The following is a 52,609-nucleotide window of genomic DNA, read 5'->3' as shown; positions in this document are numbered from 1 at the left end:
CGCTTCCCTTCGGTGTTTCCGACTCTATCAGATCTTTTCGATCCGATTTCCTCGGTGCTTTCCAGGTTCACGCTTCCGCGTTTCCCTTTCCGGCGATTCCCACTTTATCAGAAGTTTCGGGGCGGATTTACCGGCCTTCGTTTTCCGACTTATCGGGAGGTGCTTCCGCGGAATCAGCGTTCCGGCGAGAAGCGGCTAGATGCTCACTGTCGCCCTCCGAGGGTGATACCTCGTCTCCAGGCAACTGTTCAAATCTACCTCCCCACACGTTCCGTGTCAACGGCTCCTGCGGGGCGATGAGGAGACTAGCAGCTCAACGGGCCGCTCCGCACATCAGGCCGCCGTGGGCACGTCGGCGCCGCGCTCGGACTCCTCGAGATCACCCGTTTCGCCCGCGCGTGCCGCTCGTCCGCCCACGACATAGACGTAGGCCAGGAAGGCCAGCTCGGCGACGACTCCGATGGTGATGCGCGCCCACGTGGGCAGGCCCGACGGGGTGACGAAGCCTTCGATGGCGCCCGAGACGAAGAGGACGAGGGCGAGGCCGATCGCCATGGCCAGGGCTGCCCGGCCCTCCTCCGCGAGGGCTGTGCGCCGGGTGCGCGGGCCCGGGTCGATGACGGTCCAGCCGAGGCGGAGGCCGGTCCCCGCGGCGACGAAGACCGCGGTGAGCTCCAGGAGGCCGTGCGGCAGGACGAGTCCGAGGAAGGTGTCGAGGCGGCCGGCCGAGGACATCAGGCCGAAGCCGATGCCCAGGTTGAGCATGTTCTGGAAGAGGATCCACAGGACCGGCAGGCCCAGGAAGACACCCAGGATCAGGCAGAGGGCGGCGGCCCACGCGTTGTTCGTCCATACCTGGGCGGCGAAGGAGGCCGCGGGATTGCTCGAGTAGTACGTCTCGTACTGACCGCCGGGGCGGGTGAGCTCGCGCAGTTCGCTGGGGGCCGCGATGGACGCCTGCACCTCGGGGTGGGTGGCTATCCACCAGCCGAGCAGGGCCGCCACGGCCGTGGAGAGCAGCGCCGTGGGCACCCACCAGTGGCGGGACCTGTAGACGGCGGCCGGGAAGCTGTGGGAAAGGAAGTGCGTGACGTCCCGCCAGGATGCCCGGCGGGCGCCCGTCACGGCACTGCGCGCGCGGGCGACCAGTTGGCTGAGCCTTCCGGTCAGCTGTGGATCGGGAGCGGCCGACTGGATGAGGGAGAGATGGGTGGCGGCGCGCTGGTAGAGGACGACGAGTTCGTCGGCCTCGGCACCGGTGAGGCGGCGCCGGCGCCGGAGGAGGGCGTCGAGGCGGTCCCACTCCGCGCGGTGGGCGGAGACGAAGACGTCGAGGTCCATCGGTGTGCCTGCTCCTCGGGTGTTCGTCGGCAGTCGGGTCATCAGCTTGGCAGACTGGCGGTGTTCGGGGCAGGCCAGGGAAGGGCGGCGGGCGTGAGTGAGCTGGTGACGGGCGAGGCGGTGGCCCTGGAGTTGCGCCCCGCGAGGCTGCCCAGCAGGGCGCTGGCCGTGCTGCTCGATCTGGCGGCCGCGGTGGCCGCGTACATCGCGGTGACGATCGGGCTCGTGGCTGCCACGGCTTCCCTGGACGAGGCGGCGCGGACGGCGATATCGATCGCGGTGTTCGTCCTGGTGCTGGTGGGCGGGCCGATCGTGGTCGAGACGCTCAGCCATGGCCGGTCGCTCGGGAAACTTGCGTGCGGGCTGCGGGTGGTGCGGGACGACGGGGGGCCGATCCGGTTCCGGCATGCGCTCGTGCGCGGGCTGATCGGCGTGATCGAGATCCTGATGACGCTCGGGGTCGTGGCCTGCATCGCCTCGTTGGTCTCGGCGCGTGGCCGGCGGCTCGGGGATGTGTTCGCGGGGACGCTGGTCGTACGGGAGCGGGTGCCGGCCGGGCGGGCGGATTTCGTGCCGCCGCCTCCGCCGTGGCTCGCCGGACGCTTCTCCGGGCTCGATCTGTCGGCGGTGCCCGACGGTCTGTGGCTCGCCGTGCGCCAGTACCTGACGCGGATGCGGCAGCTCGATCCGGCGGTCGGCTGGTCGATGGCGGAGCGGCTGGCCGGGGACCTGGCGGAGCGCACGGGGGCGCCGGTGCCGCCGGGTGTGCCGCCCGCGGCGTATCTGGCAGCGGTGCTTCAGGAGCGGCAGGTTCGGGAGGCGCGTCGGGCATTCGGGAACGGTACGGGCGTGGCGGGCGGGCAGGTCGGTACCGCTGGTCCGGCGGGCGGCGCCGCCGCGTTTCCCGGCCCGCCGGTGCATCCACCCGTCCCTCCCACCGCGGCCGTGCCGCCGTCGGCTCCGGGAGTCGCGGCTCCGGAATCCGCAGCGCCGACGGACGCGCCTGCCGATCGGCCCTCGACGGGGTTCGTCCCACCGGCGTAGGCCTCTGGAGGACGGTCGGTCAGGGGAAGACCGACGGTGGTGATTCGAGGTCCTCCAACTCGATGCCGGGGGCCGCGAGGACCACGTCGCCGGCGAGGTGAACGGCGTGCTGTTCGCCCGTGTCCAGGGCTGTGACCTGGTATTCGTCCACGGTCAGGGGGCCGTTGTCAGTGGCGTGTGTTTCTCTTTTCACCAGCGCCCAGGACTGGTCCAGGGTGCGCGGGGCGAGGACCGGGTCCGTGAGGGCGACGAGGCGTACGCGGGTGGCCGCGGAGGTGGGGGTGAGGCGCAGGAGACGGGCGGTGGCGACGAGGAACGCCGGGGACGAGCCCGTGAAGGCGTGGGCGCGCGCATTGCCTTCCGTGGCGTGGGTGCCGGTGGGGTCGGTGCGGACCCAGGTGACGCCGTCGAGGGCGGCGCCGCGGACCTGCCAGCTCGCGGCGTGGAGTTCGAGGCGGATGGGGCGGCCGAGTTCGTCGAGGGCCAGGTCGACCGAGCCCAGGTGATCGCCGGAGGGGGCGGTGAGCTGGGAGACGTAGCGCCAGCCGGAGGGGCCGGGGGCGCAGTGGAAGTGCTCTTCCGCGAGGGGGGTGTGATCGTGCGGATCGTGGAGCGAATAACGGCCGCGGGGCATGGGGGTCCTGGGTCGTGACGGGCTGGGCCGCTCGCCGGTCCGTCCAAGGGGCAGGCCCCCGGCACGGGGGTGCGGGGGCCTGCCTCGGTGGACCTGCCGCCGGGGAGCGCGTCCGCGTGCGGACGTGTTCCCCGGGGTGGGAGCGCCGGATCAGTAGCGGTAGTGGTCCGACTTGAACGGGCCCTCGACCTTCACGCCGATGTACTCGGCCTGCTCGGGGCGGAGGGTGGTCAGCTTCACGCCGAGCGCGTCGAGGTGGAGGCGGGCGACCTTCTCGTCGAGGTGCTTGGGCAGCACGTAGACGCCGGTCGGGTACTCGTCGGGCTTGGTGAACAGCTCGATCTGGGCCAGGGTCTGGTCCGCGAAGGAGTTGGACATCACGAACGACGGGTGGCCGGTGGCGTTGCCCAGGTTCAGCAGGCGGCCCTCGGAGAGGACGATGATCACCTTGCCGTCGGGGAAGGTCCAGGTGTGCACCTGCGGCTTGATCTCGTCCTTGACGATGCCGGGGGTCCTGGCGAGGCCGGCCATGTCGATCTCGTTGTCGAAGTGGCCGATGTTGCCCACGATCGCCTGGTGCTTCATCTTGGCCATGTCCGAGGCCATGATGATGTCCTTGTTGCCGGTCGTGGTGACGAAGATGTCGGCCTTGTCGACGACCTCGTCCAGCGTCGTGACCTGGTAGCCGTCCATCGCGGCCTGCAGGGCGCAGATCGGGTCGATCTCGGTGATGATCACGCGGGCGCCCTGGCCGCGCAGGGACTCCGCGCACCCCTTGCCCACGTCGCCGTAGCCGCACACGACGGCGGTCTTGCCGCCGATCAGGGTGTCGGTGGCGCGGTTGATGCCGTCGACCAGGGAGTGGCGGCAGCCGTACTTGTTGTCGAACTTCGACTTGGTGACGGCGTCGTTGACGTTGATCGCCGGGAACAGGAGGGTGCCGTCGCGCTGCATCTCGTACAGGCGGTGGACGCCGGTCGTGGTCTCCTCGGTGACACCGCGGATCTCGGAGGAGAGCTGGGTCCACTTCTGCGGGTTCTCGCCCAGGGTGCGGTTGAGCAGTTCGAGGATGACGCGGTGCTCGTCGGACTCGGCGGTGTCGGGCGAGGGGGCCTTGCCGTCCTTCTCGTACTCGACGCCCTTGTGGACGAGGAGGGTGGCGTCACCGCCGTCGTCGAGGATCATGTTGGGGCCGCCGGTGGGGCTGTCCGGCCAGGTCAGCGCCTGCTCCGTGCACCACCAGTACTCCTCGAGGGTCTCGCCCTTCCAGGCGAAGACCGGGACGCCCTGCGGGTTGTCGGGCGTGCCGTTCGGGCCGACGGCGATGGCGGCCGCGGCGTGGTCCTGGGTGGAGAAGATGTTGCAGGACGCCCAGCGGACCTCGGCGCCGAGGGCGACCAGGGTCTCGATGAGGACGGCGGTCTGCACGGTCATGTGCAGGGAACCGGTGACGCGGGCGCCGGCCAGGGGCTGGGCCTCGGCGTACTCCTTGCGGATCGCCATCAGGCCGGGCATCTCGTGCTCGGCGAGGGTGATCTCCTTGCGGCCGAACTCGGCCAGGGAGAGGTCGGCGACCTTGAAGTCCTGTCGGTTGTCGACAGTCGTCATTGCGAGCTGCTCCTCGGTGTATGGGTCGAGGTGGGTACGGCTGGTCTGCGCGGCGGCGGACACAGGGGTGCCCGAAGAGGACACAGGCATGCCGGTGCGCGCAGCGCAGTCCGTCGGAGGCCCTCTCTCCCTCGGCCGGTCCCGGGTGGGACCGCCCGACCGCCATCAGCAGCGACGTCTGGCTCCGTCCCAAGCTACACCGCCGGACCGGGCGGCCCCCAGTCCGGCCGCGTACACATCAGGCCGATTTCAGGCAGGGGCCTAGTGGCCGGTGTCCGGCTGGGTGGGGCCGCCGGGGGTGGCTCGGGGGTCGGGGCCCTTGGCCGCTTCGGTCTCGCTGTAGATGTCGGGCTCGAGGTAGATCACGCGGGCGATCGGGACGGCCTCGCGGATGCGGGTCTCGGCGGCGTCGATGGCGGTGGCGATCTCGGTGGCCGTGTCGTCGTGCCGGACGGCGATCTTCGCCGCGACCAGCAGTTCCTCGGGGCCGAGGTGGAGGGTGCGCATGTGGATGACGCGTGTGACGGTGTCGCCGTCGACCGCGGCGGCCTCGATCTTCCGGGTCTCCTCGGGGCCCGCGGCCTCACCGAGCAGCAGGGACTTCGTCTCGACGGCGAGGACCAGCGCGATCAGGATGAGCAGGACGCCGATGCAGAGGGTGCCGATGCCGTCCCAGACGCTGTCTCCGGTGGCCAGCGCCATGCCGACACCGCCGAGGGCGAGGATCAGACCGACGAGCGCGCCGAGGTCCTCCAGGAGGACGACCGGCAGTTCGGGCGCCTTGGAGTGGCGGACGAACTCCTTCCAGGAGCGCTTGCCGCGCAGGACGTTGGATTCCTTGATGGCGGTGCGGAAGGAGAAGCACTCCGCGATGATCGCGAAGACGAGGACGCCGACCGGCCAATACCAGTGCTCCAGCTCGTGCGGGTGCTTGATCTTCTCGTAGCCCTCGTAGAGGGCGAACATGCCACCGACCGAGAAGAGCACGATGGAGACGAGGAAGGCGTAGATGTAGCGCTCGCGGCCGTAGCCGAAGGGGTGCTCGGGGGTCGCCCGGCGCTGGGCCCTCTTGCCGCCGACCAGCAGCAGGCCCTGGTTGCCGGAGTCGGCGAGCGAGTGCACGGACTCGGCGAGCATCGACGAGGAGCCGCTGAAGAGGAACGCCACGAACTTCGCTACCGCGATCGCAAGGTTGGCGGCGAGTGCCGCCACGATCGCCTTGGTGCCGCCTGACGCGCTCATGTGTCGCGTTGTCCCTTCGTACGCCGTGTGGGGCCGCGGGCAGGCGGGTTCGTACGCCGCCCGGGCCGGGCCCGTCGTTTGACGGTGGGACATTGTTGCAGCCCGGCCCGGCGTCGGCGCGGCGGTTCGTCGGCGGGGGAGGGTCAGGCGATGACCGTGGCCCTGAACAGCGTGCCCGGGCCGGCCACTTCGGCCTTCGCGCCCGCGGGGACGAACACGGAGGTGCCCGGGGACAGTTGGTGCTCGCCCGCCCGTACGGAGCCGGCGGTGCAGAGCAGGATCTGCGCGGTGGTGAGGGTGAGGTCGTGGACGGCGCCGCCCGCGGGAAGGACGTAGCGGGAGAGGCGGAACTCGTCGATGGGGGTCTCGTAGACCTCCTCGCCGTCGGGGCCGGCCTCGGGGCGCAGGACTCCGGGGTCGCGGGACTCGAAGCGGACGATGCGCAGGAGTTCGGGGACGTCGACGTGCTTGGGGGTCAGGCCGCAGCGCAGGACGTTGTCCGAGTTGGCCATGATCTCGACGGCGAGTCCGTCGAGGTAGGCGTGCGGGACTCCGGCGCCGAGGAAGAGTGCCTCGCCGGGCTGGAGCCGGACGTGGTTGAGGAGCATCGCGGCGATGACTCCCGGGTCGCCCGGGTAGTGGTGGGCGATGCCGGCGTAGGGGGCGTAGTCGCCGCCGAGGCGGTCGCAGGCGGCGGCGGTCTCGGCGACCGTGCGGGCCATCTCCTCGGGGTCGGCGGTGAGGATCGCGGTGAGGACCTCGCGCAGGGCCGCCTCCTCGGGCCGGGCGTGCAGCAGGTCGACGTACGGCTTGAGGGAGTCCACGCCGAGGCCGTCGAGGAGTGCGGCGGCGCGCAGCGGGTCGCGGAAGCCGCACAGGCCGTCGAATTCGGTGAGGGCGCAGACCAGTTCGGGCTTGTGGTTGGCGTCCCTGTAGTTGCGGTGCGGGGCGGTCGCGGGAACGCCCCGGCGCTCCTCGTCCGCGTAGCCCTCCCTCGCCTGGTCGAGGTCGGGGTGGACCTGGAGGGAGAGCGGGGCTCCGGCGGCGAGGAGCTTGAGGAGGAAGGGCAGCCGGGGGCCGAACCTGGCGACCGAGTCCGGGCCGAGTTCCTTCTCCGGGGCGGCGTCGATGACCTCGAGGAGCGTGCCCCGGTCGGTGCGGGAGGGGGCGCCGGCGTGGGCGCCCATCCACATCTCCGCCTGCGGCTCGCCGGTGGGCTCGGTGCCGAGCAGCCGCGGGATGGCGGTGGTGGATCCCCAGGCGTAGGGGCGGATGGTGTTGTCCAGGCGGTCCATGGGGATCTCTGTTCCTTCTGCCGGTTCTCGTGCGGGCGCGCGGAGGGAGGTCAGGGGGTCCCGGGCATGATCAGGCTCCCGAGGCGAGCGCCAGGTAAACGGCGGCGAAATCCGTGACGGCGATCAGTTCCGCGAGGGTCTCCAGTTCACCGCCCGCCTCCGGTTCCAGTTCGCTGATCGGCGTGTCGTGGGTGAGAGCCAGTTCGCGGGCGGCGGGGGCGGCGGTGAGGCCGCCGATGGGACGGTCGCGGAGCAGCACCACACGCGCGTGCAGGACGGGCGTCTCCTCCACGCGGTCGCGGAAGAAGTCGTCCGGGTCCGCTCCGGCGGCGAGCCGGCCGGCGAGCAGGGCGCTGTGCGCGGCGAGTGCCTCGGGCAGTTCGGCGACGACGGCGGGTGTGCCGGACAGTTCGGCGAGCGCGGCGGCGAACCGGCGGCCGGCCGGCCCGGCCGAGACGCCCTCGGTCCAGATGACGGGCAGGCTGTCGGCGAGTTCCGCGGCCAGCGTCTTGGCGGGATTGCTGTACGTCACGATCGCGGGCCCGCAGCGCTCGGCGATGCCGTCGAGACGGTTGGCGACGTTCTCCAGGGCGTCGGGCGGGGCGGTGAGCAGGCCGGTGCGGTCCAGGAGCGCGAGCAGCGGGGTCAGCAGCGCCCACAGCACGCCGGGGGCGGCGGCCGCGAGGGGTTCGTCCTGGTCGTAGGGCGCGGTGGCCATGGGGACGAACAGGCCGTGGGAGCCGGAGACCGCGTCGGCGAGCGGGGTACGGGCGGGGGCGACGGCGACGACGGTGCAGCCGCGGCGGTACGCCTGCTCGGAGAGCAGGGACAGGCCCGGTTCCGTGCCGTCCGGGGTGGCGATGAGGAGCAGGTCCACGGAGCCTGCCCAGCCGGGCAGTTCCCAGCGCAGGGCGCCGGCGGCGGGGGCGACGCCGGTGGGGGCGAGCCGGGTGACCGGGCTGCCCGCTCCGGCCAGGGTGCCGAGGAGGTCGGCGGCCTGGGTGGCGGCGGCGCCGGGGCCGGCGATGAGTACGGCGCGGGGGCGGCCGTCGGGCTTGAGGTCGTTGACGCCGGCCTCGGCGGCGTGCCGTGCGGCGGTGCGGACGCGGGCGCCGGCTTCGGCGGCGCCGCGGAGCAGGGCGCGGCGGTCGGCCTCGGCGAGGCCCTCCGGTGAGTCGAGCAGCGATTCGTCGAGCATGTGCGGCAGGCTCCGATCTCCGATCGGGGGCGTCGGCGGTACTGCGTGCGCGGGCGCGGGGTGCGCGGTGCGCGGTGCGCGGTGCGCGGTGCGCGGTGTGACGTTATGCGGGGCGGCGGGCCTCGTCGATGAGGAGGACGGGGATGCCGTCGCGGATGGGGTAGGCGAGGCCGCAGTCCTGTCCTGTGCAGGTCAGCTCGGTGTTCTGCTCCTCGAGGGGGGAGTGGCAGGCGGGGCAGGCGAGGATGTCCAGGAGGCCGGCTTCGAGTGGCATGAGGGGGTTCCTTCGCTGGGTGGATGTGCTGGTCAGGGTACCGCCGGTGGGGGACGGGCGGTGGGGTGGGCGGGGTTGTGCGGTTGCTCGGCGTCGGGGCCGGGCGGGGGGTGGTCGCGCAGCCCGGCGCTTGCGGGGTGCCGTCGCGCCCACCCGTGCCGCCCTGCGGCACGACTGCCCGCGGAGAGCGGAGGCTGGCGCCCGCCGACGGCGCGGGCGCCAGCCGCGACTGTCCGCGGAGAGCAGGGTCAGAACCCGCGGAGGGCGGTGCGGTGCCCGCGGAGAGCGGAGAGAGTGCCCGCGGGCTGCGCAGGTGCCAGCCGCGAGCTGCCCGCAGAGGGCAGGGCCGGGGCCCCGCGGAGAGCGGTGCGGTGCCCGCGGAGAGCGGAGAGAGTGCCCGCGGGCGGTGCGGGCGCCAGCCGCGGCTGCCTGCGGAGAGCCGGGTCGGGGCCCGCGGAGAGCGGTGCGGTGCTCGCGGCTGCGCGCGGAGAGCGGAGAGAGTGCCCGCGGGCTGCGCAGGTGCCAGCCGCGGGCTGCCCGCGGAGAGCCGGGTCGGGGCCCGCGGAGAGCGGTGCGGTGTCCGCGGAGAGTGGAGAGAGTGCCTGCGGGCGGTGCGGGCGCCAGCCGCGGCTGCCTGCGGAGAGCCGGGTCGGTGTCCGCGGAGGGTGGAGATAGTGCCCGGAGGGTGGAGGCGGGGTCCGTGGAGGGTAGGGCAGTGCCCGTCGGCTGGTTGCGGTGGGGGTGGGGGGTTAGGACCTGATGAGGGTGAGGGCTTCGTCTCGGATTTTGGTCATGGTGGCTCTGTCGCGGGCCTCCGCGTTCAGGCGGAGGAGGGGTTCCGTGTTGGAGGGGCGGACGTTGAACCACCAGTCGGCGGAGGTGACGGTGAGGCCGTCGAGTTCGTCGAGGGTGATGCCCTCGCGGCCCTCGTACGCGGCCTTGATCGCGGCGAGGCGGGCGCTCTGGTCGTCGACAGTGGAGTTGATCTCGCCGGAGCCGGTGTAGCGGTCGTACTGCGCGACCAGCGCGGACAGGGTGCCCCGCTGGCCGCCGAGGGCGGCGAGGACGTGCAGGGCGGCGAGCATGCCCGTGTCGGCGTTCCAGAAGTCGCGGAAGTAGTAGTGCGCGGAGTGCTCCCCGCCGAAGATCGCGCCGGTCCTGGCCATCTCGGCCTTGATGAAGGAGTGCCCCACGCGGGTGCGTTCGGGGGTGCCGCCGTTCTCCCGTACGACCTCGGGGACCGACCAGGAGGTGATCAGGTTGTGGATGATCGTCCCCTTGCCGCCGTTGCGTGCCAGCTCCCGGGAGGCGACCAGGGCGGTGATCGCGGACGGGGAGACCGGCTCGCCCCGCTCGTCGACGACGAAGCAGCGGTCGGCGTCGCCGTCGAAGGCGAGGCCGAGGTCGGCGTCCTCCTCGCGGACCCGCTTCTGCAGGTCGACGAGGTTGGCCGGGTCGAGGGGGTTGGCCTCGTGGTTGGGGAAGGTGCCGTCGAGTTCGAAGTACATCGGGACGACGGTGAGCGGCAGGCCGGCGAGGACCGTCGGCACGGTGTGTCCGCCCATGCCGTTGCCCGCGTCGACGACGACCTTCAGGGGGCGGATCGCGGTCAGGTCGACGAGCGCGCGCAGGTGTCCCGCGTAGTCGTCCAACGTGTCGCGCCGGGTGATCGTTCCCGGGGTGCCGGCGGCCGGCTCGGGGGCGCCGTCCGGTCCGCTCCACCGCTCCACGAGTTCCCGGATCTCCGCCAGGCCCGTGTCCTGGCCGACCGGGGCGGCGCCCGCGCGGCACAGCTTGATGCCGTTGTACCGCGCCGGGTTGTGCGAGGCGGTGAACATCGCGCCCGGCAGGTTCAGCGCGCCCGAGGCGTAGTAGAGCTGGTCGGTCGAGCACAGGCCGATCTCGGTCACGTCGACGCCGTGGGCCGCCGCGCCCCGCGCGAAGGCGCCCGACAGGCCGGGGGACGAGGGCCGCATGTCGTGGCCGGTGACGATGGCGGTCGCGCCGGTCACCCGGGCGAAGGCGGCACCGAAGAGCTCGGCGAGCGTCTCGTCCCACTGGTCGGGGACGACCCCGCGCACGTCGTACGCCTTCACGATCTGCGACAGATCAGCAGCCACGGCCAGCCTTTCCGGAGGTCCTGTCGGTCGTCACAAACTACCCGTAGAGGGTGACGCTCCGGACGGGGCCCACGTATGTCACGGGTTCAGGGCGGCACCTCGCGCAGCAAGGTTTCCTCGCCGACCGCTGGGTCCGGTCAGTTGTCCGGTGAACGCAGGACGCGCAGGTGGCCGCGGCGCGCGACCTCCATCGGGTCGGCCGTGCGGGAGCCGCCGGCTCCCGCCGCGCGCTCCTGGGGGCGGGCGGCCTCCCGCACCGCGTTCGCCAGCGCCTCCAGGTCGTCCCCGCTGGGCTGGGCCGGGGCCGAGCCGTCGAGCAGCCGGACGACCTCCCAGCCGCGCGGTGCGGTGAGGCGCTCGGAGTGCTCGGCGCACAGGTCGTAGCAGTGGGGTTCGGCGTAGGTGGCGAGCGGGCCGAGGACCGCGGTCGAGTCGGCATAGACGTACGTCAGCGTCGCGACGGCGGGACGGCCGCAGGCGGTGCGCGAACAGCGACGTACAGGGCTCACGAGGTTGGACGGTACCGCACTCTTGAGCGGGCCGCGACGACTCTCCACCAGGTCACTCCCCCGTGTCGTGGTGTGAAACGCCCCACATACCCCTTTGGCCACACCTTGCTGACCTGGGTGGACGCACGGCTTCCCGAGCGCGGACGCTTCTGATTCCGGTCACCACTTGGCACAAACACCGTCAAATGCCTTGATCCCATCGGTCTCGGAGAGATATGGAATCGAGCCCAACCTTGGCCGGAATGGTCATGTTGTGACATGGCGCGCGGGTCGGCGCCAAGCGGGGCGGGCTTCGGGCGGGGCGGCGGTGCGACGACTACCCTTCGCTGTGATGGACAGCCCTGTGACCCCTCGTCCCACCGGCCCCGGGCCCCGACGCCGTGATCGCCACGGCCGGGGGATGCGCGGGCCGATCGCGCCTCCCCAGGTGCCGCTCGCCGCCAGCCGCGCGGAGACGTTCGCGGATCTCGTGCGGGACTCGGTGGAGCGGCTGGAGCGGCGGTGGCCGCAGCTCGCCGACATCGATTTCCTGGTGCTGGACGTGCCCCGGCCGGCGGACGCGGGGGCGGGCCCGTGGAGCGACGAGGCGGTGCCGCTGGGCGGGACCGTGACCGCCCGCGACGGGCGTCCGGCACGGGTGGTGATCTACCGGCGGCCCGTCGAGATCCGCACCAAGGGACGCGACGAGCGGGCGGCCCTGGTCCACGAGGTCGTGGTCGAGCAGGTGGCCGACCTGCTCGGACTGACGCCGGAGACGGTCGATCCCCGCTACGGGGAGGACTGACCGGCCCTCCCGGACACGAACACGGGGCCGGGCGGAACCCGCCGGGCCCCCTACTTCTGCAGCACCGACAGGTCCTCGCTCGCCTCCGGAACCGCCACCGTCCCCCGGTCGTCCGGGAGCGGCTGGACGGTGAAGAACGCGACGCCGTCCTCCGTCGCCGCGAGCGTGCGGGACGCGTAGACGGGGGTGTCCGACTCGGGTTCGACGGTGAGGGCGTACGTGCCCTTCGCGCCGGACGGCGCGGGCGCCTCGATGTTCTGGGTCGTGCCGGACTTGATCGTGTACGTCTTGGACTGCGGCGCGCCGCCCTCCGTGCCCGCGGAGGCGGTCACCTTGACCTTGGCGGTGCCCTCGGGCGCGGTCACCGAGAGGGTCGTGCCCTCGGCGGTGTTGTCCACGGCCGTCGCGCGGGTGCCGACCGGTCGTGCGGCCGGGATGAACGCCGACTCCTGCTTGTCGCCCTCGCCGCGCAGCACCCGGACCGCCGCCACGACCGGCACGGAACCGTCCGGCGCCGTCAGCACCAGGGAGCCCGCCTCGCCGCGCGTGATGTCGCCGAGGTCGACGGCCGCCGTCATACCGCCCTTGACGTGCAGCGTCTCGTGACCGGCCGGGGTGATCAGACCGGACGGGGAGGCGAGGCGCACCTTCAGGTCGACGTCGGCGTCGCGCGGCGTGAAGGCCACCAGGCGGACGGCGGTGGCGTCCTTTGGGATGCCGGGCAGGACCAGGCTGCCCGAGGGGTCGGCCGCCGCGGGCAGCCAGTCGCCGCCCAGCTTTTCGTCCAGGGCCTGCACGGCGGCGCCGACCCGGCCGCTGCGCACGACCACGTGCACGGTCACGTCGGTCTGCTTCTCCTCCGTGAGCGTCGACAGCAGCACCGGCTCGGAGGAGTGCGGCTGGACCGTGATGCCCTCCCCCACCGTCGTCTCCAGGGCGCCGTCCTTGCCGTAGAGCTCGATGTCCACCACCGCCGCCGAGTCGTCGGGGTTGGTCAGATGGACGTAGTCGGTGCGGTCCTCGCCGGTGCTGGTGCCCGGGAACCAGAACTCGGTGTCGGCGGGCGTACAGGTGACGCCCTGGAGGCCCCGGCCGGTGCCCGCGGTCACCTCGGTCGTCTGCTGCACGGTCCAGCCCGGCGCGAAGCGCCCGTCGGCCGTGCCGACGAGGGCGGGGGCCTCGCTCCCGGAGACCTCCCCGGTGGCGGGCTTTCCGGGGTCCCCGGGCTTCAGTACGGCCTTCTCGTCGTCCTTCGGCTCCTTGGTGGCCGGACGGAGCTCGGCCCCGCCCTCCTTCTTCGTGCCCTCCGTGACCGGCGTGAACGACGTGTAGGTCGTCTCGGCCAGGTCGGAGGTGCTGGGCCGGGGGCACAGCAGGCCGGTGCGCTCCACGGGGAGGTGGGCCGCCGCCCCGGCCGGCTCGTCCGCGGCCCCGGCGTCGGGGGAGGACACCGCGGCGAAGCCGGTCACGGCGGCGAGCGCGGTCACGCCCGCGATCAGGGACAGGGTGGTGCGGTTCACTGCTGGCTCCCGTCGGGACGCTCGTTGCCCGTGCCGTGGGGGTCGTACGGAGTGTCGTAGCCCTGTGCGTAGTTCTGGTCGTAGCCGCCCTGGGGGTACGTCCGGTCGTACTGCTGTTGCTGGGCGCCGTACGCGTACGGGTCGTACTGGCCGCCGCCCTGCTGCGGGTAGGCGTCCGGCGGGTACGGGCTGCCGTAGGTGTCCGTGCCGTACTGCTGCTGGTACGACGGGTCGCCCGGGTAGGCGTTGTCGTCGTAGTCGGCGTTCGCGTACCGCGCCGCGTCCCAGTCGCCGTAGTCGGGCTGCTGGGGGACGGGCGCGGAGGCCGGGGGCTGCTCCGGCGGCGCGGGGAGGTCGCCCTCCGGGGCCCCTTCCTCGGGGGCGGCTTCCTCGGGGGCGGCTTCCGCCTCCGCCTGGGCGCGCAGGCGGCGGGCGCGGCGGCCCTCGCCGGCCATGGCCTCGGCGGGCACGGACGGCTCCTCGGGCAGGTCGTCGTCGATGTCGCGGCGCCGGCCCGGCAGGGCCATGACGACGAGGACCACGGCGAGCAGGCCCTGGGCCCACAGCCAGGCGGTGTGGGTGAGCGGGGCGTCGTAGGTGACGTCCAGGGTGCCGCCGGAGGCGGGGAGTTCGAAGCCCTGGGCCCAGCCGTCGACCGTGGTGCGGGAGAGCGGCCTGCCGTCCAGGGTGGCGGTCCAGCCGTCGGCGGCGGAGTCGGCCAGGCGCAGGACGCGGCCCTCCGCGCCGCCGGGGATCTTGGTGTGGATCTCGACCGGGCCGGCGGAGACGGGCACGGGCTCGCCCTCGCCGTCCTTGCCGGGGACGATGCTCGCGCGGGCGACCTGCCGGTCGACCCGCCACAGCGCGCCGCCCGCCTGCTGGCTGAGCCGGCTCAGACCGGGCGTGGCGTCCAGGACGCGGGTGACCTCGCGCGGCGCTCCCCGGTGGACCAGGACGTAGCGGACGGCGAAGCCGCCGAGTTCGTCGGCCTGGTCGGCGCCCGATCCGGCGACGAGGTTGGCGACGACCTCGTCGAGCCTGGTGTTCTCGCCGTCCACCGCGGCGGTCTCGGCGTCGCCCATGCGGGCGCCGGAGCCGCGCACCAGTACGTAGCCGACCCGGTCGGCGGAGTCGCTGTCGAGGACGAGGGTGCGGGCCTGGTCGCGGGTGCCGCTCTCCTCGGCGACGAAGGCGGGCACCTGCACCGGGTCGCGCCGCTGGACGGGCCCGTCGGCGCCGCGGATCATCCAGCCGGCGGCCAGGACCAGCGGGCCGACGGCGCACGCGAGGGCGATCAGGGCGGCCACGGGCTGGCGCCAGCCGAAGCTCTGCTCGGCGACCCGGGAACGCGCCCCGTCGGCGCCGAGCGCGGCGGCGGCCAGCACGGCGATGCCGTAGACCAGGGTGGCCGGGCCCGCCCAGGCGGAGCTGTTGGACAGGACCGCGAAGACGAGGCCCACCAGGGCGGCCGCCCACGCGGTGAGGATCGCCGTCCGGCGTTCGGAGCGGAGCAGGGCGGCGAGTGCGGCGAGCACCAGGCCGATGAGCAGCGGGCCGGCGGCGGTGCCGGGGCCGCCCGGGCTCGCGCCGAGCAGGTCGAGCGCGGAGGCCGCCGAGGGGCCGTACTCCAGACCGGCCTCCTGGAAGAAGCCGAAGGGGAGCAGGGAGAGCGACCAGGGGGCGAGGACCAGGAGGGGCGCGCCGAGCTGGGCCAGGAAGCGCGGTCCGTACGCCGCGAGGTCGGTCCTGCGCAGGGCCAGTACGCCGACGCCGAGGACCAGGGCGATCGGCCACACGATCGGGGTGAAGGCGGTGGTGACGGTGAGCAGCAGCGCGTACGCCCAGGTGGCGCGCCAGCTGCCGCGCACGTCCTGCGGGTTGGTCAGACCGCTCGCGGCGATGCCCGCGCGGGCGAGGAGCGGCAGCAGCACGGCGAGGACGGCGGTGCCGATGCGGCCGCCGGCCAGGGCGCCGGTCGCGGCGGGCAGGAAGGCGTAGGCGACGGCCGCCCACGCGCGCAGCAGCCGGGACGGGACGAGCGGACGGGAGGCGAAGTACGCGGTGAAGCCGGCCAGCGGTACCGAGCCGACCAGCAGGATGGTGACGGCGAGGCCGGTGGAGCCGAACAGGAGGGAGGCGAGGGCCGCCACGATGGCGAGGTAGGGCGGTGCGGAACCGGTGCCGCCGGCGCCCACGGTGTGCCAGGCGTCGGTGTAGCGCGCCCACAGGTCGCCGGCGTCGGCGGGTGCGGGCAGCAGGGCGCCGCCGGCGAGCGCGCCGCCGCCGAGGAGGTGGCGGCAGGCGGCGAGGGAGACCAGCAGCAGCACCAGGAAGAGCACCGGTCCGGGTCTGCGGGCGATGCGCTTGAGGCGGGCGAACTGCTCGACCTCGAGGAAGTCGGCGTCGTCGCCGCCGGGTCCGGACTCGATGGCGCTGCCGTGCCGTCCCGCGCCGGAGGCGGCTTCGGGGTCGGAGCGGCCGACGAGGCTGCCCGCGACCTGCTCGACGGTGACGCGGACGGTGGCGCCGGGCGGCGGGAACAGCGGCCGCATCTCGCCCTTGTCGGTCTGCGGGCTGCCGCGGTGGCGCCGTCCGGCGAGGATCCGTTCGGGGCGCAGCAGGGTGCCCATGAGGCCGCGGATCTCGTCGACGGCCTGTCCGGGGGCCTTGCCGACGAGGTAGGCGAGGGTGCGCAGCAGGGTGCCGAGGACGATCCGGAACAGCACCCAGGGCAGCGCGGCCGTACGGGCGTTGACGAGCAGGGTGTAGACGGCGCCCGCCTTGTCCACCTTGTGGGGGGAGGCGGCGGTGCGGCCCACGCAGTCGACGGTGCGGCGCTCGCGGGAGGCCGCCTCGGCGTGCCGCACGACCGCGTCGGGGGCGACCAGCACCCGGTGTCCGGCAGAGTGGGCGCGCCAGCACAGGTCGACGTCGTCGCGCATGAGCGGCAGGTGCCGGTCGAATCCGCCGAGCCGGTCGAAGACGTCGCGGCGGACCAGCATGCCGGCGGTGGACACCGACAGCACGGGCCGTACGTGGTCGTGCTGGCCCTGGTCCTGCTCGCGGCGGTCCAGTCCGGTCCAGCGGCGGCCGGAGTCGGCGATGGAGACGCCGACTTCGAGGAGCTGCCTGCGGTCGTACCAGCCGCGGAGTTTGGGGCCGACGACGGCCACGTCGTCGCGGCCGAGCTCGTACTCGTTCTCGACGACGCGCAGCAGCTGGGCCAGGGCGTCGGGTTCGGGGGCGCAGTCGTCGTGCAGCAGCCAGAGCCACTGGACCGGTTCGCCGTGCGGGAGTTCGGGCAGGTCGTAGGCGTCGTCGCGCCAGCTGCGGGTGACCGGGTCCCAGCCGCTCGGCCGTTTCAGGTAGGGCAGGTCGTCCGGTGTGAGGTGCGGGGCGCTGCGGTTGCACTCCTCGACGGCCTGGCCGAAGCCGGTGCGCCGGGCGAGGTGCAGCACGTGGTCGTCGCCGAGGGCGTCGGTGACGAGCCGGGCGGAGTCGTCCGCGCTGCCGGTGTCGGCGCCCATGGCGAACTGGACGGGGCGCTCCTGGCCGAGCAGCCCGGCGAGCGCGTCGGGCAGCCAGCGGGCGCCGTCGTGGGAGACGAGAACCGCGGTCACCACGTGACGCGGGAACTCAGGTGCGGCAGCGAGGTCTTGACGGGCTGCCGGGTGGCTGTGCACGGACATCGAGGTACGGGCCCCGGTTCGGTGGACTGTGGGGGACGCCTGCGCCCGGTGGGGGCGGCGGGGCGTCTCGGACGAGCGCCCACACTATCGGCTGGGCAACAAGGCGGCCCGCCGCCTGTGGACAACCCACCTGCGACGGGCCTTAAGTCCCGTATGTGCGAACTGACGTGCGTGCGGCGATGCGTGCGTACGGCGAAGACGGCGCGCGTACGGCGGAAGACCGGAGTACGTACGGCGAGGACGCCCCGGACGTCAGACGGCGGCCTTCTTCAGCCGGCGCCGCTCCCGCTCGGACAGGCCGCCCCAGATGCCGAAGCGCTCGTCGTTGGCGAGGGCGTATTCGAGGCACTCGGAGCGGACCTCGCACGCGAGGCAGACCTTCTTGGCCTCCCGGGTCGAGCCGCCCTTCTCAGGGAAGAAGGACTCGGGGTCGGTCTGGGCGCACAGCGCGCGCTCCTGCCAGCCGAGCTCCTCTTCCGCGTCGTCGACCAGCAGTTGCTGCACCAGCTCGGTCATGTGCGCCCCTCGTCCGTCCTTCGCGTCCCCGTGTGATCCAGCCGTTACCGATTCCGGCTGAACGACACGAGTGAAATTACAAGTGTGCTGCTCCGGGCGAGTCAAGCCGAGATCTGCTATTGGGCCCCTTATTCACTCTGCGGAACCAAGGCCGAGCGGAAAGTGTTCAAATCACCCTAAACCTTGACACACGCGCGGGACCCGAGAGGGTTTCCAGCCCCGCACGGGCCCTCCACAGGGAGGACGCCCAGGAGATCGATCTCGTTGCGACACCCGCACCGGTGCGAACCGGATCACAGTCGGATCACGGGATCGCAACGGCGCGCATGGCGCCCGGCCGTGCGCACCTTGTGTCCCGGGAAACGACTGAGCAAACCTTTCACCTGTGAGATGAACCGGATGAGGTGAACCATGTCCCACAAACCGGGCGTCGAGTTGACAGTGGTGGAGTGAACCGCTGTCCTTGAGGGCATGCTCGCGAATCAGGCACTCACCCCGACCCGCTCCGCCGGGTTCCCCGGTGCTGCCCGCGCTCGCTGTAGCTGTCGCTGTTCCGGCTGTTGAGCCACCCGCGCTCCCGCCACCGCTGAGTCCCACACGACTCGGCCGCCGCCGTTTCCTTCGCTCCATCAGGGCACCCCTCGCCGCCGCCCGCCCGCGACCCGGGCGCGCGGGCCCGGTGACACCCGCACCCCGCCGCTTCCCCGCCAAGGAACCTCCGCACCCATGAACAGCGACAGCGACCTCCAGATCGCCGGCGACATCCTCGAAGTCCCGCACCTGCTCCAGCCCCCGCGCGAGCACCCGGCCACCGTCGCCGAGTTCGCCGGCCTGGCCCGCTCCATCGCCGCGGACCGCTCCCAGTGGGAGCACCTCGTCGAGTACGACGCCACCAGCCGCTGGTACCACCGGCTGCGCACCGGCCCCGGCTACGAGGTGTGGCTGCTGTCGTGGGTGCCCGGCCAGGGCAGCGGGCCGCACGGCCACGGCCGCTCCTCCGGGGTGCTCACCGTCCTCGACGGCGTGCTCACCGAGCGCACGGAGCGCGGCACGCGCGTGCTGACGGCCGGCGCACAGCGCGTCTTCGCGCCCGGCTACGTCCACGAGGTCGTCAACGACGCGCTGGAGCCGGCGGTCAGCCTGCACATCTACTACCCGGGCCTGACCGACATGCCCATGCTCTCCCGGTCCCGGCTCCGTCCGGCCGACGAGACCGCCGGCGCCCCCCACTGCGAGGCCCGTCCGGCGCCCGGTCCGGTGACTGCCTGACGCGATGTCGTAGCGGCCTGCAAGGATGACCCCATGCGCATTGTGGTTCTGGCAGGCGGCATCGGCGGTGCCCGTTTCCTGCGCGGTCTGAAGCAAGCCGTGCCGGACGCGGACATCACGGTCATCGGCAACACCGGGGACGACATCCACCTCTTCGGGCTGAAGGTCTGCCCGGACCTCGACACGGTGATGTACACGCTCGGCGGCGGTATCAACGAGGAACAGGGCTGGGGGCGGACCGACGAGACCTTCCACCTCAAGGAGGAGCTCGCGGCGTACGGCGTCGGCCCGGAGTGGTTCGGGCTCGGCGACCGGGACTTCGCCACGCACATCGTGCGGACCCAGATGCTGAGCGCCGGGTATCCGCTCAGCGCGGTGACCGAGGCGCTGTGCGACCGCTGGAAGCCGGGGGTGCGCCTCATCCCGATGACCGACGACCGCGTGGAGACGCACGTCGCGGTCACGTTGCCCGACGGCGACTCGGGCGCGGGGTCCGGCGAGCGCAAGGCGATCCACTTCCAGGAGTACTGGGTGCGGCTGCGGGCGTCGGTGCCGGCCGAGGCGGTCGTGCCGGTCGGCGCGGAGCAGGCGAAGCCGGCCCCGGGCGTCCTGGAGGCGATCGCCGCGGCCGATGTGATCCTCTTCCCGCCGTCCAACCCCGTGGTGTCCGTCGGCACGATCCTTTCGGTGCCCGGCATCCGGGAGGCGATCGCCGACGCGGGCGTGCCGGTGGTCGGTCTGTCGCCGATCGTCGGGGACGCGCCCGTGCGCGGCATGGCCGACAAGGTGCTCGCGGCCGTCGGTGTGGAGTCCACGGCCCCGGCGGTGGCCGAGCACTACGGCTCGGGCCTGCTGGACGGCTGGCTGGTCGACACGGTCGACGCGGCCTGTGTGGAGCGGGTCGAGGCGGCCGGGATCCGCTGCCGTGCCGTACCGCTGATGATGACGGACGTCGACGCGGCCGCGCGGATGGCGCGGGAGGCGCTGGCGCTGGCCGAGGAGGTGCGGGCCGTATGAGCGGCGCCGGCTACCGGGTCTGGGCCGTGCCCGGACTGCCCGAGATCCGCCGGGGCGACGACCTGGCCAAGCTGATCGCGGCCGCCGAACCGGACCTGGCCGACGGTGACGTCCTCCTGGTCACCTCGAAGATCGTCTCCAAGGCGGAGGGCCGGATCGTCGAGGCGGCCGACCGGGAGGCGGCGATCGACGCGGAGACGGTCCGCGTGGTGGCCCGGCGCGGCTCCCTGCGCATCGTCGAGAACCGTCAGGGTCTGGTCATGGCCGCGGCCGGCGTCGACGCGTCCAACACGCCGTCCGGCACGGTCCTGCTGCTCCCCGAGGACCCGGACGCCTCCGCGCGGGCGATCCGCGAGGGGCTGCGCGACGCGCTCGGCATTCAGGTGGGCGTGATCGTCACCGACACCTTCGGCCGCCCGTGGCGCGCGGGGCTGACGGACGTGGCGATCGGCGCGGCGGGCGTACGGGTGCTGGACGACCTGCGCGGCGGCACCGACGCGTACGGCAATCCGCTCAGCGCCACCGTGGTCGCGGCCGCCGACGAGCTCGCCGCGGCGGGCGACCTGGTCAAGGGCAAGGCCTCGGGCCTGCCGGTGGCCGTCGTCCGCGGCCTGCCGCACATGGTGGCGGCCGACGACGGCGAGGGCGCGCGGGCGATGGTGCGCGGCGCGCGGGACGACATGTTCCGCCTCGGCACCTCCGAGGCCGTACGCCAGGCGGTGACCCAGCGCCGTACGGTGCGGGCGTTCACGGACGATCCGGTCGACCCGGAGGCGGTGCGCCGCGCGGTGGCGGCCGCGGTGACGGCCCCCGCCCCGCACCACACCACCCCCTGGCGGTTCGTCCTGCTGGAGTCCTCCGAGTCACGTGTGCGTCTCCTGGACGCCATGCGGGAGGCGTGGATCGCGGACCTGCGCCGCGACGGCAAGACGGAGGAGTCCATCGCCAAGCGCGTCCGCCGCGGCGACGTGCTGCGCAACGCGCCGTACCTGGTCGTGCCCTGTCTGGTCATGGACGGCTCGCACACCTACGGCGACGCGCGGCGGGACGCGGCGGAGCGGGAGATGTTCGTGGTCGCCGCGGGCGCCGGGGTGCAGAACTTCCTGGTCGCGCTGGCCGGGGAGCGGCTGGGCTCGGCGTGGGTGTCGTCGACGATGTTCTGCCGCGACGTGGTGCGCGAGGTGCTGGACCTGCCCGCGGACTGGGACCCGATGGGCGCGGTGGCGGTCGGCCATCCGGCCGGGGACCCGCCCCCGCGGCCCGAACGGCAGGCGGGCGCCTTCGTCGAGGTGCGGTGAGCGGCCCGCCCGGGCGCCTACCCTCTTAGGGGGCCTCCTCGACGGCGGGCCCCCTTCCGCTTCACCTCCACCCCTGGGATCCGCTCGTGGCAGGACGTTTCACTCCCCGCCCGACCCGTACGACCGTGCGCGGCGGCCATGTCTCCGTACCCGCGGGCGCGGGCGTCCCCCGTCAGGCGCCGGCTCCGGCACGGGTACGGACCTGGGTGCCGGACGGTCCGCTGGACCTCGGCCTGGTGCTCGGTCCGCTGCGGCGCGGGCCCGGGGACCCGACGTTCCGGGCGCTGCCGGACGGGTCAGTGTGGCGGGCCAGCCTGACGCCGGCCGGCCCGGGGACCCTCCGGGTGACGGAGCGGTCCGGCGGGATCCGGGGCGAGGCGTGGGGGCCGGGCGCGGACTGGCTCTTGGAGCGGCTGCCGGAGATGCTCGGGGCCGCCGACGACCCGTCCGCCTTCGTGCCCCGGCACCGGCTGCTGGCGCTGACGCAGCGTCGCCGGGCGGGGCTGCGGCTGACGCGGACCGGGCTGGTGCTGGAGTCGCTGATCCCGTCGATCCTGGAGCAGAAGGTCACGACGGGAGAGGCGTACCGGGCGTGGCGGCTGCTGGTACGGAAGTTCGGCGAGCCCGCGCCGGGTCCCGCACCGGAGCGGATGTCGGTGATGCCGCCGCCGCGTGCCTGGGCACTGATCCCGTCCTGGGAGTGGCACCGCGCCGGGGTCGACGACAAGCGGGCGTCGACGGTGCTGCGGGCGGTGCGGGTCGCTGCGCGGCTGGAGGAGGCGGTGGGGATGGCCCCGGCGGCGGCGCAGGAGCGGCTGGAGCTGGTGCCGGGGATCGGGCCGTGGACGTCCGCGGAGACGGTGCAGCGCAGTCATGGGGCGGTGGACGCGGTGACGGTGGGGGATCTGCATCTGCCGGGGATCGTGGGGTGGGCGCTGGCGGGGGACCGGTATGCGGATGATGCGGTGATGCTGTCGCTGCTGGAGCCGTATGCGGGGCAGCGGCATCGGGCGGCGCGGTTGATTTTGTTGAGCGGGAGGGTGCCGGAGCGGCGGGGGCCGCGGATGCCGTACGGGGATATCGGGCGGCTGTGAGTTTCGGGTGCCCCGGCGTTGGTGCTGGGCGGGGGGTGGTGGCGCAGCCCGGCGCCGGCGGGGTGCCGTCGCGCCCACCCGTGCCGCCCCAGCGGCACGACTGCCCGCGGATTGCGGAGGGTGAGGGCACGACTGCCCGCGGGAGCGCGGGGACGCGGGGACGCGGGGTGGGGGTTAGTGGTCTGGGGAGAAGCGGAGGGTGTGGGGTGGGATGGTGGCGTCGCACCAGACTCGGGCGCCGTCGAGGAGTTCGTTGTGGGCGCCGATGGTGGCGCCGTCGCCTATGACCGTGCCGGTGAGCACCGACCGCTCGCCCACCCTGGCCCGCGCCCCGATCACCGAGTCGGTGACGACCGCGCCGGGTTCGATGACCGCACCCCGCAGGATCGTGCTGCCGAAGACGCGCGCGCCCTCCGCCACGAACGCGCCCTCGCCCACCACCGTCCCGCCCGAGAGCTTCGCGCCGGGCGCCACGGTCGCCGTGGGCAGCACCAGCCGGTCGCCGCAGCGTCCGGGCACCGCCGGGGACGGCGCGCGTCCCAGCACCAGGTCCGCCGAGCCCCGTACGAACGCCGCAGGCGTGCCCAGGTCCAGCCAGTACGTCGAGTCGACCATCCCCTGAAGGTGCGCGCCCGCCGCCAGCAGCCCCGGGAACGTCTCCCGCTCCACCGACACCACCCGTCCCGCCGGGATCGTGTCGATCACCGAGCGCCGGAAGACGTACGCCCCCGCGTTGATCTGGTCGGTGACGATCTCCTCCGGTGTCTGCGGCTTCTCCAGGAAGGCGAGCACCCGCCCGGTGCCGTCCGTCGGGACCAGCCCGTACGCCCGGGGGTCCGTCACCTTCGTGAGGTGCAGGGAGACGTCCGCGCCCGTCGTCTCGTGGGTGCGGACCAGCGCGCGGATGTCCAGCCCCGTGAGGATGTCGCCGTTGAAGACGAGCACCGGCTCGTCCGGGCCCGAGCGCAGCCGGGAGGCGACGTTGCGGAGGGCGCCGCCGGTGCCGAGCGGCTCCTCCTCCGTCACGTACTCGATGTGCAGCCCCAGCGCCGCCCCGTCGCCGAAGTACGGTTCGAAGACCTCGGCCAGATAGGACGTGGCCAGGACGATGTGCTCGACGCCCGCCGCTCTCGCTCTCGCCAGCTGGTGCGTGAGGAAGGGCACCCCGGCCGCCGGGACCATGGGCTTGGGCGTGTTCACCGTGAGCGGTCGCAGTCGCGTGCCTTTGCCGCCGACCAGGAGGATCGCTTCTGTCACCTGTCGTCTCTGCTTCCTGCCGGGACCGGCCGAACTGTCTTTCGGCCGGTCAGTGTATGCAAGCCCCTCCCCGGCAGGAGGAAACGCCCGCGCGATCAGCGTCCCTGGTAGCGGGCCGCCGTGGAGCGCACGGACTTGAGCTTGCCGTAGAGCTTCCCCCCTGGGCACGAGGTGTTGAACCCGTCCCGGTGACCGGAGATCACGTTCAGTCGTACCTTCTTGCCTTTGCCGTAGAGGTTGCCACCGCCGGACGTCAGGTATGTCTTGGACCGCGGATTCATACCGTGGAGTCCGAGCTTCCACGCGGTGAGCCGGGCGACGGCCTTCACCGCCGACTTCGACGGCTTCTTGGATCCGTAGGAGCCGATCACCGCGATGCCCGTGCTGTTGCTGTTGAAGCCCATGGTGTGGGCGCCCTTCACCGCCTTGGCCACTCCCCCGGCCCGGCCCTCGTAGATCCTCCCGCACTTGTCGACGAGGAAGTTGTAGCCGATGTCCCGCCAGCCCAGGCTCTTGACGTGGTAGCGGTAGAACCCGCGGACGAGCGACGGCGCCTGTGAGCACGTGTAGTTGTTGCCGGAGGCGGTGTGGTGCACGAAGGCGGCCTTGACCTTGCCCGTGTACGTGAACTTCTTCTCCCGCAGGCTCTCGTCCGCCTTCCAGCCGCGCCGGGTGACGATGGCGGGGCGCGGCCCGATGTAGGCGTCGGCCCGCTGCTGTTCCGTCAGGTGGGAGTCGCCGAGGGTGTGGAGTTCCTGCCGGGTCTCCTCGGCGGTCAGCTCGCGGATCTCGGTGGCGCCGAGCGCCGCGAGTGAGGCGTTGGCCGCGGAGGCGGCGGTGGCGTCGGCGGTCATGGGAGCCGTACGCCCCTCCAGGGCGTCCCCCGGCGACGGGGCGGTGCCGGCGTCCGTGTCCCCCTCCGTCTCCGTGTCCGTGTCCCCCTCCATCTCCGTGTCCGTGTCCGTGTCCGTCTCGGTGTCCGTTTCCGTGTCCGTGTCCCCGGGATCGATGAGCTCGAGCCGCAGCCCGGCCGGCAGCGCGGAGGCCTCCTCGCCCCCGGCCCCAGCCGTCCCGTCACCACCGGACTCGTCGGACTCGCCGGGCTCCGGCTGCACCCGCACCTCCACCCCGTCCGACTCCCCCACCCACAACGGCGCGGTGGCCCCCCGCACCCGCCCCGAGGCGGCTTCCTCGGAGCCCGGGTCGGCCGCGTGGTCGGTGTAGTGGGTCTCGACGTCCCGCCAGCCGGACCAGCCGCCGGTGCCGGCCGCGCGGGTGCGGACCTGGACGCGGCCGTGGAGTTCGGCGGCGGGGTCGTCCCAGATGACGCCGAGGAGGGAGAAGTGCCGTACGGCGCGGGGGGCGAGACCGAGGACGGCGCCGGAGGCACGGTCGTGGGTGAGGGGGCGCAGGGGCAGCGACCGGGTGCTGCCGGGAACGTCGGACGGGGCCGTCACCGCCACGCGCGTGGCCGCTTCCGCCGTCGGGACCGGTCTCGCGGTCGCCGCGGTGGCGGGCGGAGCGAGCGGGAGGGCGAGGGCGGCGGCGCAGGTGACACCGATTGAGGAAGCAAGGATTCCACGCATGCTCCTGATCTTGGACATAGTCAGACAAATCTGTCCATCGGGGAGTTGACGGTCTGTCGGAGCCCGTTCGCCCGAACCGGTGTCCCGCGCGGGCGGTGCGCGCGGGCCGGGCCGCGTACCCTTGCGCGGGTGAACGCCACCGACCGCACCCCTGCCGACCTGCTGAGTTCCGCGCTCGCCGCGGACCCGGGACGCCCCCTGGTGACCTTCTACGACGACGCCACGGGCGAACGCGTCGAATTGTCCGTGGCCACCTTCGCCAATTGGGTGGCCAAGACGGCGAACCTCCTCCAGGACGAGCTGTCCGTCGAGCCGGGCGACCGGGTGGCCCTGCTGCTGCCCGCGCACTGGCAGACGGCGGTCTGGCTGCTGGCGTGCGCGTCGGTGGGTGTCGTCGCGGACGTGGCCGGGGACCCGGCGGCGGCGGACGTGGTGGTGAGCGGTCCGGAGCCGGAGTCGCTGGAAGCCGCGCGTGCCTGCTCGGGCCCCCGGATGGCGCTGGCGCTCCGGCCGCTCGGCGGGCGCTTCCCGCAGCCCCCGGAGGGCTTCGCCGACTACGCCGTGGAGGTACCGGGACAGGGCGACCGGTTCGTTCCGTACGCGCCCGTCGACCCGGAGGAGCCGGCGCTGATCGTGGCGGGACGGGAGTTCACCGGGGCGGAGGTGGTCGAGCGGGCGCGGGCCGAGGCACCGGAGCTCGGTCTGACCGGGCCCGCCTCACGGGTCCTGTCGGGGCTGCCGTTCGACACCTGGGAGGGCCTGAGCACGGGGCTGTACGGCCCGCTGGCGACCGGCGGCTCCGTGGTCCTGTGCCGGAACCTGGACCGCCTCGGGGACGACGCCCTGGACAAGCGGGTGGAGAGCGAGCGGGTGTCGGTCATCGCCCGGTAGCCCCGCCCCCTGTCGCCCCACCCACTCCACCCCTCGACCCGCCCACCCGGTCGGCGGCCCCGCTTCCCCCGTTCGGCGCAGCACCACCCCGCACACCCCGCCCCGCCGGGCCATCGTCGTCATCAGCGGCACGCACCACGCACCCGTACGCCGTCCTGGTCCCGTACGCAGTGAGGGGTGGACCCGGCCATGAGCGACACCGCAGGCACGCCCTCCGGTCAGCAGGGGGCGGGGCGCGCCCTGGGCCCGGGGACGGGTTCCTCGCCCACCGGGCGGGGCCGGACCCAGCGCCGCCGGCGGCGCTGGGCGCGCGGCACGGGGGTCACGGTCGCCGTCGTCCTGGTCGCCGCAGCGGGCGCCGGGTGGGCGGTGTACATGAAGCTGGAGGGGAACATCACTCCGGACGAGGCGGCGGCGGCCGAACTGGAGCGGTTCGAGGAGGACCGGCCCACCTCGCTCGTCAAGGGCGCCCAGAACATCCTGCTGATCGGCTCGGACTCGCGGGCCGGCGAGGAGAACCGCCGCTACGGGCGGGACCCGGGGACCGAGCGCTCGGACACCGCGATCCTGCTGCATCTGTCGGCGGGCCGGCGCAGCGCCACCGCGGTGTCGCTGCCCCGGGACCTGATGGTGGAGGTGCCGGGCTGCCGGCGCCCCGACGGGTCCCGTTCCGAACCGGCGTTCACCCTGTTCAACTCCGCCTTCGAGGTGGGGGGTTCCGCCTGCACGATCCGCACCGTGGAGAAACTCACGGACATCCGCGTCGACCATCACGTGGTCGTGGACTTCGACGGGTTCAAGGACATGGTGGACGCGGTGGACGGCGTCGAGGTGTGTCTGCGCGAGCCCATCGACGACGAGGACGCGGAACTGAGTCTCCCGGCGGGCCGGGTGACGCTGGACGGGGAGCAGGCGCTCGGTTACGTCCGGGCCCGCAAGACCCTCGGCGACGGCAGCGACACCAGCCGGATGGAGCGGCAGCAGCGGTTCCTCGGCGCGCTCGTCAACAAGGTGCGCAGCAATGACGTTCTGCTGAATCCGGTGAAGCTGTATCCCGTTCTGGACGCGGCCACCTCGTCGCTCACCACCGACCCGGAGCTGGCCAGTTTGCGGGGTTTGTACGAACTCGTGCGCGGGCTGCGCGAGATCCCCACGCAGGACGTGCAATTCCTGACCGTGCCCCGCGAGTCGTACGCCGGGGACGTCAATCGCGACCAGCTCGCGCAGCCCGCGGCCGGGGAACTGTTCGAGCGGCTGCGCACGGACACCCCCGTCACGGTCCGTACGGAACGTAATCAAAAGGCCACGGAAAGGGAATCCGGAGAGCCGTCCGGGAACCCCTCTCCCGCTCCCACCTTCTCGGGGAACACCGCCGCCGAGGACACTTGTACGTAAAGGCGAGCCCGAGCCAACTCCGGGACTACGAACCTTTGTCCAGGGAAATGGGTGGATTGCCCCCTTGTGAGGACGTGGAATTCGTCACCGGCGTCGCCCGATGGCGATCAGGGCGGTTAGTGTGAGCGCTCCGGTGCGTCCGTTCCTTCAGGCCCGTCCTGAGTTCTCGCACTGTGTGACCGAGACCCGAGCGCCTGGGAGGGGAAAGGCGCCGCGTGGCCCCGACGGAGGATTCAAGCGACCGTGGACGCGCACAGCCGTGGGCGGGGAGAGAACGTCGATCCCGCAGACCAGTGGGTGCTCAATCCGGATACCGGTGAATACGAACTGCGACTGAGCCCTTCCGCACCGCAGTCACCGATTCCCGGACCGCGCGGGCCGCGGCCCCGGGGTGCGGGGAATGCCGACGCGGGAAATCCGCGCGGCCGCACCGCACCGGGCCGCTCGCCCGAGCAGCCCGGCCGTGGCACGGGACCGGAGCGGGAGACGCCCGGCCGTGGCACCGGACCGGAGCGGGAGACGCCCGGCCGGGAGGTGCCGCCGCAGCGCAGGCGCCGGGGCGCGCCGGAGGAGCCGCCGCCGGGGCGGCGCGGGCGCCGGCCGGCGAAGCAGAAGGGGAAGGCGAAGAAGGTCCTGCTGTGGAGCAGCGGCACCCTGGCGTTCCTGGTGCTCGCCACCGGCGTGGGCGGCTATCTGTATCTGGAGCACCTGAACGACAACATCACGTCCGTCTCCGACGACGGCGCGAGCACCGGTGGCTTCAGCAAGGACAAGGCGATCAACATCCTGCTGATCGGCACCGACAAGCGCACCGGCTCGGGCAACGAGGGCTACGGCGACAAGGGCAGCGCGGGGCACGCGGACACCACGATCCTGCTGCACGTGTCCAAGGACCGCTCCAACGCGACCGCGTTGAGCATCCCGCGTGACCTGATAGTCGACATCCCCGACTGCCCGACGGAGCAGGAGGACGGCAGCCAGAAGGTGATCCCGGGCGAGACCGGCGTCCGTTTCAACACCAGCCTCGGCCAGGGCGGCCGTACGCCCAGCTGCACCATGCGGACCGTGACCGAGCTGACCGGGATCAAGCCGGACAACTTCATGGTGGCCGACTTCAACGCCGTCAAGACGCTGACCTCGGCGGTCGGCGGCGTCGAGGTGTGTCTGGCCAAGGACATCGACGACCCGGACTCGCATCTGAAGCTGCCCAAGGGCACGCACACCATCGAGGGCGAGGACGCGCTGGCGTTCGTGCGGACCCGCCACTCGGTGGGCCTGGGCGGCGACCTGAGCCGGATCGGTCTGCAGCAGCAGTTCCTGAGCGCGCTGATGCGGAAGCTGAAGTCGAACGACACGCTCACCAGCCCCACGAAGATGATCAAGCTGGCGGAGGCGGGCACCGAGGCGCTCACCGTCGACTCCCAGCTGGACAGCATCAACAAGCTCAAGGACCTCGGTCTGGAGCTGGGCAAGCTCAACGTCAAGAACCTCACCTTCACGACCGTCCCGGTGCTGGACAACCCCGCGGAGAAGGTGAAGGCGACCGTCGTGCTCAACGAGGCGAAGGCGCCGGAGATCTTCGACCTGATCCGCAACGACGTGTCGTTCACCGAGGTCAAGCAGCAGAAGAAGAAGGAGAGCGCGGCGGTCGCCGCCCGGCTCAAGGGCGAGAAGGCACCGGCCTCCGAGGTCCGGGTGCGGATCCTCAACGGCGGTGCCGCCGGCGGCAGCGCGCAGGCGACCCTCAGCTGGCTCCAGGTCCAGCAGGGCGTCACCAAGTCGGAGAACGCCGGCAACGCGCCCGGGGAACTCGCCAGGACGACACTCGAGTACGCACCCGACCAGGCCGACCAGGCGCGCCGGCTGGCCGCGATCATGGGGTTGTCGGCATCGGCGATGAAGCCCGGGGAGAGTGTCACCAACTCCCAGGGCGTGCCGGCGATGACGCTGACCCTCGGCAAGGACTTCAAGGGCGCGGGGGTGTCGCTCACACCGCCGACCAAGGCGCCGGACGACATCGAGAAGTCCACGGCCGACAAGGTGGAGTGCGCCAAGTAGCGATCCGACGGGCCCGTCGCGCGCTGCCCGGGGGCCGAGGTGCGCGGCGACGCCCAGCGGATCGCCGCGCCTCCGGGTCTCCCGGCGGAAGCGGTCCGGCAGTCCAGCGGCGTCCCGGAGGTCACGGTGGCCGTCGGCGCGGACCGGCACGAGGGCGCCTCGTTCCCGAAGCAGGAGCCACCCGGGGCCGGTGACCTGCCCGAGGACGCCGACGCCCTCGACGGCCGGGAGACGGGCGCCCGCACGGACCCGTGCACGCCCTGCCGCTGGTGACGGGGCCGCGGCCCGCGAGGGCGGCGGGACGGGACACCGCAATGCGGGACAGCCGGTCCGGGATTCGTTGAAGTCCCCGCGCATCCAAGGGCAACTGACGGGCCCCTCATGCGTCTAACAGGAAGCGGGAGGGGCCCGTTGGCCGAGATCGAGGAGTTTTTCAGGGGTGGGGAGGACGGGGGAAGTGACGCAGAAGGCCGCGCCGGAGACGCTCCGTGACGAGGAGCGGGAACAGGGTCCGGATCCGGACGAGCAACCGCCCACCGGTGACGGCAGCGGCCCCCGCCCGCGACGCGCACGCCGTCTGCTCAAGTGGTCCGCCGCGGTCCTCGCCCTGCTGATAATCGGCGCTGCCGGGGCGGGCTACCTCTACTACCGGCAGCTGAACGGCAACATCAAGAAGGAAGCCCTGAACCTGGGCGACAACAAGGTCGCCGAGCCGACGCCGAACGCGGCCGGGCAGACCCCGCTGAACATCCTGCTCATCGGCAGCGACGCGCGGGACAGCAAGGAGAACCAGCAACTCGGCGGTGCCCGGGAGACGTTCGGCTCCACCCCGCTCGCCGATGTGCAGATGCTGGTGCACCTGTCCGCCGACCGGACCAACATGTCCGTGATCAGCATGCCGCGCGACACCCTCGTCGAGATCCCCAAGTGCACCGACCCGGACGACGGCACGGTGTACCCGGCGAGCCAGGGGCGCACGATGACCAACCGGAGCCTCGGCCACGGCGGTCCGGGCTGCACCGTGGCCACCTGGCAGGAGCTCACCGGCATCCACATCGACCACTTCGTCATGGTCGACTTCGCGGGCGTGGTGGCCATGGCGGACGCGGTGGGCGGCGTCCCGGTGTGCGTCGACGCCAACATCCACTCGCGCGACGGCCAGGGACACGGCTCCGGCCTGAAACTGGAGAAGGGCACGACCGCCGTCAAGGGCGAGCAGGCCCTGCAGTGGCTGCGCACGCGGTACGGCTTCGAGGACGGCAGCGACCTCGCCCGCGCCCGGGCCCAGCACATGTACATGAACTCGCTGGTCCGCCAGCTCCGGGAGAACGCCACCCTCAGCAACCCCGGCAAGCTGCGCCGGCTGGCCGAGCAGGCCACCGAGGCGCTCACCGTCGACCCCGGGCTCGACACCGTGAAGAAGCTGTACGACCTGAGCAACGAGCTGCGCAAGGTGGAACCGGCGCGCATCACCATGACCACGATGCCCAACCGGTACGTCGGCGCCCGCGTGGAGCCCACCGAGGACGCCGAGAAGCTGTTCCGCCTGGTGCGCGAGGACATCGCCCTCGACGGCAAGGACGCCGAGCCCGCGCAGGCCGGGGAGAAGCCCCCGTCCGACCCGGCCGCCGAGGACGCCGACATCGCCGTACAGGTCCGCAACGGCACCCGCACCGACACCCTGGCGGCCGTCCGCGGGCGGGCCGGCACGGTCACCGAAACGCTGAAGGAGAAGGGCTTCGCCCTGGCCACCGCGGACCCCGCGGGCGCCTCCGGCGCGAAGCGGACGGTGGTGCGCTACCCGAGCGCCGACCTGGAGGGCGACGCCCGGCGCGTCGCCGAGGCCCTCGGCATCCCGGCGGGCCAGGTGAAGCGGTCCACCGAGGTGTCCGGAGTCACCCTCGTGGTCGGCGCCGACTGGCGCGAGGGCACCCGGTACGAGGCGCCCGAGGAGGACGACACCACCCCCGAGTCGGCGAAGGCGCTCAACGGGGCCGACGACAAGGCGTGCATGCACGTCAACCCCGGCTTCACCTGGTGAACGCCGAGCGGGCCCCTTCCCGGCCGGGAAGGGGCCCGCCGCGTAAGCGGGTGGCGTCAGGCGGCCGCCGGGTACGCGGGTGGCGTCAGGCGGCCGCCGGGTACGCGGGTGGCGTCAGGCGGCCGGCGCGTCCGCGGGGACGGCGGGACGCCGGGAGGCGATGACCTTCCTCGCCAGCGAACGCGGGCTGGTCAGGAAGCCCCAGCCCCACGACATGTGCATGGTGGCCAGCGCGACCGGAATCCGCAGCCGCGCCTTCAGCGGCAGCCCCTTGCCGGCCGGTACGGACCCGGCCACGATCGCCGCGAGATAACCGCCGGGCACGACATAGCCCCACGGCGTGAGCAGCCCGCCCACCAGGATCCCGGCCGCGATCGCGCACACCGCGGCCGGCGGGGCGAGATAGCGCAGGTTGATCGAACCGGAGTGGTAACGGGCCACCACGTGCCGCCAACGGCCGTAGTCCTTGTACTGCTTGGCCAGCGCCCGCACGCTCGGCCGGGGCCGGTAGGACACCTTCAGCTCCGGCGAGAACCAGATCAGCCCGCCGGCCTCGCGGATGCGGAAGTTCAGCTCCCAGTCCTGGGCGCGGATGAACTCCACGTTGTACCCGCCCTGCTGCTCCAGCGCCTCCCGCCGGAACACCCCGAGGTACACCGTCTCGGCGGCGCCCGCCTGTCCACCGGTGTGGAAGGCGGCGTTGCCCACGCCTATCCGCGAGGTCATCGCGGCGGCGACGGCGTGCTCCCAGTCGTTCTCGCCCTCGGCGTGCATGATGCCGCCGACGTTCTGCGCGCCGGTCTCCTCCAGGAGCCGCACGGCGGTGGCGATGTAGTTCGGGGAGAGCATCCCGTGCCCGTCGACGCGGACCACGACCGGATGGCGCGAGGCCTTGATCGCCGCGTTGAGGGCCGCCGGGGTGCGGCCCGTCGGATTGGGCACGGTGTGCACCCGCGGGTCCTCCGCCACGAGTTCGGCCGCGATCTCGTCCGTGCGGTCCGTGGACGGACCGAGGGCGATCACGACCTCCATCTCGCCGGCGTACTCCTGGGCGAGGATCGCGCGGACGGCGCCACGCAGATGCCGCTCCTCATTGAGGACGGGCATGATCACGGAAACGGCGGGGAGCCGCACGTCGGGATTGGCGTTCATAGGAGCCTCACGTTACCGCGAACGGGGGACACCGGGCGCGCGCCGGGGGGCCGTGCGCCGGGCCGCAGATCGTATCGGCCTACGGTGCTCACGATCCCACGCACGGCCGTCGCCCGGAGGTGCCCCCTTGCCCACGCCGTCCCGGTCCCCCCGGCCCCGCACCGCACCCCCGCACCCCCCGCGCCGGCCCGGCAGGGGCCCGCGGCCGCCCGCTCCCCCGCGCCGCAAGCCGCGCTGGGTCCTGCGCACGGTCACCACGCTGTCGGTCGTCGTCCTCGCCTCGGCCGGGATCGGGCACGCGGTGCTCAGCAGCCTCGACGAGGACATCGCCCGGGTCGACCCGTTCCGCGACATGAAGAACCGCCCCGAGGCCGGCCACGGCATGAACATCCTGCTCGTCGGCACCGACGGCCGCGAGAAGGTCGGCGAGGAGGAGCGGGAGAAGTACCGGCTCGGCGGGGCGCCCTGCCACTGCACCGACACGATCATGATCGTGCACATCTCGGAGGACCGGGACCGCGCCAGTATCGTCAGCCTGCCCCGCGACTCCTACGCCGAGACACCCCCGCACACCGACCGGGTGAGCGGCGAACAGCACAAGGGACACCCCGTCAAGCTGAACGCCGCGTACGCCGAGGGCGGGCCGCAGCTGACCGTGCGCACGGTGGAGAAGATGACCCGGGTGAAGATCGACCACTACCTGGAGGTCGACTTCACCAGCTTCATGAAGACCGTCGACGTGGTCGGCGGCGTCGAGATCTGCACCGACCACCGGCTGAAGGACGGCCACACCGGCCTCGACCTCCCGGCCGGCCGGCACACCCTCGAGGGCGGCCGGGCCCTGAGCTACGTCCGTGCCCGCCATGTCGACGGCGGCTCCGACCTCGGCCGGATGAAACGCCAGCAGCAGTTCATGGCCGCGCTGGTGCACCGCGCCACCTCCTCGGGAATCCTGCTGAACCCGATGAAGTTCCGGGACGTGGCCCGCGCGGTGCTCGGCTCGGTCCGCGCCGACAAGGGCTTCGGCACCGGTGAACTGCTGGACCTCGGACGGGCGATGCGCGACTTCTCGCCCTCCTCCTCCGAGTTCACGACCGTGCCCATCGCGAAGATGGGGCACACCGTGGAGGGCGTCGGCTCGACGCTGAAGTGGGACACCGAGAAGGCCGAGCACCTGTTCGACGCGCTCCGCCGGGACCAGCCGCTGACCGCGCCTCCCTCGCGCGACGCGGCAGAGCGGGTGCCGGTCGACCCCCGGCAGATCCGGGTGCAGGTCGAGAACGGCACCCGGACCGCGGGGCTCGGCCGGCGCGTGGACGCCGCGCTGGCGGCGACCGGGTTCAACACCACGCGCACTCCTGCCAACGCGGCGCGGCAGGACGTGGAGCGGACCGTCGTCGCCTACGACCCCCGCTGGGACCGCTCCGCGAAGTCCCTCGCGGCGGCGCTGCCCGGCAGTGAGCTGCGGGCGGTGCCGGGGCAGGGGGCGACGCTGAAGGTGATCGCGGGGGGTGACTTCGAGAAGGTTCGCAAGGTGCGGGCGCAGGATCCGGGTCAGGGGGAGGTGGGGGTGGTGCGGGGCGACGAGGTGGGGTGTTCCTGAGGGTGGGCCGTCCGGCGGTTCGGTGGGGTGGTGGGGCGGCAGGGGGCGCGGGTGGCCACTCAGGGGCTTTCTTTCGCCCCCGCCGCCCCTTCCCGTCCCATCCCTGGGGGCTCTGCCCCCGGACCCCCGTTCGCGCAGTTCCCCGCGCCCCCTGGGGGCTGAGCCCCGCGCCCCTGGGGGGTTCAGTCCTCGATGCCTTCTGCGGCTCGGTTCTGGCGTAGTTCCATGATGGCCCGGCGGCGGGACAGGCGGTGGGTGCGGCGGATCTGGGCTTCCTGGTAGCGGCGCTTGTCCTGTTCGGTCTCGGGTATCACCTGCGGCACCCGGCGCGGCTTGCCGTCGGCGTCGACCGCGGCGAACACCAGGTACGCCGAGCCGACCTGGGTGGCCGGCGCGGACTCGTTCCAGCGCTCCGCCAGCACCCGCACACCGACCTCCATCGAGGTCCGGCCGGTCCAGTTGACCTGCGCCTTCACATGCACCAGGTCACCGACCCTGACCGGCTCCAGAAAGGCCATCTCGTCCATGGACGCGGTGACGGCCGGCCCGCCGGAGTGCCGTCCCGCGACGGCGCCCGCCGCGTCGTCCACCAACTTCATGATCACCCCGCCGTGCACGGTGCCCAGAAGATTGGTGTCGTTGTGGGTCATGATGTGGCTGAGGGTCGTACGGGACGCCGCGATGGACTTGCCCGGGATGTCCGGACTCTCCGTCGCTGCGGCTGGGGCCTGGTCTGTCATGGCCTCTACCTTATGCCGTGGTGGAGTGCGCCCCGATTTGTGTCAGCTTCGCAACAGCGCTGCCCTGATTTTCCGACGACCCTTGTATGGCGTACCGCCCGGACCTGCACACTGTCTCCCATGAATGATTGGCCCGAGGCATGGTCCGACGAGAACCGCGGCCGCCGTTACGGACGCGGGAGCGCCAGTGCGCAGCCCGAGAGCGCCCGTGTCATGCGGCAGGTCCGCCGCGGTCCGGCGGCCCCGCCCGGGCAGGGCGCGCACGGCGTCCCGCAGCAGCCGTCGTACGTCGACGGCAGCGGCCACGGCGGCTACGACAGCGGTTACAACACCGGCCAGGTCTACGGCTCGCCCGGTGGTGGCGGCCGGGGCGGCGACGACGGCTACGGCCCGCAGCGCCCCGCTCCCGACTGGCGCCGCCGCATCAAGTGGACGGCGATCACGGTCGCCGCCGTGCTGGTCGTGACGACCGTCGGCACGTACTTCTGGGCCGACTCCAAGCTCAACCGCGAGGTCGACCTGTCGAAGGTGATCGAGCGGCCCGAGAAGGGCGCGGGCACCAACTACCTGATCGTCGGCTCCGACAGCCGCGAGGGGCTGTCCGACGAGGACAAGAAGAAGCTGCGCACGGGCTCCGCCGAGGGCAAGCGCACGGACTCGATGATGATCCTGCACACCGGCGACAACGGCCCGACCCTCATATCGCTGCCCCGCGACTCGAACGTGGAGATCCCGTCCTTCAAGGGCTCCGATTCGGGCAAGACCTACCCCGCGACCGGCCGCCAGGTGAAGCTCAACGCCGCCTACGCCGAGGACGGGCCCGAACTGCTGGTCCGCACGGTCGAGTTCAACACCGGGCTGCACATCGACCACTACGTGGAGATCGGTTTCGCCGGCTTCGCGAACATCGTGGACGCGGTCGGCGGGGTGGAGATGGACATCCCGCAGGACATCAAGGACACCAAGTCCGGCGCCGACCTCAAGAAGGGCAAGCAGACCCTGAACGGCGAGGAGGCCCTCGCCTTCGTCCGCACCCGGTACGCGCTGGCGGGCTCCGACCTGGACCGTACGAAGAACCAGCAGAAGTTCCTCTCGGCGCTCGCCAACCAGGTGGCCACGCCGGGCACGGTCCTCAACCCCTTCACGCTCTACCCGACCATGGGCGCGGGCCTGGACTCCCTGATCGTCGACAAGGAGATGGGCCTGTTCGACCTGGCCGACATGTTCTGGTCGATGAAGGGCGTCAGCGGCGGTGAGGGCACGTCCATGAACATGCCGATCGCCGGCACCAGCGGCGGCAACCTGCTCTGGGACAAGGCGAAGGTGAAGCAGCTGGTGAGCCAGCTGAACAACGACGAGAAGGTCACCGTCAAGGGCAACTGACGCCCGAAGCGGCCGGGGGCGCCCCCGGCCGCGCAGGACCGCGGGGTCACATGGTGGCGCCCGCCATGGCACGGCACATCTCGGAGCAGCGGCGACAGGACTCCGCGCAGCGCATCATCCGCTCGTCGTCCGGCAGGGACATGCACGCCTCGGCGCACATGTCGCAGGCCTGCGCGCACATCATGCACATCTCGTTCGCCAGCGGCGAGCGGCGCATCATCATGTCCGCGCAGATACGGGTCATCTCGGAACAGTCCATGAGCGCCCGCATGATCCCCATCCGGGCCTGGCCCCCCATCTGCAGACAGGAGCTCATGGTCTCCTCGCACACACTGTGGCAGGACATGCAGGCCGCGATGCAGTCCTGCATCTCCTGGCTCATCGGCTCCATGGTCGGCTGCTGCTGGGTCATGGTTCCTCCCAGGGCGAAGCGGGGGCCGACGCTCGGCTCCCGCTCTCCGTCCTACGCCCCTCGCCCCATGACCACCACAGGAAGGCGCTCCCGGACCGGCGGCCGTCCGGCCCGGGAGCGGAGGCCTACGGAAGGTTCCTGGCCATGACGATCCGCTGGACCTGGTTCGTGCCCTCGTAAATCTGCGTGATCTTCGCGTCGCGCATCATCCGCTCGACCGGGTAGTCGCGGGTGTAGCCGTAGCCGCCGAGGAGCTGGACGGCGTCCGTGGTGACCTCCATGGCGACGTCGGAGGCGAAGCACTTGGCGGCGGCGCCCTGGAAGGTGAGGTCCCCTTCTCCGCCCCCGGCGGTGACGCGCTCGGACTTGGCCGCGGCGGCGTACGTGAGCTGGCGGGCGGCCTCGATCTTCATGGCCATGTCGGCGAGCATGAACTGGATTCCCTGGAAGTCGGCGATCGGCTTGCCGAACTGCTTGCGCTCCCGCACGTAGCCCTTGGCGTAGTCCAGGGCGCCCTGGGCGATGCCGAGGGCCTGGGCGGCGATGGTGATGCGGGTGTGGTCCAGCGTCTTCATCGCGGTGGCGAAGCCGGTGCCCTCCTCGCCGATCATGCGGTCGGCGGGGATGCGGACGTTATCCAGGTACACCTCGCGCGTGGGCGAGCCCTTGATGCCGAGCTTCTTCTCCGGGGCGCCGAAGGAGACGCCCTCGTCGGACTTCTCCACGACGAAGGCGGAGATGCCCTTGGAACGCTTGGTGGGGTCGGTGACGGCCATCACCGTGTAGAACTCGGACTCGCCGGCGTTGGTGATCCAGCGCTTCACGCCGTTGAGGACGTAGGAGTCGCCGTCGCGGACCGCCTTGGTCTTCATGCCGGCGGCGTCGGAGCCGGCGTCCGGCTCGGAGAGGCAGTACGAGAACATGCCGTCGCCCTTGGCGAGCGGGGTCATGTACTTCTTCTTCAGCGCCTCGGAGCCGGAGAGGATGACCGGCAGCGAGCCCAGCTTGTTCACGGCGGGGATGAGGGAGGAGGACGCGCAGACGCGGGCCACCTCCTCGATCACGATCACCGTCGCGAGGGCGTCCGCGCCGGCGCCGCCGAACTCCTCCGGTACGTGGACGGCGTGCAGGTCGTTCGCCACGAGCGCGTCGAGCGCCTCCTGCGGGAAGCGGGCCTCCTCGTCCACCGCGGCGGCGTACGGCGCGATCTTCGCCTCGGCCAGCGAGCGGACGGCGTCGCGGAGCATGTCGTGCTCCTCGGACGGGCGGTACAGGTCGAAGTCAGCCGATCCGGCCAAGGTCTCTCACGCTCCAAAACGCGGTGATGCTGAGCACGCTAACTACCGTTAAGTAACTCCAATTTTAGGCCTTCGTCCACGGTTGTGGATAGGTGAGGTTGACGACAGCCGGAGGGCTCGGTTCCCCGCCTCCCGGATATGCTCGGGCGCGCACTGCTTGCCGTTTACCCCTGGAGCACCCATGGCCCTCAAGATCACCGTGATCGGCACCGGTTATCTCGGAGCGACGCACGCGGCGGCCATGGCGGAGCTGGGGTTCGAGGTGCTGGGCCTGGACGTCGCACCGGAGAAGATCGACAAGCTCCGGCGCGGCGAGGTGCCGATGTACGAGCCGGGGCTCGAGGAGCTGCTGCGCCGGCACGTCGCCGGGATCGAGGGGTCGACCGGGCGGCTGCGGTTCACCATGGACTGGGCCGAGGTGGGTGAGTTCGGCGACGTCCACTTCGTGTGTGTGAACACGCCGCAGCGGCACGGCGAGTACGCCTGCGACATGTCGTACGTGGACTCCGCGATCGCCTCGCTCGCGCCGCACATCAAGGGTCCCGCGCTGGTCGTCGGCAAGTCGACGGTGCCGGTCGGTTCGGCCGACCGGCTGGCCGCCTATCTGGCGGAGCACGCGCCGGCCGGTGCGGACGCGGAGCTGGCGTGGAACCCGGAGTTCCTGCGTGAGGGCTTCGCCGTCGAGGACACGCTGCACCCGGACCGGATCGTGGTGGGTGTGCGCGGTGAGCGGGCGGAGAAGCTGCTGCGGGAGGTGTACGCGACTCCCGTCGGGGAGGGTTCGCCGTTCGTGGTGACGGACTTCCCGACGGCGGAGCTGGTGAAGACCTCCGCGAACTCCTTCCTGGCGACCAAGATCTCCTTCATCAACGCGATGGCGGAGCTGTGCGAGGCCACGGGCGGCGATGTGGCCCGGCTGGCGGAGGCCATCGGCTACGACGACCGGATCGGGAAGAAGTTCCTGCGCGCCGGGATCGGCTTCGGCGGCGGCTGTCTGCCGAAGGACATCCGGGCGTTCATGGCGCGCGCCGGTGAGCTGGGCGCGGACCAGGCGCTGACCTTCCTGCGGGAGATCGACTCGATCAACATGCGTCAGCGCGGCCGGATGGTGGAGCTGACGAGGCAGGCGCTGGGCGGGGGGCCGTTCCTGGGCAAGCGGGTGGCGGTGCTGGGCGCGACCTTCAAGCCGGACTCGGACGACGTGCGGGACTCGCCCGCGCTGAACGTGGCCGGGCAGATCCACCTCCAGGGCGGCCAGGTCACGGTGTACGACCCGAAGGGCATGGACAACGCCCGCAGTCTCTTCCCGACCCTGGGGTACGCGGAGTCGGCGCCGGCGGCGGTGCGGGGCGCGGACGTCGTCCTGCATCTGACGGAGTGGCGGGAGTTCCGGGAGCTGGACCCGGTGGAGCTGGGTGAGGTCGTGTCCGAGCGGCTGATCCTGGACGGGCGCAACGCGCTGGACGCGGAGGCGTGGCGGAAGGCCGGGTGGCGCTTCCGCGCGATGGGGCGGCCCGCGGCGTAGCACTCCGCCGGCACCGCCCGCTCGCACTCCGGTGCGTCGTTTTCCGCGGGCTCGGTGTGGCCGGTCGCGCCCGCGCGGCGGGAGTCGGATGTCGGCACGGTCCCGCCACTCCGGGCGGGTGTTCGTTCCGGCGCTCCGGAGCGGGTGACGCCGGTTCGGCCGAGGCTCAGTCGGCCGAACCGGCGTCTGGCTGCATTCTGCCAAACCCCCCGCGAACACGGTGCGCCTACGCGCCCTTCCGGCGGGGCCGGCGCTGTCGGCGCGGCGGACGGCCGACGCCCCACCACCGCGGCGCCTAAGCGGAGCGCTCGCGGTACCTGCGCATCTTCGCGCGTGCCCCGCACACCTGCATGGAGCACCAGCGGCCGCGTCCGGCGGGGCTGCGGTCGTAGTACGCCCAGTGGCAGGTGGCGGCCTCGCAGGCCTTCAGCCGCTGCCAGGTGCCCGCCGTGACCGCTTCGGCCACGGCGGCGGCGATCCGGGAGAGCAGGGGCCCGTCGTCGACCGGCGCGAGGGCGGCGGAGCCGTCGGCGGGGTCGACCGTGACCACGAGGGGCGCCCGTGCCAGCAGGTCGCCCAGAGGGGTGACGGCGCGGTGCGGGGGGTGGCCGGCGTGGGCGAGGAGGGCGGCGCGCAGGGATTCGCGCAGTTCGCGGGCGGAGTCGGCGGTGTCCTCGGTGAGCCCGTAGGGGGCGCGGCCCTCCGCGGTGTCCAGCGTGTCGCCGCCCGTCTCGATGTCCAGGGTGTTCACCAGGGCCTGGACCAGGGCGAGCCCACCGGGCGGGGCCGATCTCTCACTCATGCCTGGACCGTACCTCCCGGTTCTCCCCCATCCGCTTGCGGCGTTACCTCCTATGGTGCAGCATGCAGTAACGGTTACCGGTTCCCCGCATCTACGGGTAACCCCCCGCGACTTCGAGGAGGACGTCATGTCCGTTGCCAAGGTGGGCGCAGTCGTTCTGGACTGTGCCGATCCGCGTGCGCTGGCCGGGTTCTACGCCGGGATCGTGGGCGGCGCGGTGGAGGGGGAGGGCGACTGGGTGGAGCTGGGCGTGCCCGGCGGCCCGACGCTGGCCTTCCAGGCGGCCCCGGGGCACGTACCGCCGCGGTGGCCGGCCGCGGACGACTCGCAGCAGTTCCATCTGGACCTGATGGTGGAGGACCTGGACGCGGCCGAGAAGGAGGTGCTGGCGCTCGGCGCGAAGCCGCTGGACGCGGAGGACCGGTCGCGGTCCTTCCGGGTTTACGCGGACCCGGCCGGGCACCCGTTCTGTCTGTGCGCCTGCTGATCCCTGGAGGAATTCATGGCTGTGGCACGCCTGCGCAGTGTCGTCCTCGACTGTCCCGACCCGCGTGAACTGGCCGTCTTCTACGCGGCCGTCGGCGGCGGCACACCGGTGGAGGAGGACCCGGACTGGGTGGTGCTCGAGATCCCGGCCGGGCCGCGGCTGGCCTTCCAGCGCGCACCGGACCACACCCCTCCCGAGTGGCCGCGCGCCGACCACGGCTCCCAGCAGTTCCATCTCGACTTCGACGCCGGGGGCACCTGGGAGGAGGTCGACGCGGCCGAGAACAAGGTGCTGGCGCTGGGGGCGCGGGTGCTGGACCGGGAGGACTACGAGAGCAAGGACTTCCGGGTGTACGCCGATCCCGCGGGCCATCCCTTCTGTCTGTGCCGGATCGAGCAGCCGTAGGGCCGGCCGGCCGAGCCGGCGCGGAGTCCGGCCGGCTCAGCCGTCCAGGTCGGTGATGGTCGCCGTGGACGCGGGGCGGCGCTGCCGGGCGGCGTGGGCGGTGAAGTCCGCGCCGCGCAGCACCCGCTGGACGTTGCCCCAGGTGAGCAGGGCCACGTCGGACTCCTCCCAGCCGCGCCGCAGCAGTTCGGCGATCAGCCGGGGGTAGCAGGAGGTGTCGTGCAGCTCCTGCGGGTGGGCGCTGCCGGTGTCGTAGGTGCCGGACAGGCCCACGCCCTCCGGGCCGGCGAGGGTGCGGATGTGGTCGAGCTGGTCGGCGACGTCACGGACGGTCGGGCCGGCCTGTTCGGCGGTGAGCGGCACCAGGCACAGGGCCTTGGCCTTCCCCGCCTCGGTGAGCAGCTCGTCGGGGAGGTTGGCCGGGTGGGGGCGCAGGGCGCGGGCGGCCGAGCGGGTGAACAGCACGGGCGCCTTGGAGAGGGCGAGGACCCGGCGGATCGTCGGGGTGGAGGCGTGGGAGAGGTCGGCGACCATGCCGATCCGGTTCATCTCCCGGACGACCTCCTCACCGAACCGGGTGAGCCCCGAGGCGCCCGCCCAGGAGGTGCCGGTCAGGGTGAGCACCCGCAGCCCGAGGGTGTGCAGCGAGCGCAGGACGCCCAGGGAGTCGCCGAGGGCGGCGGCACCGGCGGGGCCGAACAGGACGGCGACCCGGCCGCAGTTGCGGGCGTCGGCGATCTGGCCGGCGGTGCGGGCGGGCCGCAGCCCCTCGTCGTGGGCGGCGACCACCGCCTTCGCCAGGTCCAGCTGTTCCAGGGCCGCGCCGACGGCCCGGTCGCCGTCCGGCCCCGCGGGCGGGTGCAGCGACCAGAACACGGCGCCGACGTGGCCCCTGCGCAGCCGGGGCACGTCCGCGTCGACGGCGCTCTCGCCGAGGTCGAGGTCGTACCAGGGCAGTGTGCGCAGTGCCGCGGGCAGGCCGCTGTAGCCGTCGGCGACGGGGTGGGCGGTGAGGACGGCGTGGGCGCGGGTCAGTGGGGTGTCGTCCGGGTCGGAGACGGGCTCGTGGTCGTGCGGGCCGACGACCACGGCCTCCTGGGGGTACGGGTCGTCGATGCGGCCGAGTTCGGCGGCGGGGTGCAGGTCGTCCTGGAGATCGGCCATCGCGGGGCTCCGTACGTCGTGACCTCGGCGGTACGGTCACCGTTGCACGGGGCGGGTGCGGGCTCCCTGGTGGGTGCGGCGTTCGGGTGGCCGCGCCCGTGGTCGGATCTCCCCCGCCGCCCCTTCCCGCCCCTGGGGGCTCCGCCGTGCGCGGTTCCCCGCGCCCCTGGGGGTGTCAGCCGTCCAGGGACTCGATCGTCGCGTGGGAGGGTGCCCGGGTGGTGCGGAGGTCGCGGGAGACGTCCTCCGCGGCGGACAGGACGCGTACCGCGTTCCGCCAGGTCAGCTTGGCGAGGTCGGAGCCGGACCAGCCGCGGTCGAGGAGCTCGGCGATCAGGTTCGGGTAGCCGGAGACGTCGTTCAGGCCGTCGGGGGTGAAGGCCGTGCCGTCGTAGTCGCCGCCGATGCCGAGGTGGTCGATGCCGACGACCTCGCGCATGTGGTCCAGGTGGTCCGCGACCGTGGACACCGTCGCGACCGGGCGCGGGTGGGTCTCCTCGAAGGCGCGGTGGACCTTCATCCCCTCGGCCGTGGTGTCGAGGTGGTGGAAGCCGTGCGCGCGCATGTTCTCGTCGGCCGCGGCCGTCCAGTCGACGGCCGCCTGGAGCACGAACTTCGGCACGAACGTCACCATCGCGACACCGCCGTTGGCGGGCAGCCGCTCCAGCACGTCGTCGGGGATGTTGCGCGGGTGGTCGCAGACCGCGCGGGCGGAGGAGTGGGAGAAGATCACCGGCGCGGACGTGGCGTCCAGCGCGTCCCGCATGGTCGTGGCGGCGACATGGGAGAGGTCGACCAGCATGCCGAGCCGGTTCATCTCCCGCACCACCTCGCGGCCGAAGGCGGACAGTCCGCCCACCCCCGGCTCGTCCGTCGCCGAATCCGCCCACGCCACGTTGAAGTTGTGGGTGAGCGTCAGGTAGCGCACGCCGAGGTCGTACAACCCCCGCAGGGTGCCGAGGGAGTCGGCGATGGAGTGGCCGCCCTCCGCCCCCATCAGCGAGGCGATACGGCCCTGTCCGCGCGCCGCCTCCATGTCGGCGGCGGTCAGCGCGGGCGCCAGGTCCCGGGGGTGCCGGTCCAGCAACCGCCGTACGCAGTCGATCTGTTCCAGCGTGGCCGGCACCGGGTCGGGCTGGTCCGCGCGGACGTACACCGACCAGAACTGCGCCCCGACCCCGCCCGCGCGCAGCCGGGGGATGTCGGTGTGCAGGTGGGCGGACTGGTCGGCGGCGATGTCGCGGGCGCCGAGGTCGTAGCGGACCTGTTCGCGCAGTGCCCACGGCAGGTCGTTGTGCCCGTCGACGACGGGGAACTCGCGCAGCAGTTCCCGGGCCCGGTCCAGCGAGGTCATCCGTGTCACTTCCCGAAGCCGAAGCCGCCGCCGGAGCCTTCGGCCTTGGCGCGCAGCCGCTTGCCCTTCTCGGTGGCCTGGTCGTTCAGCTCCTGCTGGAACTCCCGCATCCGGCCGAGGAGTTCCTCGTCGTGGGCGGCGAGGATGCGGGCCGCGAGCAGGCCCGCGTTGCGCGCGCCGGCCACGGAGACGGTGGCGACCGGGACACCGGCCGGCATCTGCACGATGGACAGCAGCGAGTCCATGCCGTCGAGGTACTTCAGCGGCACGGGCACACCGATCACGGGCAGCGGGGTGACCGAGGCGAGCATGCCGGGCAGATGGGCGGCGCCGCCCGCACCGGCGATGATCGCCTTGAGGCCCCGGTCCGCCGCCTGCTCGCCGTACGCGATCATCTCGCGGGGCATGCGGTGCGCGGAGACGACGTCGACCTCGTAGTCGATCTCGAACTCGTCGAGGGCCTGGGCCGCCGCCTCCATGACGGGCCAGTCGGAGTCCGACCCCATGACGATGCCGACAACTGGGCTCATTCGGTGATCGTGCCTCTCAGGTAGCCGGCTGCGTGACGGGCGCGCTCCAGCACGTCGTCCAGGTCGTCGCCGTAGGTGTTGACGTGGCCCACCTTGCGGCCCGGCTTCACGTCCTTGCCATACATGTGGATCTTCAGCTGGGGGTCGCGGGCCATGCAGTGCAGGTACGCGGAGTACATGTCCGGGTAGTCGCCGCCGAGGACGTTGACCATGACCGTCCACGTGGCGCGCGGGCGGGGGTCGCCGAGCGGGAGGTCGAGGACGGCGCGGACGTGGTTGGCGAACTGCGAGGTGATCGCGCCGTCCATGGACCAGTGCCCGGAGTTGTGCGGGCGCATCGCGAGTTCGTTGACGAGGATGCGCCCGTCGCGGGTCTGGAACAGCTCGACCGCGAGATGGCCGACGACGCCGAGTTCCTTCGCGATGTTCAGCGCCATCTCCTCGGCGCGCAGCGCGAGGTCCTCGTCCAGGTCGGGTGCGGGCGCGATCACCGTGTCGCAGACGCCGCCCACCTGCCGGGACTCCACGACCGGGTAGGCGACGGCCTGGCCGTGCGGGGAGCGGACCACGTTGGCGGCGAGCTCGCGCACGAAGTCGACCTTCTCCTCGGCGAGGACGGGAACGCCGGCCTTGAACGGCTCGGCGGCCTCCTCCACGGAGCCGACGACCCACACGCCCTTGCCGTCGTAGCCGCCGCGGACCGTCTTGAGGACGACGGGGAAGCCGTCGCCCTCCGCCGCGAACGCGGCCACGTCCTCGGGGCCGTCGACGATGCGGTGGCGCGGACACGGCACGCCGATCGCGACGAGCTTCGCGCGCATCACGCCCTTGTCCTGGGCGTGCACCAGCGCGTCGGGGCCGGGGCGGACGGGGATGCCGTCCGCCTCCAGGGCCCTGAGGTGCTCGGTGGGCACGTGCTCGTGGTCGAAGGTGATCACGTCGCAGCCGCGCGCGAACGCGCGCAGCGTCTCCAGGTCGCGGTAGTCGCCGACGACGACATCGCCGACGACCTGCGCCGCGGAATCCTGCGGAGTGTCACTGAGAAGCTTGAACCTGATGCCGAGCGGGATGCCCGCCTCGTGTGTCATACGAGCGAGCTGGCCACCGCCGACCATGCCGACTACCGGGAACGTCACGACCCCAGGGTATCGGCCCGCGCCACGGTGGCCGATTTCGCGCCCGTCGCACGGGAAGGACCGCGGTCACGGCCCGCGTCCGCAGGAAGATCGCACGGGTGGGTGGTTAGCATGACGGGGTTGACGCATTTCGACGGACGGGAGCCGGCAGACGATGGAACGCGGTTCCTCGGGGCTTCGACGGCTCTTCCGGGAAGCGGCCAAGTTCGGCGCGGTCGGGGGAGCGGGCGTACTGGTCAACCTGGGCGTGTTCAACCTGGTCCGCCAGGTGACCGACCTCCAGGTGGTCCGGGCGAGCGTCATCGCCACCATCGTGGCGATCATCTTCAACTACGTCGGCTTCCGGTACTTCACCTACCGTGACCGCGACAAGTCCCGGCGCACCCGGGAGATGACCCTCTTCCTGCTGTTCAGCGCCGTCGGCCTGGTGATCGAGAACGGCGTCCTGTACACGGCGACGTACGGCTTCGGCTGGGACAGCCCGCTGCAGAGCAACATCTTCAAGTTCCTCGGCATCGGCGTCGCGACCCTGTTCCGCTTCTGGTCCTACCGCACCTGGGTGTTCCGTACGCTGCCGGGCCGGGGACCGGTGGCGGGGTCGGGCCCGGTCGCCGAGGGCCGCAAGCCGAAGCAGCGGGTGCCTTAGGGCCTGCGCGCCCGGGCCCGTCCGTCAGCGGACCGTCCGGCGGTGGTCGTCGTCCGCGGACTTCCGCGGGGGTGTGCGGGAGAGGAACAGGCCGAAGACGGCCGGGGCGGCCTGGAGCATCTCCAGCCGGCCGCCGTCGGCCTCCGCGAGGTCCCGGGCGACGGCGAGTCCGATGCCGGTGGAGTTGCGGCCGCTGATCGCCCGCTCGAAGATCCGCGCGCCCAGGTCGGCGGGGACGCCGGGGCCCTCGTCGGTCACCTCGACGACGACCTGGTTGCCGGTGACACGGGTGCGCAGGGCGACCGTGCCGCCGCCGTGCATCAGGGAGTTCTCGATGAGCGCGGCCAGCACCTGGGCGACCGCGCCCGGCGTGCCCACCGCCCGCAGTTCCCGCTTGCCGGAGCTGACGATGGCCCGGCCGGCGCTGCGGTAGGCGGGGCGCCACTCGGCGAGCTGCTGCTTGATCACCTCGTCGAGGTCGAAGGTGACCGCGGAGCCGGTACGGGGGTCGCGGGAGTTGGTCAGCAGCCGCTCCACCACGTCCGTCAGCCGCTCCACCTGCGCGAGCGCGATCGTCGCCTCCTCCTTCACCGTCTCCGGGTCGTCCGTGAGGGTGATTTCCTCCAGGCGCATGGACAGGGCCGTGAGGGGCGTACGCAGCTGGTGGGAGGCGTCGGCGGCCAGCCGCCGCTCGGCGGTCAGCATGCGCCCGATGCGCTCGGCGGAGGAGTCCAGCACGTCCGCGACCCGGTCCAGCTCGGGGACGCCGTAGCGGCGGTGGCGGGGGCGCGGGTCGCCGGAGCCGAGGCGCTCGGCGGTCTCCGCGAGGTCGGTCAGCGGGGAGGCGAGCCGGCTCGCCTGGCGGATCGCCAGCAGCACCGCCGCGATCACCGCGAGCAGCGCCACCAGGCCGATGATCAGCAGCGTACGGCCGACCTCCCGGGTCACCGAGGAGCGCGGCTCCTGGACGGTGACCGTCTCGCCCTCCTCACCGGGTGCGGTGGCGCTGATGGCGTCGCCGTCCGGTTTGGTGCCGATCTCGATGGGCGGCCTGCCGGGGATCCGGACGACGGCGTACCGGTCCTCGGTGATCTGGTCGCTCAGGAACTCGGCGGTGACCTTGTCCTCGACCAGCAGGCGGCTGTCGACGATGCTGGCCAGCCGGACCGCCTCGGACTCCACCCGCTCCCTGGCGGTCTCGCTGATCGTGCGGGTCTCGACGATCACCAGGGAGACGCCGAAGACGGCGATCACGACCAGCACCACGGCGAGCGTGGACTGGATCAGACGGCGGCGCATGTTCTCTTACCCACTACCCACTGGTCTCGTCCACTGCCGAACCCCCGGACGGGGTTCAGCTCTTCTCGAAGCGGAAGCCCACACCGCGCACGGTCGCGATGTACCGGGGGTTGGCGGCGTCGTCGCCCAGCTTCTTGCGCAGCCAGGAGATGTGCATGTCGAGGGTCTTGGTGGAGGACCACCAGGTGGTGTCCCAGACCTCGCGCATCAGCTGGTCGCGGGTGACGACCCGGCCCGCGTCGCGCACCAGGACCCGCAGCAGGTCGAACTCCTTGGCGGTGAGCTGCAGCTCCTCCTCGCCCATCCACGCCCGGTGCGACTCGACGTCGATGCGCACCCCGTGGGTGGCGGGCGGCTGCTGCGGTTCGGCGGAGCCGCGCCGCAGCAGGGCCCGCACCCGGGCGAGCAGTTCGGCGAGGCGGAACGGCTTGGTGACGTAGTCGTCGGCGCCCGCGTCCAGCCCCACGACGGTGTCCACCTCGTCGGCGCGGGCGGTCAGGATCAGCAGCGGAACCGTGTGCCCCTCGGAGCGGAGCCGGCGGGCGACCTCCAGGCCGTCCATGCCGGGCAGGCCCAGATCCAGCACCACCAGGTCGACGCCGCCCCGCATCCCGGCCTCGAGTGCGCCGGGTCCGTCCTCACGCACCTCGACGTCGTAGCCCTCCCGGCGCAGGGCGCGGGCCAGCGGCTCCGAGATGGACGCGTCGTCCTCGGCGAGCAGTACACGGGTCATGGCAGTGATGGTAGTCCCGTCGCGGTGGGCCGAGGGGTGTGATCGCCGGGCCCGGTCCTTACCTCCGGCGCACCCGCTTCTCACCTTCGACGGTCCCTGGTACGGACCAGTGGGTGTGGGGTGCGATCCTGGCAAGGACCTTCGAATAGGTAAGCGTGGTTCCATCCGCACCTGTGATCCGCGTCTCAAGTCCTTCCATATCCGGCACTGTCCTGCCGTATGGTGAATCCACGCCTGTTGCACCACGGGGACCTTTGGCGCAGTCGACGCCGAGGGTCCTTTTGCGTGCGGGCCGGTTCTCCGCCGGCCCCGGAAGGAATGACCTGTGGCCGGGCCTCCCCGCGCGTAGTCGCATCGCACGGAGGAGGCGTGGATCCCGGTGGTCGCCGTCCGCCGCTCCGTGATCCGGGGCGGCCTCCCTCGGGCGTGGGGTGGACGGTTCGGCCTCGCCGGTGCCGGCCTGCCCCCCACCGGGCGCGTACACGCTCGCGCGACGCGTCCCGACAGCAAGGAACGACCATGGCGTCCAGCCTGACGAAGGACTCGGTCACACCGGGAACCCCCGGTTCCGAGAAGACCTTCTTCGGCCACCCCCGCGGACTGGCCACACTCTTCATGACCGAGATGTGGGAGCGTTTCTCCTACTACGGCATGAGGGCCCTGCTCCCGCTGTACCTCGTCGCGCCGGGCGGACTCGGACTGAACGCGGGCACCGCCACCGCGATCTACTCGGTCTACCTCTCGCTGGTGTACCTGCTCACGATGCCGGGCGGCTGGTTCGGCGACCGTGTCTGGGGCCCCCGCAAGACCGTCGCCATCGCCGGCGGCATCATCATGCTCGGCCACCTGACGCTGGCCCTGCCGTCCTCCGGGACCTTCTACGCCGGGCTCGGCCTGGTCGCCATAGGTTCCGGTCTGCTGAAGGCCAACATCTCCACGATGGTCGGCCAGCTCTACGACGGCCCGGACGACCCGCGCCGCGACGGTGGCTTCACCGTCTTCTACATGGGCATCAACCTGGGTGCCTTCGCCGCGCCGCTGATCATCGGCACCATCGGTGAGAGCGTCAACTGGCACCTGGGCTTCGCGCTCGCCGCGGTCGGCATGGGCCTGGGCGTCGTGCAGTTCCTGCTCGGCAGCCGCCACCTGGACGCGCAGTCCAGTGTCGTCCCGAAGCCGCTCTCCGACCAGGAGCGCGCCTCGACGCTGCGCAAGGCCGCGCTGTGGGCCGGCATCGCCGTCGTCGCGTACGCCGTCATCGGCTTCAGCGGCAACTACCACCTGAACTGGGTCCTGGTCCCGCTGACGCTGCTCGGTGTGATCGTCCCGGTGATGGTGATCGCCCGCATCAAGCGCGACAAGGACCTGGACCGCGACGAGCAGTCGAAGATGTCCGCGTACATCTGGTTCTTCGTCGCCGCCGCAATCTTCTGGATGATCTACGACCAGGGCGGCTCGACCCTGTCGATCTTCGCCGACTCGTCGGCCGAGAACAGCTTCTTCGGCTGGGAGTTCCCGGTCTCCTGGTACCAGTCGGTCAACCCGGTCCTGATCATGGCGCTGGCCCCGGTCTTCGCCTGGGTCTGGCTGGCGCTGAACCGGCGCGGCAAGGAGCCCAGCACGATCGTGAAGTTCGCTTCCGGTCTGGTGCTGGTCGGTGTCTCGTTCTTCCTGTTCCTGGCCCCGCTGTCGATCGCCGAGGGCGGTCACAAGGCGGCGGCGCTGTGGCTGGTGGCGATCTACTTCACGCAGACCGTCGGTGAGCTGCTGCTCTCCCCGGTCGGCCTGTCGGTCACCACGAAGATGGCGCCGGCGAAGTACGCCTCGCAGATGATGGGCGTCTGGTTCCTGGCGGTCACCGCCGGTGACGCCACGACGGGTCTGCTGTCCATCGCCGGCGTCGACCTCGACAAGGCGGGCATCGTCGCGATGGAGGCGACGCTCGCGGTGGTCGCCGGTGTCGCGGTGTGGATGTACCGCAAGAAGGTCAAGGCGCTGATGGGCGACGTGCGCTGAGCGGTGCCCCTGAGGGGGTTCGTGTTCTGCGGAGGGTCCCGTGTCCGACTGGACACGGGACCCTCCGGGGGTTTGGCGGGGGGGGTGCGGGGGGGTGCGGCCACATGAGGTCTTCGCCCCCGCCGCCCCTTCCCGTTCCCGTCCCGAACCTGGGGCTCCGCCCCAGACCCCGCTCCTCAAACGCCGGAGGGGCTGGAATTAGCCCCTCCGGCGTTTGAGGAGCGGGGGTCCGGGGGCAGCGCCCCCGGGGACGGGAACGGGAAGGGGCGGCGGGGGCGAACGAAACCTTGGGGGGGCCGCCGCTACGACGGCGTTCCCAGTTCCGCCCAGACCGTCTTGCCCGCGACGTCCGGCGCACGGACGACGCCCCAGTCCAGGCAGAGCCGCTGCACGATGAACATGCCGTGGCCCCCAGGACGCCCCGCCCGGTGGGGGGTGCGCGGGGCCGGCTGGCCCGTACCGCGGTCGGTGACCTCCAGCCGGATCACCTTCTTGTCGCAGGTGATGGCGAGGTGGTCCGGCCCCTCGGCGTGCAGACACGCGTTGGTGACCAGCTCCGAGACGACGAGCAGGACGTCCTCGGCGGCGGCCCGCTGGTCCGCGGTGGCGGCCGGCAGCCAGCCCCACTCGTAGAGCGCCTGGCGGGTGAAGTCACGGGCGAGCGGCACGACGCCGCTCTGGCCGTCGAAGCTCAGCCGGCGAACCCGGCCGCCGGACGGCGAGGCGGACGGCGAGGCGGACGGTGCGGTGGGCGTGGCGACGCCACCGTCGGGTGCGCCCCCGGCCGCCGGCGCCGCGCCCCCGGGCGTCCCGGAAGCGCCGCTGGGCTCCGGACCGCGGTCGCCCGGCGAGTAGGGCCGGGTGGTGCTCATCAGCGCTTCACCTCACCGTGTCACCAGTTCACGATTCAAAAGATGCCGTACCCGGTCGGTCACACCCGTACGGCACGGCCGGTTCCCGGCACCCTCGCGACCACCGTGTCCGGCCCGTTCAGCAAGTCTCCTGCCCGGGCGGACCGGCGGGACACCCCCGTATTCGCACGAAAAGGCGCGACGGAGGGGACCCTCCGCCGACGGGGGTGACGGGTGCGCCCCGCCGGGCGTGCCCGCGCGGGTCACGCCGAATCGTCGGCCAGGGCCGCCTCGAGAGTGTCGTGCACGGTGAACACCGCGTCCGCTCCCGTGATTTCGAAGACGCGCGCGACCACGGGCTGCATTCCGGCGAGGTGGACCCCGCCTCCCGCGGCCTCGGCCTTCAGCCGGGCACCGAGCAGCACGTTCAGTCCCGTGGAGTCGCAGAACTCCAGCCGGGAGCAGTCGATGACAAGACGCTTGAATCCCTTGGAGAGGCAGCCCTCCAGTGGCTCGCGCAACAGATCGGCGGTGTGGTGATCCAACTCACCCGCCGGAGTCACGACGGCACTGGGGCCCTCTTCTCGCACCTCGACCAGAAGCCGGCCCGACTGTGCGCTGCCGACCGTCCCGCGGTCCATGCCGTCTCTCTCTCCTGACGTCGTGGCTGCTTGCTGACGCCCTTGAACATTACGCCTTCCGGCCACGCATCGACACTCTAACAATCACGCACAAACAGACATATCCACACAGAACGCACTTGCGATGTGCTTGCGGGAGCCGGTAGGGCTAGTAAAGACACGCAACCGACACGGCCGGCTTTGGAGGCGCCGCACACCGCAGTGCACGTATCGGCTTCGGCAGCCATATGCCGAGAACGATGGAGGACATCATGTCACCCCGGCTCGACGCATCGCCTACCCCTGAAGCGACGTCGACACCCCCTCCGGAACATCTGGATCCCATCGAGCAGGATGACCTGGGTGTCGTCCCGGACGACCTACTCGCCGGACTTCCGGAGATCCCCCCGTACGACGAGGTGGGCCCGGTCGACGCGCGGGCTCTGTCCAAGACCCTCTTCGAGCGCCTGGAGTCGCTGGAGGAAGGCACCCACGAGTACTCGTACGTACGCAACACGCTCGTCGAACTGAACCTCGCGCTGGTCAAGTTCGCCGCCTCCCGCTTCCGCTCGCGCAGCGAGCCGATGGAGGACATCATCCAGGTCGGCACCATCGGCCTGATCAAGGCGATCGACCGCTTCGAACTGTCGCGCGGTGTGGAGTTCCCCACCTTCGCGATGCCGACCATCATCGGTGAGATCAAGCGCTTCTTCCGCGACACCTCGTGGTCCGTGCGCGTGCCGCGCCGGCTGCAGGAGCTGCGTCTGGACCTG

Annotated in this window: 46 protein-coding genes (1 of these 46 only partly in view); 19 read left to right on the top strand and 27 right to left on the bottom strand. The window is 72.3% G+C overall.

All coding sequences use genetic code 11. The features are described from left to right. Positions 1 to 333 precede the first annotated feature (333 nt). Positions 334 to 1,341 (bottom strand): stage II sporulation protein M, encoded by a 1,008-nt coding sequence (locus tag ACZ434_RS25190; protein ID WP_468459535.1) that lies wholly within the window; start codon positions 1,339 to 1,341, stop codon positions 334 to 336. A 93-nt stretch (positions 1,342 to 1,434) separates the two neighbouring features. Between ACZ434_RS25190 and ACZ434_RS25185 the strand changes: the two genes are divergently transcribed. Next, entirely contained in the window at positions 1,435 to 2,385 is a 951-nt protein-coding gene (locus ACZ434_RS25185; protein ID WP_468459557.1) for an RDD family protein, read from the top strand. Positions 2,386 to 2,404: 19 nt separating this feature from the next. Here ACZ434_RS25185 and ACZ434_RS25180 read toward each other — a convergent pair whose 3' ends face one another. From ACZ434_RS25180 to ACZ434_RS25145, 8 genes are all read right to left on the bottom strand, one after another. After that, positions 2,405 to 3,019 carry a hypothetical protein gene (locus ACZ434_RS25180; protein ID WP_468459533.1) on the bottom strand — a complete coding sequence of 205 codons (615 nt, stop codon included), beginning with the start codon at positions 3,017 to 3,019 and terminating at the stop codon, positions 2,405 to 2,407. 150 nt (positions 3,020 to 3,169) lie between these two features. Beyond that, positions 3,170 to 4,627: an adenosylhomocysteinase gene (gene ahcY / locus ACZ434_RS25175; protein WP_468459530.1), complete on the bottom strand. Its 1,458-nt coding sequence runs from the start codon at positions 4,625 to 4,627 to the stop codon at positions 3,170 to 3,172. 261 nt (positions 4,628 to 4,888) lie between these two features. Next, complete coding sequence (locus ACZ434_RS25170) at positions 4,889 to 5,869, bottom strand: cation diffusion facilitator family transporter (protein WP_468459528.1); 981 nt, start codon at positions 5,867 to 5,869, stop codon at positions 4,889 to 4,891. 143 nt (positions 5,870 to 6,012) lie between these two features. Further along, complete coding sequence (manA, locus tag ACZ434_RS25165; protein ID WP_468459526.1) at positions 6,013 to 7,164, bottom strand: mannose-6-phosphate isomerase, class I; 1,152 nt, start codon at positions 7,162 to 7,164, stop codon at positions 6,013 to 6,015. Between the two features lie 70 nt (positions 7,165 to 7,234). Continuing rightward, positions 7,235 to 8,362: an SIS domain-containing protein gene (locus ACZ434_RS25160; protein ID WP_468459524.1), complete on the bottom strand. Its 1,128-nt coding sequence runs from the start codon at positions 8,360 to 8,362 to the stop codon at positions 7,235 to 7,237. Positions 8,363 to 8,465: 103 nt separating this feature from the next. Continuing rightward, a complete protein-coding gene (locus tag ACZ434_RS25155) occupies positions 8,466 to 8,636 on the bottom strand; it encodes a Trm112 family protein (protein ID WP_468459522.1) in 171 nt (56 codons plus the stop codon). 749 nt (positions 8,637 to 9,385) lie between these two features. Next, positions 9,386 to 10,756: a phosphomannomutase/phosphoglucomutase gene (locus ACZ434_RS25150; protein WP_468459520.1), complete on the bottom strand. Its 1,371-nt coding sequence runs from the start codon at positions 10,754 to 10,756 to the stop codon at positions 9,386 to 9,388. 137 nt (positions 10,757 to 10,893) lie between these two features. Next, a complete protein-coding gene (locus tag ACZ434_RS25145) occupies positions 10,894 to 11,313 on the bottom strand; it encodes a DUF3499 domain-containing protein (RefSeq protein WP_468459518.1) in 420 nt (139 codons plus the stop codon). A 283-nt stretch (positions 11,314 to 11,596) separates the two neighbouring features. On the opposite strand from ACZ434_RS25145, the gene ACZ434_RS25140 reads away from it, so the two are divergent. Then, a complete protein-coding gene (locus ACZ434_RS25140) occupies positions 11,597 to 12,049 on the top strand; it encodes a metallopeptidase family protein (RefSeq protein ID WP_468459516.1) in 453 nt (150 codons plus the stop codon). 50 nt (positions 12,050 to 12,099) lie between these two features. Here ACZ434_RS25140 and ACZ434_RS25135 read toward each other — a convergent pair whose 3' ends face one another. The 3 genes from ACZ434_RS25135 to ACZ434_RS25125 all read right to left on the bottom strand — a co-directional run bounded on the left by ACZ434_RS25135 (position 12,100) and on the right by ACZ434_RS25125 (position 17,774). Further along, positions 12,100 to 13,569 (bottom strand): DUF5719 family protein, encoded by a 1,470-nt coding sequence (locus ACZ434_RS25135; protein ID WP_468459514.1) that lies wholly within the window; start codon positions 13,567 to 13,569, stop codon positions 12,100 to 12,102. Further along, positions 13,566 to 17,192: a glycosyltransferase gene (locus ACZ434_RS25130; protein WP_468459512.1), complete on the bottom strand. Its 3,627-nt coding sequence runs from the start codon at positions 17,190 to 17,192 to the stop codon at positions 13,566 to 13,568. The genes ACZ434_RS25135 and ACZ434_RS25130 overlap by 4 nt, the downstream gene beginning before the upstream one ends. A gap of 318 nt (positions 17,193 to 17,510) precedes the next feature. Continuing rightward, positions 17,511 to 17,774, bottom strand: coding sequence for a WhiB family transcriptional regulator (locus ACZ434_RS25125; protein ID WP_103542468.1), 264 nt, complete (start codon positions 17,772 to 17,774; stop codon positions 17,511 to 17,513). A 726-nt stretch (positions 17,775 to 18,500) separates the two neighbouring features. On the opposite strand from ACZ434_RS25125, the gene ACZ434_RS25120 reads away from it, so the two are divergent. The 4 genes from ACZ434_RS25120 to ACZ434_RS25105 all read left to right on the top strand — a co-directional run bounded on the left by ACZ434_RS25120 (position 18,501) and on the right by ACZ434_RS25105 (position 22,452). Further along, positions 18,501 to 19,043 (top strand): cysteine dioxygenase, encoded by a 543-nt coding sequence (locus tag ACZ434_RS25120; protein WP_468459509.1) that lies wholly within the window; start codon positions 18,501 to 18,503, stop codon positions 19,041 to 19,043. A gap of 33 nt (positions 19,044 to 19,076) precedes the next feature. After that, the gene (gene cofD / locus ACZ434_RS25115) at positions 19,077 to 20,060 is read left to right on the top strand and encodes a 2-phospho-L-lactate transferase (protein ID WP_468459507.1); all 984 of its coding nucleotides are present in this window, start codon (positions 19,077 to 19,079) and stop codon (positions 20,058 to 20,060) included. Next, positions 20,057 to 21,358 (top strand): coenzyme F420-0:L-glutamate ligase, encoded by a 1,302-nt coding sequence (locus ACZ434_RS25110; protein WP_468459505.1) that lies wholly within the window; start codon positions 20,057 to 20,059, stop codon positions 21,356 to 21,358. The genes cofD and ACZ434_RS25110 overlap by 4 nt, the downstream gene beginning before the upstream one ends. An 86-nt stretch (positions 21,359 to 21,444) precedes the next feature. Further along, a complete protein-coding gene (locus tag ACZ434_RS25105) occupies positions 21,445 to 22,452 on the top strand; it encodes a DNA-3-methyladenine glycosylase family protein (protein ID WP_468459503.1) in 1,008 nt (335 codons plus the stop codon). Between the two features lie 174 nt (positions 22,453 to 22,626). Here the strand turns inward: ACZ434_RS25105 and manB are convergent, their stop codons facing one another. Next, positions 22,627 to 23,709, bottom strand: a complete 1,083-nt coding sequence (gene manB / locus ACZ434_RS25100; protein ID WP_468459501.1) for a mannose-1-phosphate guanylyltransferase — start codon at positions 23,707 to 23,709, stop codon at positions 22,627 to 22,629. A 95-nt stretch (positions 23,710 to 23,804) separates the two neighbouring features. Further along, positions 23,805 to 25,295 carry a peptidoglycan recognition protein family protein gene (locus ACZ434_RS25095; RefSeq protein WP_468459499.1) on the bottom strand — a complete coding sequence of 497 codons (1,491 nt, stop codon included), beginning with the start codon at positions 25,293 to 25,295 and terminating at the stop codon, positions 23,805 to 23,807. A 129-nt stretch (positions 25,296 to 25,424) separates the two neighbouring features. Here ACZ434_RS25095 and ACZ434_RS25090 point away from each other — a divergent pair, with 129 nt between their 5' ends. The 5 genes from ACZ434_RS25090 to ACZ434_RS25070 all read left to right on the top strand — a co-directional run bounded on the left by ACZ434_RS25090 (position 25,425) and on the right by ACZ434_RS25070 (position 31,680). Further along, a complete protein-coding gene (locus ACZ434_RS25090; RefSeq protein WP_468459497.1) occupies positions 25,425 to 26,186 on the top strand; it encodes a TIGR03089 family protein in 762 nt (253 codons plus the stop codon). Between the two features lie 189 nt (positions 26,187 to 26,375). Next, positions 26,376 to 27,581 carry an LCP family protein gene (locus ACZ434_RS25085; RefSeq protein ID WP_468459495.1) on the top strand — a complete coding sequence of 402 codons (1,206 nt, stop codon included), beginning with the start codon at positions 26,376 to 26,378 and terminating at the stop codon, positions 27,579 to 27,581. A 243-nt stretch (positions 27,582 to 27,824) separates the two neighbouring features. After that, entirely contained in the window at positions 27,825 to 29,639 is a 1,815-nt protein-coding gene (locus ACZ434_RS25080) for an LCP family protein (protein WP_468459493.1), read from the top strand. A gap of 39 nt (positions 29,640 to 29,678) precedes the next feature. Beyond that, complete coding sequence (locus tag ACZ434_RS25075; RefSeq protein WP_468459491.1) at positions 29,679 to 29,912, top strand: hypothetical protein; 234 nt, start codon at positions 29,679 to 29,681, stop codon at positions 29,910 to 29,912. Positions 29,913 to 30,096: 184 nt separating this feature from the next. Next, on the top strand, positions 30,097 to 31,680 hold the full coding sequence (locus ACZ434_RS25070; RefSeq protein WP_468459489.1) for an LCP family protein: 1,584 nt from the start codon (positions 30,097 to 30,099) through the stop codon (positions 31,678 to 31,680). Between the two features lie 114 nt (positions 31,681 to 31,794). On the opposite strand, the gene ACZ434_RS25065 is transcribed toward ACZ434_RS25070, so the two are convergent. Further along, on the bottom strand, positions 31,795 to 32,832 hold the full coding sequence (locus tag ACZ434_RS25065) for a glycosyltransferase family 2 protein (RefSeq protein WP_468459487.1): 1,038 nt from the start codon (positions 32,830 to 32,832) through the stop codon (positions 31,795 to 31,797). A 127-nt stretch (positions 32,833 to 32,959) separates the two neighbouring features. Here ACZ434_RS25065 and ACZ434_RS25060 point away from each other — a divergent pair, with 127 nt between their 5' ends. Next, the gene (locus tag ACZ434_RS25060) at positions 32,960 to 34,435 is read left to right on the top strand and encodes an LCP family protein (RefSeq protein WP_468459485.1); all 1,476 of its coding nucleotides are present in this window, start codon (positions 32,960 to 32,962) and stop codon (positions 34,433 to 34,435) included. 182 nt (positions 34,436 to 34,617) lie between these two features. Here ACZ434_RS25060 and ACZ434_RS25055 read toward each other — a convergent pair whose 3' ends face one another. After that, the gene (locus ACZ434_RS25055) at positions 34,618 to 35,175 is read right to left on the bottom strand and encodes an acyl-CoA thioesterase (protein ID WP_468459483.1); all 558 of its coding nucleotides are present in this window, start codon (positions 35,173 to 35,175) and stop codon (positions 34,618 to 34,620) included. A 120-nt stretch (positions 35,176 to 35,295) separates the two neighbouring features. Here ACZ434_RS25055 and ACZ434_RS25050 point away from each other — a divergent pair, with 120 nt between their 5' ends. After that, on the top strand, positions 35,296 to 36,558 hold the full coding sequence (locus tag ACZ434_RS25050; protein ID WP_468459481.1) for an LCP family protein: 1,263 nt from the start codon (positions 35,296 to 35,298) through the stop codon (positions 36,556 to 36,558). Positions 36,559 to 36,604: 46 nt separating this feature from the next. On the opposite strand, the gene ACZ434_RS25045 is transcribed toward ACZ434_RS25050, so the two are convergent. Together ACZ434_RS25045 and ACZ434_RS25040 are read right to left on the bottom strand one after the other, a co-directional pair. Then, a complete protein-coding gene (locus ACZ434_RS25045) occupies positions 36,605 to 36,970 on the bottom strand; it encodes a four-helix bundle copper-binding protein (protein ID WP_468459479.1) in 366 nt (121 codons plus the stop codon). A 125-nt stretch (positions 36,971 to 37,095) separates the two neighbouring features. Further along, a complete protein-coding gene (locus tag ACZ434_RS25040; RefSeq protein ID WP_468459477.1) occupies positions 37,096 to 38,268 on the bottom strand; it encodes an acyl-CoA dehydrogenase family protein in 1,173 nt (390 codons plus the stop codon). Positions 38,269 to 38,449: 181 nt separating this feature from the next. Between ACZ434_RS25040 and ACZ434_RS25035 the strand changes: the two genes are divergently transcribed. Continuing rightward, the gene (locus tag ACZ434_RS25035; RefSeq protein ID WP_468459475.1) at positions 38,450 to 39,793 is read left to right on the top strand and encodes a UDP-glucose dehydrogenase family protein; all 1,344 of its coding nucleotides are present in this window, start codon (positions 38,450 to 38,452) and stop codon (positions 39,791 to 39,793) included. 295 nt (positions 39,794 to 40,088) lie between these two features. Here the strand turns inward: ACZ434_RS25035 and ACZ434_RS25030 are convergent, their stop codons facing one another. Continuing rightward, entirely contained in the window at positions 40,089 to 40,595 is a 507-nt protein-coding gene (locus ACZ434_RS25030) for a CGNR zinc finger domain-containing protein (protein WP_468459473.1), read from the bottom strand. A gap of 127 nt (positions 40,596 to 40,722) precedes the next feature. Here ACZ434_RS25030 and ACZ434_RS25025 point away from each other — a divergent pair, with 127 nt between their 5' ends. Together ACZ434_RS25025 and ACZ434_RS25020 are read left to right on the top strand one after the other, a co-directional pair. Next, on the top strand, positions 40,723 to 41,082 hold the full coding sequence (locus ACZ434_RS25025; protein WP_468459471.1) for a VOC family protein: 360 nt from the start codon (positions 40,723 to 40,725) through the stop codon (positions 41,080 to 41,082). Positions 41,083 to 41,097: 15 nt separating this feature from the next. Continuing rightward, on the top strand, positions 41,098 to 41,487 hold the full coding sequence (locus tag ACZ434_RS25020; RefSeq protein WP_468459469.1) for a VOC family protein: 390 nt from the start codon (positions 41,098 to 41,100) through the stop codon (positions 41,485 to 41,487). Positions 41,488 to 41,523: 36 nt separating this feature from the next. On the opposite strand, the gene ACZ434_RS25015 is transcribed toward ACZ434_RS25020, so the two are convergent. The 4 genes from ACZ434_RS25015 to ACZ434_RS25000 all read right to left on the bottom strand — a co-directional run bounded on the left by ACZ434_RS25015 (position 41,524) and on the right by ACZ434_RS25000 (position 45,671). After that, the gene (locus ACZ434_RS25015; RefSeq protein WP_468459467.1) at positions 41,524 to 42,651 is read right to left on the bottom strand and encodes a dipeptidase; all 1,128 of its coding nucleotides are present in this window, start codon (positions 42,649 to 42,651) and stop codon (positions 41,524 to 41,526) included. A gap of 175 nt (positions 42,652 to 42,826) precedes the next feature. Continuing rightward, positions 42,827 to 44,005, bottom strand: a complete 1,179-nt coding sequence (locus ACZ434_RS25010) for a dipeptidase (RefSeq protein WP_468459465.1) — start codon at positions 44,003 to 44,005, stop codon at positions 42,827 to 42,829. Positions 44,006 to 44,010: 5 nt separating this feature from the next. Continuing rightward, positions 44,011 to 44,535 carry a 5-(carboxyamino)imidazole ribonucleotide mutase gene (purE, locus tag ACZ434_RS25005; RefSeq protein WP_468459463.1) on the bottom strand — a complete coding sequence of 175 codons (525 nt, stop codon included), beginning with the start codon at positions 44,533 to 44,535 and terminating at the stop codon, positions 44,011 to 44,013. Then, complete coding sequence (locus ACZ434_RS25000; RefSeq protein ID WP_468459461.1) at positions 44,532 to 45,671, bottom strand: 5-(carboxyamino)imidazole ribonucleotide synthase; 1,140 nt, start codon at positions 45,669 to 45,671, stop codon at positions 44,532 to 44,534. Before ACZ434_RS25000 ends, purE begins: the two co-directional genes overlap by 4 nt. 154 nt (positions 45,672 to 45,825) lie before the next feature. Here ACZ434_RS25000 and ACZ434_RS24995 point away from each other — a divergent pair, with 154 nt between their 5' ends. Then, positions 45,826 to 46,317, top strand: a complete 492-nt coding sequence (locus ACZ434_RS24995; RefSeq protein WP_468459459.1) for a GtrA family protein — start codon at positions 45,826 to 45,828, stop codon at positions 46,315 to 46,317. Positions 46,318 to 46,341: 24 nt separating this feature from the next. Here the strand turns inward: ACZ434_RS24995 and ACZ434_RS24990 are convergent, their stop codons facing one another. Then, a complete protein-coding gene (locus ACZ434_RS24990) occupies positions 46,342 to 47,616 on the bottom strand; it encodes an ATP-binding protein (RefSeq protein WP_468459457.1) in 1,275 nt (424 codons plus the stop codon). Positions 47,617 to 47,671: 55 nt separating this feature from the next. Next, complete coding sequence (locus ACZ434_RS24985) at positions 47,672 to 48,349, bottom strand: response regulator transcription factor (RefSeq protein WP_468459455.1); 678 nt, start codon at positions 48,347 to 48,349, stop codon at positions 47,672 to 47,674. 519 nt (positions 48,350 to 48,868) lie between these two features. Here ACZ434_RS24985 and ACZ434_RS24980 point away from each other — a divergent pair. Further along, positions 48,869 to 50,365 carry an oligopeptide:H+ symporter gene (locus ACZ434_RS24980; protein WP_468459453.1) on the top strand — a complete coding sequence of 499 codons (1,497 nt, stop codon included), beginning with the start codon at positions 48,869 to 48,871 and terminating at the stop codon, positions 50,363 to 50,365. A gap of 302 nt (positions 50,366 to 50,667) precedes the next feature. Here ACZ434_RS24980 and ACZ434_RS24975 read toward each other — a convergent pair whose 3' ends face one another. Continuing rightward, the gene (locus ACZ434_RS24975; protein WP_468459451.1) at positions 50,668 to 51,237 is read right to left on the bottom strand and encodes an ATP-binding protein; all 570 of its coding nucleotides are present in this window, start codon (positions 51,235 to 51,237) and stop codon (positions 50,668 to 50,670) included. 242 nt (positions 51,238 to 51,479) lie between these two features. Further along, positions 51,480 to 51,857 (bottom strand): STAS domain-containing protein, encoded by a 378-nt coding sequence (locus tag ACZ434_RS24970; protein WP_468459449.1) that lies wholly within the window; start codon positions 51,855 to 51,857, stop codon positions 51,480 to 51,482. A 251-nt stretch (positions 51,858 to 52,108) separates the two neighbouring features. Here ACZ434_RS24970 and ACZ434_RS24965 point away from each other — a divergent pair, with 251 nt between their 5' ends. Further along, a protein-coding gene (locus ACZ434_RS24965; protein WP_468459555.1) for an RNA polymerase sigma factor SigF crosses the window boundary here: on the top strand, positions 52,109 to 52,609 show its 5' portion. Its footprint extends 414 nt past the window's final position; the window shows 501 of its 915 coding nt (coding positions 1-501); its start codon is at positions 52,109 to 52,111; its stop codon lies off the right edge, out of view.

This window comes from Streptomyces sp. NPDC030893, from assembly GCF_055571535.1.
This window is presented reverse-complemented; position numbering and strand designations above follow the sequence as displayed.

Excerpts from the sequence above, each read along its gene's own strand:
- ACZ434_RS25190 (WP_468459535.1), bottom strand. The coding sequence starts at position 1,341 with ATGGACCTCGACGTCTTCGTCTCCGCCCACCGCGCGGAGTGGGACCGC.
- ACZ434_RS25180 (WP_468459533.1), bottom strand. The coding sequence starts at position 3,019 with ATGCCCCGCGGCCGTTATTCGCTCCACGATCCGCACGATCACACCCCC.
- ahcY (WP_468459530.1), bottom strand. The coding sequence starts at position 4,627 with ATGACGACTGTCGACAACCGACAGGACTTCAAGGTCGCCGACCTCTCC.
- ACZ434_RS25170 (WP_468459528.1), bottom strand. The coding sequence starts at position 5,869 with ATGAGCGCGTCAGGCGGCACCAAGGCGATCGTGGCGGCACTCGCCGCC.
- manA (WP_468459526.1), bottom strand. The coding sequence starts at position 7,164 with ATGGACCGCCTGGACAACACCATCCGCCCCTACGCCTGGGGATCCACC.
- ACZ434_RS25160 (WP_468459524.1), bottom strand. The coding sequence starts at position 8,362 with ATGCTCGACGAATCGCTGCTCGACTCACCGGAGGGCCTCGCCGAGGCC.
- ACZ434_RS25155 (WP_468459522.1), bottom strand. The coding sequence starts at position 8,636 with ATGCCACTCGAAGCCGGCCTCCTGGACATCCTCGCCTGCCCCGCCTGC.
- ACZ434_RS25140 (WP_468459516.1), top strand. The coding sequence starts at position 11,597 with ATGGACAGCCCTGTGACCCCTCGTCCCACCGGCCCCGGGCCCCGACGC.
- ACZ434_RS25125 (WP_103542468.1), bottom strand. The coding sequence starts at position 17,774 with ATGACCGAGCTGGTGCAGCAACTGCTGGTCGACGACGCGGAAGAGGAG.
- ACZ434_RS25120 (WP_468459509.1), top strand. The coding sequence starts at position 18,501 with ATGAACAGCGACAGCGACCTCCAGATCGCCGGCGACATCCTCGAAGTC.
- cofD (WP_468459507.1), top strand. The coding sequence starts at position 19,077 with ATGCGCATTGTGGTTCTGGCAGGCGGCATCGGCGGTGCCCGTTTCCTG.
- ACZ434_RS25110 (WP_468459505.1), top strand. The coding sequence starts at position 20,057 with ATGAGCGGCGCCGGCTACCGGGTCTGGGCCGTGCCCGGACTGCCCGAG.
- ACZ434_RS25095 (WP_468459499.1), bottom strand. The coding sequence starts at position 25,295 with ATGCGTGGAATCCTTGCTTCCTCAATCGGTGTCACCTGCGCCGCCGCC.
- ACZ434_RS25085 (WP_468459495.1), top strand. The coding sequence starts at position 26,376 with ATGAGCGACACCGCAGGCACGCCCTCCGGTCAGCAGGGGGCGGGGCGC.
- ACZ434_RS25065 (WP_468459487.1), bottom strand. The coding sequence starts at position 32,832 with ATGAACGCCAATCCCGACGTGCGGCTCCCCGCCGTTTCCGTGATCATG.
- ACZ434_RS25055 (WP_468459483.1), bottom strand. The coding sequence starts at position 35,175 with ATGACAGACCAGGCCCCAGCCGCAGCGACGGAGAGTCCGGACATCCCG.
- ACZ434_RS25050 (WP_468459481.1), top strand. The coding sequence starts at position 35,296 with ATGAATGATTGGCCCGAGGCATGGTCCGACGAGAACCGCGGCCGCCGT.
- ACZ434_RS25045 (WP_468459479.1), bottom strand. The coding sequence starts at position 36,970 with ATGACCCAGCAGCAGCCGACCATGGAGCCGATGAGCCAGGAGATGCAG.
- ACZ434_RS25035 (WP_468459475.1), top strand. The coding sequence starts at position 38,450 with ATGGCCCTCAAGATCACCGTGATCGGCACCGGTTATCTCGGAGCGACG.
- ACZ434_RS25030 (WP_468459473.1), bottom strand. The coding sequence starts at position 40,595 with ATGAGTGAGAGATCGGCCCCGCCCGGTGGGCTCGCCCTGGTCCAGGCC.
- ACZ434_RS25025 (WP_468459471.1), top strand. The coding sequence starts at position 40,723 with ATGTCCGTTGCCAAGGTGGGCGCAGTCGTTCTGGACTGTGCCGATCCG.
- ACZ434_RS25020 (WP_468459469.1), top strand. The coding sequence starts at position 41,098 with ATGGCTGTGGCACGCCTGCGCAGTGTCGTCCTCGACTGTCCCGACCCG.
- ACZ434_RS25015 (WP_468459467.1), bottom strand. The coding sequence starts at position 42,651 with ATGGCCGATCTCCAGGACGACCTGCACCCCGCCGCCGAACTCGGCCGC.
- ACZ434_RS25010 (WP_468459465.1), bottom strand. The coding sequence starts at position 44,005 with ATGACCTCGCTGGACCGGGCCCGGGAACTGCTGCGCGAGTTCCCCGTC.
- purE (WP_468459463.1), bottom strand. The coding sequence starts at position 44,535 with ATGAGCCCAGTTGTCGGCATCGTCATGGGGTCGGACTCCGACTGGCCC.
- ACZ434_RS24995 (WP_468459459.1), top strand. The coding sequence starts at position 45,826 with ATGGAACGCGGTTCCTCGGGGCTTCGACGGCTCTTCCGGGAAGCGGCC.
- ACZ434_RS24990 (WP_468459457.1), bottom strand. The coding sequence starts at position 47,616 with ATGCGCCGCCGTCTGATCCAGTCCACGCTCGCCGTGGTGCTGGTCGTG.
- ACZ434_RS24985 (WP_468459455.1), bottom strand. The coding sequence starts at position 48,349 with ATGACCCGTGTACTGCTCGCCGAGGACGACGCGTCCATCTCGGAGCCG.
- ACZ434_RS24980 (WP_468459453.1), top strand. The coding sequence starts at position 48,869 with ATGGCGTCCAGCCTGACGAAGGACTCGGTCACACCGGGAACCCCCGGT.
- ACZ434_RS24975 (WP_468459451.1), bottom strand. The coding sequence starts at position 51,237 with ATGAGCACCACCCGGCCCTACTCGCCGGGCGACCGCGGTCCGGAGCCC.
- ACZ434_RS24970 (WP_468459449.1), bottom strand. The coding sequence starts at position 51,857 with ATGGACCGCGGGACGGTCGGCAGCGCACAGTCGGGCCGGCTTCTGGTC.